This is a genomic window from Streptomyces sp. NPDC005866 (assembly GCF_040629895.1).
Taxonomy (GTDB): domain Bacteria; phylum Actinomycetota; class Actinomycetes; order Streptomycetales; family Streptomycetaceae; genus Streptomyces.
Genome location: NZ_JBEXWP010000028.1, coordinates 1 through 57671 on the forward strand (window position 1 = coordinate 1; position 57671 = coordinate 57671).

The window sequence follows — 57671 nt, forward strand, 5'->3', positions numbered from 1 at the left end:
GGGGTTGTTTGTTTTTTTTACTGAGTTTGTTACGACCTCGCGGGGGGGGACACCCCCAACCCCCCCCCCCCACCACCCCTGCCGTACAGCCCTTCGTGCTGCCTGTCGATCAGTCCAGCCAGTGCTGCCGCCCGAGGCTGATCAGCCGCATCCGGCGGGCGGCGACCTGGGTGACGCGCTGCCGCTCCGCCTCCGAGGGCTCCGGCGCCTCCAGGGTCTCCAGGAACAGGGACGCGGTGATGAGCATCTGGTCCACATAGAGGTGGGCGAGCATCAGCAGGTCGTGGTCGTCCCACCCGGCGGCCTCGGGGTCCTTGGCCAGTTCGGTCTTGACCTCCTCGGCGAACCGGGCCAGTTGGTCCCGGATGGCCTCGCGTACCGGCTGCACCCCGCCGTGCCGTTCCCGGGCGATGAACCGGACGTGCGCCGGGTGTGCGGCCACATGGTCGGCGATCAGCCGCACGGCACGGTCGATGCGCTCCGGGCCCGGTGTGGAGACGGTCGTGCGGACCATGGGGTGCAGGCTGCCGAGCGCCTCGTCGACGAGGGCGACGCCCAGATCGGCGGTGGAGCGGAAGTGCCGGTAGAAGGCGGTCGGGGCGACGCCTACGGCCCGGGTGACCTCGCGCAGGCCAAGGCTGCTCAGGCTCTGTTCCTCCAGCAGTCCCAGCGCAGCGTCCAGGAAGGCCTGGCGGGTCTTCTGCTTCTGGGCCTGTCGGATGCCGAGGGTGTGACTCATGTCATCCAGTTAACAACTGTTCTCCGGAATTGGAAAGCCGTGGGAGTTGCTAGACTCGAAGTCAGTGAACAACTGTTACTACAACCGTTCACCCAAACTTTAACGGAGGGGGATCGAATCCCATGCTCTTCCTCGTCGCCGCACTCATGCTGCTCGGCGTGGTGCTGGGCACCGTGGCCCACGCGCCGCTCGACGTCACCGCAGGACTCTCCGCCGTGATCGCCGTCTGGCTGGCCGTCTTCGCACTCCGCGAGCACATCGCCCGCCGACGCCGCACCTCGGCCAACTGACCGTCCACCACGACATCCAGGAGCTGAGCATGCTGCACCTCACCGCCCCGGCCACCACCCGTCCCGGACCCCGCACCCGCGACGCCGACGGCATGGCCGTCGCGTCCTTCATCCTCGGCCTCCTCGGCCTCCTCGTCCTGAACCTGTTCCTGGGCCCGATCGCGATCGTCCTGGCGGCGGTGTCGCTGTGGCGCGGCACGAGCCGCAAGGGCCGCGCCTACCTGGGCATGGCGCTGGGCGTGGCGGACCTCGCGATCCTCGGCATCGCGATGGAGGTCTCGAACACCGTGTCCTGGAGCCTGTGAGCGTCGACCTTGTCAGCCCCGTTCAGGGAGCGCCCGCAGGGCGCGGGGCTGTACTGGACATGTGACTGGGCCGCGCGAGCGCGACCAGCCACCCGCACCGGGAACCCGTGAACGGTGATCTACCCCTACGGCGCTGGGTGACCCTCGCCCCGCCCCCGTAGAATCGATTCACCATGGCCTACCTCGACCACGCAGCCACGACCCCGATGCTTCCGGAAGCGGTAGAAGCACTCACCGCCACTCTCGGCATCACCGGCAACGCGTCCTCCCTGCACGCCTCCGGCCGCAAGGCCCGCCGCACGGTCGAGGAATCCAGGGAAACCCTCGCGGCAGCGCTCGGCGCCCGCCCCAGCGAGGTCGTCTTCACCTCCGGCGGCACCGAGGCCGACAACCTCGCGGTCAAGGGCCTCTACTGGTCCCGCCGCGACGCCGACCCCACCCGCACCCGCGTCCTGTCCAGCCCCGTCGAACACCACGCGGTCCTCGACGCGGTCCACTGGCTCGGCGAACACGAGGGCGCGAAGGTGGAGTACCTCCCCGTCGACCGCTACGGCCGGGTCCACCCCGAGGCGCTGCGCGAGGCGATCGCCCGCAACCCCGACGACGTGGCCCTCGCCACGGTCATGTGGGCCAACAACGAGATCGGCACCATCCTGCCGATCCGCGAACTCGCCGACGTCACCGACGAGTTCGGCATCCCTCTGCACGCCGACGCGGTCCAGGCGGTCGGCCAGATCCCGGTGGACTTCGCCGCCTCAGGTCTTGCCGCGATGACCGTCTCCGGCCACAAGGTCGGCGGCCCGTACGGCATCGGCGCCCTGCTCCTCGGCCGTGACCACACTCCCGTACCGGTCCTGCACGGCGGCGGCCAGGAGCGGCACGTCCGCTCCGGCACCCTCGACGTCCCGGCGATCGCCTCCTTCGCGGTGGCGGCGAACCTCGCCGCCGAGCGCCGGGAGTGGTTCGCCCGGGAGATCGGCGCCCTGCGCGACCAGTTGATCGACGCCGTGCGTACCGCGGTACCGGACGCGATCCTCGGCGGCGACCCGGTGGACCGCCTCCCGGCCAACGCGCACTTCACCTTCCCCGGCTGCGAGGGCGACTCGTTGCTCCTGCTGCTCGACGCCCAGGGCATCGAGTGCTCGACGGGCTCCGCGTGTACGGCCGGAGTGGCCCAGCCGAGCCACGTCCTGCTGGCCACCGGGACCGACCCGGACCTGGCCCGCGGCACCCTCCGCTTCTCGCTCGGCCACACCTCCACCCAGGCCGACGTCGAGGCGGTCGCGAAGGTGATCGGCCCGGCGGTGGAGCGGGCCCGGGTCGCCGGACTGAGCTGAGCGAGGCCAAGAGGGACGCCATCATCCCCTCGTCCTCGTGTTGCAGGAGATGGCAGTGGAGCATGCAGATGGACGTGTCGTCGGTGAAGTCTGTGAACGATGCGGTCACGGGTGGAACCGGGGGTCAGTCTTGTCCGACCCGTCGTACAAGCCGCATGTAGCGATCCCAGTCCCAGTGCTTGCCCGGGTCGGTGTGATCCGTCCCCGGCACCTCCACATGACCGATCACATGCTCCCGGTCCGTGGGCATGCCGTACCGGCGGCATATCGCGGCCGTCAGCCGCGCCGACGCCGCGTACATCGCGTCGGTGAAGTCCTCCGGGCGGTCCACGAAGCCCTCGTGCTCTATGCCGACACTCCGTTCGTTGTACGACCGGTTGCCCGCGTGGAACGCCACGTCCAGCTCGCGGATCAGCTGCGTGATCCGCCCGTCCTTGCGCACGACGTAGTGCGCCGCCGCCCCGTGCGACGGGTCCTGGAAGACCTTCACCGCGCTCGCGTAGCCGCCCTGGGTGACATGGATGACCACCCGGTCGATCTCGTAGTCCTCCGGCCGGTCCGCCGTGCGGTAGTTCGCCGGGGACGCCGCCACCCAGTGCGCGCCCCTGAAGTCGACCGCACCCGCCACCCGGGCCCTGCGCACCCCCGGCAGCCGCCAGTACAGCCGCGCCAGCTCGTCCCTGGTCAGCACCGCGGTGCCCACGGCCGCCGCCGCTCCGCCGACCAGCAGCGCCCGCCGCCCGATCCGCCGGTCCTGATCACTGCTCCTCGCCCCCACGTGATCCCCAACGGATACTCGCGGGCCCCGGTTCCCGCGTCCCCTTACTCTGGAAGGGCTATGACTGACACCCCGCAGCGCACCCGCCCCCTCCGCGTCCTCGCCGCCATGTCGGGCGGCGTGGACTCCGCCGTCGCAGCCGCCCGCGCGGCCGAGGCCGGCCACGACGTCACCGGCGTCCATCTCGCGCTCTCCGCGAACCCGCAATCCTTCCGTACCGGCGCGCGGGGCTGTTGCACCATCGAGGACTCCCGCGACGCCCGCCGCGCCGCCGATGTCATCGGCATCCCGTTCTACGTCTGGGACCTCGCCGACCGCTTCCGCGAGGACGTGGTCGAGGACTTCATCGCCGAGTACGAGGCGGGGCGCACCCCCAACCCGTGCCTGCGCTGCAACGAGAAGATCAAGTTCGCGGCCCTGCTGGACAAGGCCCTCGCCCTGGGCTTCGACGCGGTCTGCACCGGCCACTACGCGAAGATCGTGACGCTCCCCGACGGCTCCCGTGAGCTGCACCGCGCCTCCGACATGGCGAAGGACCAGTCGTACGTCCTCGGTGTCCTGGACGAGCGGCAGCTCGCCCACGCGCTCTTCCCGCTCGGCGACACACTGACGACCAAGGGCGAGATCCGCGCCGAGGCCGAGCGCCGGGGCCTCGCGGTCGCGAAGAAGCCCGACTCGCACGACATCTGCTTCATCGCCGACGGCGACACCCAGGGCTTCCTGGCCCAGCGGCTCGGCAAGGCCGAGGGCGACATCGTCGACGAGTCCGGCGCCAGGCTCGGCACCCACGAGGGGGCGTACGGCTTCACCATCGGCCAGCGCAAGGGGCTGCGGATCGGCACCCCGGCGGCCGACGGCAAGCCGCGCTACGTCCTCGACATCTCGCCGGTCGACAACACGGTGACGGTCGGCCCGGCCGCCGCCCTGGACGTGACCGGACTGACGGCGATCAAGCCCCGCTGGTGCGGCACCGCCCCCACCGGCCCCGGCCGCTACACCGCCCAGCTCCGCGCCCACGGCGGCGAGACCGAGGTCGGCGCCGAACCGGTCGACGGCGAGCTGCGCGTCACCTTCACCGAGCCGGTCCGGGGCGTCGCCCCCGGCCAGGCGATCGTCCTGTACGACGGCACGCGTGTCGTCGGCTCCGCGACCATCGCTACCACGGCTCGCCGGGAAGCTGCCACAGCCTGATCATCGAGAACTCGCAGGAGCTGGCACGGCCCGACCGCCCGGCATAGGCTGGCCCCGCGGAAGGCCCGCACAGTGTGAGCCGGCGGCGGGACCTCCCCGCCCCTTCGGGAGGTGGACGGTGCTCCTGCGCTTTCGAGTGGCGAATCACCGCTCGATCCGGGACGAGGCCGAGCTGACACTTGTCGCTGCAGCAAGCAGCGCTGACAGTTCCGACAGCATCGCGCGGGACAGCGGGATCGCGCAGGACGATGGCGGGCACGTGCCGGTGCTGCCCGTGGCCGGAATCTTCGGTGCGAACGCTTCCGGCAAGAGCAACCTGCTCAGCGCGTTCCACGCCATGCGGGAGGCGGTACGCACCTCCTTCGCGGACTGGGCCAAGTATCCCGGGGTGCCTCACCGGCAGCCCTTCAAGCTGGACGCCGCCAGCGCCGAGGAGACCACCCTCTTCGAGGTCGACCTGGTCCTCGGCGCCCGCACCCCCGTCCGTTACACGTATGGCTTCGAGCTCTCTGACGACCGGGTGGAGGCCGAATGGCTGCACGCCTATCCGGGCGGCATCCGACAGGTCTGGTTCGACAGGGAGGCGGACCGCCCGGCGGAGGACGGCGACGAGTATCTCTTCGAGAGCCCGGCTTTCACCGGCCGCCGCGACGACCTGGTCGCGCTCACCCGGCCGAACGCCCTCTTCCTCTCCACCGCGGCCACCCTCAACGACCCTCAACTGTCCGCCCTGCACCGCTGGTTCCTGAACAACCTGTGGCTGATGACCCCGGGTGAGGACATCACACACCGTGCCGACTGGACCAAGCGCCGCCTCACCGAGCTCCACGCCGACACCGGCTACCGGGAACGACTCGTCCAGCTCCTGGCCTCCGCAGACCTGGGCGTCACCGGCTTCGATCTCGATCCGGACACCGGCGCGGTCTCACTTCGGCACCGGACCGAGGGGGCGGAAGCGGTGGCCCTCGACTTCCTCACCGAGGAAAGCTTCGGTACGCACGCGTGGTTCGCTTTTCTCGGCCCGATGCTCGCCGTCCTCGACAACGGGACGACGCTTCTGGTCGACGAACTCGACTCCAGTCTCCACCCCACGCTGGCCGCCGAGGTCGTGCGTCTCTTCCAGGACCGCAAGGCCAACACCAAGGGCGCCCAGCTGATCTTCACCACCCATGACGCCACGCTGCTCGGCAACGCCGTACTCGACCGTCCGCTCCGCCGCGATCAGGTATGGCTCACCGCCAAGACGAAGTCCGGCGCGAGTGAGCTGTATCCGCTGGTCGCCGCCCATCCGGAAGCGGGCGAGGACCTGGAGCGGGGCTATCTGCGTGGCCGGTACGGAGGGGTGCCCCGGGTGACGCCGGGCGAGATCGCCCGCGAGGTGTCCTGGCTGGAGGAGAAGGCGGCAGCGACGGCGTGAGCGAACGGGGTGGGCACGGGGCATGAGCAGTAGGCGCAGGTCGAAGAAGGACGCGGCGAGCACGGTGATGCCGCCGCAGGCGCCTCCGTCGCAGTACTCACGTCGCGAGCGGGTGCTGTACGTGGGATGCGAGGGCGAGGTGACCGAGTACGACTACCTGCGGTACCTCAACAAGGAGTTCGGGAGCGGGGACAACGAGACCGGCCGACCGCCCTTCACCATCAAGCCGGTCCGCAAGGCCGACGGCCTGATCCCCTCCCGTACCGTCAAGGCGGTGGTCGAAGCCGCTCAGGGGGAGGACGAGACCTGGGTGCTCTTCGACCGGGACAGCCACCATGACATCCCCGAGGCATTCGAGGCCGCCGCGGTCTCGGACACCGAGGTCTGCTTCTCCCACCCCTCCTTCGAACTGTGGTTGCTGCTGCACTTCCAGCCGTTCGGCGGCGCCCAGGGCGCGGCGAAGAACACGCACGTCCTGGAGAAGCTGCGCAAGGCCGACCCCGCGTACAAGCGGTTCGACAAGCCTGACAAGGGTCTGAATGGTGCCCGCACCAAGGCGCTGAAGGGCAAGGATGCGGCGGCGGTGCAACACGCGCGAGCCCTGGTCGGTCAGTGCGAGCACGGTTCGTGCAAGCCCGCCAACGCCACGTTCGAGGCGCCGAAGTACGGTCGCTCGGCGAAGGAGAGGGCCGCCCGCTCGGGGCACGCCAAGAACTGCGACGTCCTGAACCGGGACCCGTCCACCGACGTGTGGCGACTCCTGGTCAGCCTGGGCATCGTGAAGGTCTGAGCGGCGGGCCTGCATCCCTGGTCACACTGCTTCGAATGTCCGGTTCCGGGCGGTTGGCTCCTTCACCCGCGGGCCGTCTAATCTTCCGTAGCACCTCCATTCCCGTACGAAGGATCAGCGCGTGGCCAGAATCACCCTGCCCGAGCTCGAACGCCATCTCTTCTCGGCCGCCGACATCCTGCGCGGCCGGATGGATGCCTCTGAGTACCGCGACTTCATCTTCGGGATGCTCTTCCTGAAGCGGGCCTCGGACGAGTTCGAGCCGGAGTGGAAGCGGGTGTACGAGGAGCGGCTCGCGCAGACCGGCGGCGACGAGGCGAAGGCGTTGGCCAAGGCGAACAATCCGGCTGCCTATCCCCGCGTCTTCTATGTGCCGCCGCGAGCGCGCTGGTGGCGTGGACCGCACCACGACCCGGAGACGCCGCAGAGCCCGGCGCCCGGCATCATGGCCCTGACCGAGAAGGTCGGCCAGGGCCTCGACGAGGCTCTGGTGGCGCTGCAAGAGGGCAACGACCTGCTCGCGGGCATCGCCTCGCACATCAGCTTCAACGAGGTGGTCGGTACCAAGCCGCGCTTCACCGATCCCGAACTCCGTTCACTGATCCGGCACTTCAGCCTCTACCGGCTGCGCAACGAGGACTTCGAGTTCCCCGACATGCTGGGCGCGGCCTACGAGTACCTTCTCGGCCGGTTCGCGGACTCGGCCGGCCAGCGCGGCGGCGAGTTCTACACGCCGCGTTCGGTGGTACGGATGATGGTGCGCCTGGTCGACCCGCAGCCCGGGGAGTCGGTCTACGACCCGTGTGCGGGCTCCGGCGGCATGCTGATCGCGGCCCGCGAGCACGTTGAGGAGCACGGCGGCGACCCTGAGGAACTGTCGGTCAACGGGCAGGACAAGAATGGCCCGTCCTGGTCCATGGCCAGCATGAACATGGTCCTGCACGGCATCCACACCTTCGACCTCCAGCACGGCGACACGCTCGCCGAGCCGCTCCACCTCGACGAGAACGGGCGGCTGCGCAAGTTCTCGGCGATCTTGTCCAACCCTCCGTTCTCGCTCCCGTACGACGAGGACGCCGTTGCCAAGGCCGACGAGGATCACGGAAAGCGGATGCACTGGGGCTGGACGCCTGGGAGCGGCAAGAAGGCCGACCTGATGTTCGTCCAGCACATGGTGTCGGTTCTGGAGGAGGACGGCGGACGAGCGGCCGTCGTCATGCCGTACGGGGTGCTCTTCCGGGGCGGCAAGGAACGCGAGATCCGCATCGGGATGCTCCGCGCGGACTGCGTCGAAGCCGTCATCGGCCTCGGCCCGAACCTGTTCTACGGCGCGGGCGTCCCGGCCTGCATCCTGATCCTGCGGCCCCCGCACGGGAAGGCCGACCCGAAGCGCCTGGAGAAGGTCCTCTTCATCAACGCCGACCGGGACTTCACGCCCGGCCGCAACCAGAACGAACTCGGTCCCGAGCACATCGAGAAGATCGTGACGGTCTTCCGCGAATGGCGTCTCATCGACGGCTACTCGCGCGAGGTCCACCGCGACGAACTCCTCGCGCCCGACGCGAAGGGCGTTCCCGAGGCGAACTTCAACATCCGCCGATGGGTCGACAATTCACCGCCCGCGGAGCCGCAGGACGTACGGGCGCACCTGTACGGGGGCGTGCCGGTCGCGGAAGTCGCGGCCAAAGAGGGGCTGTTCAAGGCGTACGGGGTCGACGCCGGCTCGTTGTTCGCGCACCGGGACGGTGACGAGGGTAAGGGCTCAGGCGAGTACTACGACTTCCTGCCGGAGGGCGCGGAGGCGACGGCCGCCCGTATTCCGCGATTGGCGTACGCGCGAGAGGCGGAGCTGCGCGAGACGTACGACGAGTGGTGGTCGAAGAGCTGCGGTCTCTTCGCGCAGCTCGCGGCGGACCGGAAGCTGATGGACCTGCGCAGCGGGCTCCTCGACGGGTTCACGGCCGCGGTCGGCGGAGCCGGGGTCCTCGGCGAGTTCACTACCGCCGGCATCATCGCCGCCTGGTGGATGGAGAACCGCTACGACATGAAGGCCCTCGCGGCGGGCGGCTTCGAGCGGGTCCTGGAGGGCTGGGTCGACTCCGTCGAGGCGATCGTCGACCCGGCGGTCCCGGGTGGCGGCGCGGATGACGCGAAGCGCTCGTCGGTCTCCCCGGCGGAGCGCCGCCGGGCCCTCGACCAGCCGGTGGTACGGGAGTTGATCCCGGAGTTCCTGGAGGCGGTCAAGGCAGCCGACAAGGCTCTCGCGGAGGCGGAGGCCGCGGCGAGGTTGGCGGTGGTGGGTTCGGGTACGGACACGGACGACGAGGCCGAGTCGGGTGAACCGGCGGAGCCAGTGACCCCGGAGCAACTCGCCGCGCTGGACAAGGCGTTGACGGTGGCGAAGAGGGCCCTGACGGCGGCGCGTAAGGAGCGTAAGGCGCTGGATGACAGCTTCCTGCCGAAGCTCAAGAAGGCGGCCGATGGGAAGCTGTCCGAACCGGACGGCCCGGAGGGCGTCGTCCTGGCGGTCCTGCGCAGCGACCTGTCCGACCGCCTGAACGCGGCGTTGGCGACGGGCCGCCGCGAGATCGTCGCCTCGTTCCGGAGCTGGGCCGAGAAGTACGAGGTGTCACTGACGGACCTGGAGGACGCCAGCGGCGACGCGGCGAAAGGGCTTGCGGAGTGGCTGGGGGCGCTGGGTTATGGGCGTTGAGACGGTGGAGACCGGGAGCCGTTCCTGGCCTGAGCAGTGGCAGCGGGTCAGCTTGGCGGATGCCGGTCGGTGGATGTCCGGAGGAACGCCGAGCACCTCGAACGAGGCGTACTGGGACGGAGACATCCCGTGGATCAGCGGCGCGAGCATGAAGCAGTTCCGCATTACGGATTCTGAGCGCCGTGTTACCCGGCTTGGGGCAGAGAACGGCTCACGGCTGGTCGATAAGGGCGCCGTGCTCTTCATCGTGCGAGGGATGAGCCTCAAGTCGGAGTTCCGGATTGGGGTGACGCAGCGTGAAGTGGCCTTCGGCCAGGACTGCAAGGCGCTTGTCCCAGACGATGGCATCGATCCGTACTACCTGGCGTATGCCATGAGGGTACTGACGCCGACAATCTTGAGCATGGTCGAGGAGACAAGTCATGGCACGGGGCGCCTGGACACGAACCGACTCAACGCGCTGGAGATCGGAGTTCCGCCGCTCCCTGAACAACGCGACATCGTCGCCGCGAATAAGGCGTTCGAGCGGCGGATCGGGGACCTCGAACGCGTCGCGCAAAAGCGGAGCACCCTGCTCTCGGCCGCAGTGTCCGCACTGCTTCGAAGTCAGGAGTACTCAGGTACGACGCTGGAGACAATGATGATGTCCTGCGATCCGGGCATCACTCTGGGGGCGCATCGCGCACCGCAGAAGCGTGCCACTGGTTACCTGCGTGTGGCCAACGTGCGGATGGGGTGGATCGACACCTCGGACGTCGCTTCCCTGGAGTCAACGAGTAACGACCGTCCCAGGTACGAACTGGAGGCCGGTGACATCCTTGTCGTCGAAGGGCATGCAAATCCTGAGCAAATCGGTCGTGCTGCGCTGGTTGGTCCTGCCGAAGAGGGGCTGCTATACCAGAACCACCTCTTCCGACTCAGGTTCGACCGCGATGAGGTTGTGCCGGAGTTCGCGATGTTGTGGCTGAACTCGGAGGCTGTTCGTTCGTACTGGATCAGCCGGTGCGCTACGAGTTCCGGCCTCTACACGATCAACTCAAAACTGCTGGCGGATGCCCCGTTCCCGGTGGTGCCCATCGAGGAGCAGCGGAAGATCGTGGAGACCTGGCGTACAGGAATCCGCGCAGTCGATTCTCTGCATGGGCAGATCACCAAGCTCCGCACGATCCAGCAAGGCGTGGTCGAAGACCTGCTCAGCGGTCGGTCCCGAGTGAACCGGACCTGAGGCTTTCTATCAGCGCACCGAATGACGCCCGGCCCGTGACGAACACGGTCGCCGGGCGTTTGCTGTCCCGCACGGCGATCCCCTCCTGTGACGTGGCGACCTCGACGCATGCGTTGCCGGCCGCCTCGGAGTAGGAGGACTTGGCCCATCTCAGTTCGGGCAGCACGGCACCTTCTAGAGTTCTCCGACGATTTCGAGGATCCGGTCCCTCGACCCCTCCGGATTCAACGCCACCTGTTCGACCAAGTCCAGTCGTCGCCGGAAGTTGGCCAGTTGGGTGGGGCTGTCGAAGAACACTGCGCCGGTGGGGGAGTCCACCTCGACGGTATCGAGGTGGGAATCGGAGGCCGACAAGTACATCATGGTGTCCCCGGCCATCGGAAACCCTTCCGTGGCCATCGGGATGACGAGCAGCGTGACGTTGGGGCGTTCACTTTCGGTCAGAAGCCAGTTGAGCTGGCCTTTGGCTGTCTGGCGTCCGCCGACCTGGAACCAGAGCGCGGCTTCATGGATCAGCCCTGTGTACGGGACGGCCCCCTCCTCGACCACTCGATGGCGTGACAGGCGATGTGCTACGCGTAGCTCCACCTCTAGTCGAGGCAGTGCGGGAACGTACAAGTCGAACAGCGCACGCGCGTGTTCTTCGGTCTGGAACACACCGGGGATGTGCGCCATCTGCAGTGTGCGCAGGCTGGAGGCGTGGTGTTCCAGTTCGGACACGTCGAGAAAGTCTGGCGGGATCTTGCCGCGGTACTCGTCCCACCAGCCCCGTGTCCGCCCGCCGGTCATGGCGGCGAGTGCGTCGACGAGACTGGTGTTGTCGCATTCGTAGATGCTGGCCAGGCGGCGGAGCCGAGGCTCACTGATGCCGAATCGCCCCGACTCCACGTTGGAGATGGTGGTCCGGTCTGTGCCAAGCAGTTCGGCCGCTCGCGGGGCGGACATGCCAGCGGCCTCGCGTAGTCGCCGCAGTTCTCGACCGAACCGGCGCTGCCGGACGGACGGCGTCGGTCGTGGTGCCATCTAGCCTCCCTGAGTTCGCGGTCAGTGTGTCGACGGAGGCCGAGGCCGTCTACCAATTCCAGCAATTCAACTCGTTGGAGTGGTAACGGTCTCACCCGTTGTACTTTCGGCGCCACCCTTGGTGAACTGTTGTCAGTTGAACCGCCGCCCGGCGGAAGCGCACCGGCCCCTGCCCTCCGGAAGGCAGGACCCCGGCATTGCCACCGCCATCCGGCAGTTCGCGACAGGCGCCGCAAAGAAACCGTTCCGCACCACGGAGGTACACCCTCGTGAGCAGTAACGACCCGAACACCGCACCCGGCAACGACCCGACCCACCCCGTCAGTTACGACGTCAGCTACGGCGACCACCCCGCCCCGATCCCCTTCACCGCCCCCTGGGTGTACGAGATCCACTTCCCCTGCGATCCACGCGGCCCCCGGATCGTCCGGGGCGCCCTCCGTGCCGTACTCCACGCCCACGGGATCGGCGAACTCGCAGACAGGGCAGAGCTGTTGACCTGCGAGCTCGCCACCAACTCGGTACGGCACACGAAGGGTCCGGTCATCGTCCGGATGCACTGGCTGTGCCCGGCGCTGCGCGTGAGTGTGTGGGACGCGAGTCCGGATCTGCCTCCGTTCGCGCCGGCCTTGGTGATGCCCGATCCCGCCGCTCCCTGCGGTCGCGGGCTGCCGATCATCGAGAGTCTCGCCGACCGATGGGGCGGCTGCGGGTACGTCGACGGGCCGAACGGCGGACCGGGCGGCAAGACCATCTGGTTCGAGCTCGCCCTCGGAGGTGATTTCCGGCCACCTTTCCCGGTGCTCGCCGCCTGATCCGCGCGCACCCCGCGCCGCGCTCTCCGACCGCCGATAGAGTTTCGATCACCAGTCCTGCCTACCGGAGGGCGGGGATCGAGGCCGGTGGTCGGGGAGGACAGGCGTGGCGGAGCAGCCGGAGTACGTCAGGACCGAGCGGCCGCTGATCGAGCAGCTGACGGCGATGGGCTGGGCCCATCTCCGGGGCGGCCCCACCGCCGGGCCGGCCACCGCGCCGCAGGCCTCGGACCGTGCGAATTTCGAGACCGTCGTGTACGCGGACCGGTTCAAAGCCGCCGTGGCCAGGATCAACCCGAGGCCGTCGGACGGGGAACCCTGGCTGAGCGACGCGCAGCTCGACCACCTCCTCGCCTTGGTCCAGGGCACCGCTCCGGGGCAGGGCCCGAAGGAACGCGGCGTCGCCGGGAACCTGGACGTGACCGACCTCCTGCGCAAGGGCCGCAACGCCCGCACCCTGCCGGGCTGGACGAAGGGCGACCCTGAACACGTCCGACTCGTCGACTGGGACGGCGAGTTCGGGGAGCAGCCTGACACTCCCGGCGGCGGCAATGACATGCTCGTCGTCTCCCAGTTCAGGGTCGAGCGGAAGGACGCCGCTCCCGTCACGCCCGACCTCGCGCTGTTCGTGAACGGGCTGCCGTGGGTGGTGATCGAGTGCAAGGCGCCCGTGGTGTCCGGCCCTCAGGGAGACGTGCGGGCCGCCCTGGACGACGCCGTCGACCAGGTCCTCCGGTGCGCGGGCGTCAACTCCCCGGTCGCCGTACCCGAATTCGTACGCTTCGCACAGGTCCTGGTCGGCACCGACCGCGACCACGCCGAGACCGGCACGGTCACCGCCGAACCCCGGCACTTCGCCCCCTGGCGCACGGTCGCGCCCGTGAGCGAGGACCGCGTACGCGAGGAGGTGTGCAAGCCCGCGACGTCGGCCCTCACCGACCAGGAGATCCTCGTCGCCGGGATGCTGCGCCCTGCCCATCTTCTCGACTTGGTAAGGGACTTCACCACCCGGCTCGGCAGCGGTCACCGTACGGTCAAACTGGTCGGCCGCCACCAGCAGTTCAAGGCGGTGAAGGCGCTCACGCGGAAGCTGGAGGAGCGGGACCGGAAGGCGGCCACCGGCGTGGCCGTCAGCCACCGGGGCGGTGTCGTCTGGCACACCCAGGGCTCCGGCAAGAGCCTGACCATGGCGTTCCTCGTCCGGCACCTGCGCAGCCGTCCCGCTCTGAAGTCGCACAAGGTGGTCGTGGTCACCGACCGCATCGACCTGGAGAAGCAGATCCGGGCGAGCCTGGCCGCCACCGAGGAGAAGGTGCATCGCGCGCCGGACGTCCCGCGCGCCAGAAAGTACCTGGAGGTGGACGTCGGGGACGTCGTCCTCGTCACCCTGCAGAAGGCGCAGCGCGACGACACCGCGTACGACGGCCGGGAGGAGTCACTGCCCGACGCCGCCCCCGCCGACGATGACGAGGACGGTGCCGAGGACGAGGGATACGTACAGAACCGGGTGGCCAACCCGCACCACCACGTTGTCGTCCTGATCGACGAGGCCCATCGGGGCCAGGACAAGTGGCAGCACGCCCGCTGGCGGGCCATGCTCCCGCGCGCTGCGTTCGTCGGCTTCACCGGCACTCCGGTGATCGACCGCAACCGCAAACGCAGCGAGGAGATCTTCGGCCCGTACACCGACACGTACACCCTGCGCGACGCCGAACTCGACCGCTCCGTCGTGCCCGTTCGCTACGAGGCGTACGCCGTACCGCTCGAAGTCATCGAACAGGCCGCCCTCGACGCCCGGTTCGACGAGAAGGTGCCGTCCGATCCGAAGCTGCGGGCCGAGGTGCTGCGCAAGTTCGGCCGCCGCAAGGAGATTCTGGAAGCCCCTTCGGTGATCGAGGCCAAGGCCGAGCACATGCTCGGCCACTGGGCCCGCACCGCGTTGCCCGACCGCTTCGGGGCGCAGATCGCCACCGTCTCCCGGCTCGCCGCCGTCCGCTACCGCACCGCGCTGCTTGCCGCCCGCGAGCGGCTCGTCGCCCGCCTGGACGCGCTCGACCCGGCCCTGATCGCCGACCCCATGGCCGCGCTCGAAGCCGACGACGAGGAGCGGGCGCTCCTCACGCTCCTGCCGGATCGCGAGGTACTGAGAACGCTCGACGCGGCCGTCGTCATCTCCCCGGCCAGGCAGGGCGGCAGCGACCCGGAGGCATGGCGGCCGTGGATCACCAAGAGCCACCAGGACGCGCACATCGAACGCTTCAAGAAGGGGCTGCCTCCACGCGACATCACGGCCGACCCGGCATGGAACGTCAGGACGCACGGGCTGCAGCCGTCCGGCGTCGGCACCCCGGCGAGCGGCGGCCAGGTGTGGAACGTCGACTTCGACCTGCCCGCGGACAGCGGACCGCCCGCGCCGCCGGACACGGAAGGCAGCGCACCAGCGGAGACCATGGCCTTCCTGGTGGTCCAGTCGATGCTGCTCACCGGCTTCGACGCACCCGTCGAGCAGGTTCTCTACCTGGACTGCAAGCTGTCCGGCGCGGGGCTTTTGCAGGCCGTGGCCCGCACCAACCGGCCCTACCCGGCCAAGAAGTGGGGCCAGGTCGTCGACTACGTCGGCATCGGCCCGGAACTGGCCGGCTCGCTCGCCTCCTATGACCAGGAGCACCTGCGCCACGTCCTCGGCTACCGGAACGTATCCGTGGACCACCTCCAGCCGGACTACCAGGGACCGCAGCCCGACGGCAGCAGCCCGGACCGGGACGGACTGCTGCTGCGGTCCGACGCTGCCGCCAAGGCCCTCCTGGAAGACCTCGGGGCGAAGGTCACCCGCTTCCTGGCCGGGCAGAACGTCACCGATCCCGGCGACGAGTCGCAGTGGGAGGACTTCCTCGGCCAACGCCTCGACGACCCGCTGCGGCGCGGCGAGTTCGACGAACGCGTCCGGGACTTCCTGACCGCGCTCAACGCGGTCCTGCCAGATCCGGAAGCACTGAAGTACCGTGATCTGGCAGGCCAGTTGGGCACGCTGCAGTACATGGCCAGACGCCGCTACCTCGACGGCCGTGAACAGTTCAGCCCGCGCCGCTACGGGGCCAAGGTCCGCCGGCTCATCTCGCAGCACATCGAGACCACCGGGATCCGGCAGCGGATCCCACCCGTCGAACTCACCGACCCGGAGTTCATGGAACGGGTCGACGCGAACGCCGACCCCCGGACCCGCTGTTCGTACATGACGGGCTCGCTGAAGCTGCGCATCACCGCGAAGATCGGCGGGGACCGGGCGGGCTACCAGCGGTTCAGCGTCCGGCTCGAAGAGATCATCGCGCGGATGCGGGACGACTTCGAGCAGGCCGCCGCCGACCTGAAGCGTCTGGTCGGGGACGTGGCCGCGGCGGAGCGGGAACCGGAGGACGGCGACGCTCTCGACTCCCGGACCGAACGGCTGGTCCTCGGACTGCTCCAGCAGCACGCCGAAGAAGCCGGGCGGGAACCCTGGCCGCCGGGCACCGACCTGATCCGGGCGGCCCGCGGTCTCACCGGGGAGATCTCGGTGCTCGTCCGGCGCCCGCAGATACGCACACAGGCCCCTGCCCGTAACCGCATGCGCAGCGAACTCTGCCAGCAGCTGGAGATCTGGCTCGACATGGACTGGGACGACATCGGCGACCTCGCGAGCCATCTGACGGAGCTGGCCGTGGAGAGGTACGAGTACTTCCTCGGATACCGGCCGCGCGACGAGGCGGACGGCGGGGACATCTGACTCGGTGACCGCTGATGAGTGCAGGCAGGGTGATGTCGTTGCCGGATGCTAGGAAGAGTGGGTGAACACCGTCGTCGAACAGGCCATCGCTGATCTCCCCGTACCCAGGGGGTGGCGGTGGGACGTCGTCGTGCGGCCACGGCGCCGTACCCTCGGCATCGAGATCGCCGAGGACGGCCGGGTGCTCTTCGCGGTTCCCGCGGGCGCGGATCCGAAAGAGATCGCCGACGCGGTGCGTGGCCGGATGCCGCGTCTCGCCGCCGAGATCCGCCGCCGTCAGGACCTGCGCACGGCCGAACCGGTCAGGGACCTGATCGGCGGCGAGGGCTTCGCCTACCTGGGCCGCCGGTACCGGCTCAGGCTCACTCCCGACGACGGCAGCAGTCACGTACGACTGCGACAGGGATGGCTGGAGCTGCCCCGATCGCGGTCGGCCGCCGCTGATGCGGGGCCCCTTGTGGAGTGGTACAGCAGCCGCGGGGAGCGCTGGCTCGCTGCCAGGCTGCAGCCGCTGGCGTCACTGGCCGGAGTGCGTGATCCGGCAGGCATCGACGTGCGGGACCTCGGCCGTCGCTGGGGTGCCTGTTCTCCAGAGGGTGCGATCACCGTGCACTGGGCGGTGATACAGCTGCCGGTCGCCTTGGTAGACCTCGTCCTGATCCATGAGCTCTGCCACCTCAAGCACCCCGGCCACGGAGCGGCCTTCCGACGGGCCGTCCGGCTCGCGCTACCTGACGCGGACGGGCGTGAACGGCAGCTCGCTCTGGAGGAGCCGAGCCTGTGGCGCGGAGCTGTCTCCTCGACAAGGCACTAGGAAGGTACCCACCGCCCGAACCGGCTGCTGCCCAAGGCCGTCGCGTAGGGGACGGTCTTGATGAGGCGGTAGCCAGTCGAGTCTACGAGCGCGTCGCGGACGGTCGTGCTTTCACCCGTCGGGTTGTCCGGTTGAGCACGATCAACGTGAAAGTGGCGGTCGGCCACGGCCGCCTTGAAGCCCGCCGCGCCCCGCAGCGCGGCCCGCGCGAGGCCGGGCAGGGGCGCGCTAAGAGAAGAACTCCGCCAGCGCCGGCCCGAGCGCCTCCGGGGCCACCATGTGCGACTGGCTCTCCAGCGTCCGGTACGTCCCCCGGGGCGCCGCCTCGGCTACCGCCCGGGCCGCCTCGCGCATCCAGGCGGGACTCGCGCCGCCCCCGAGGGACAGCACGGGCACCGTGATCGAGGCCAGCCGGTCCTTGGGCACCAGGCCGTCGCCCATCACGGCGTTGTCGTACGCGAGGCTGGGCGCGAGCGCCTCCATGCCGGGCCACATGGGGGACTGGCGGGCACCCCGGATCATCTCCTCGGCCAGGCCCGTCAGCCGCAGGAACAGCTCGACCGCGTCCCCGCGCCGGCCGTGCTCCAGCGCCTCGGTGAGGTGGTCGGTGTACTCGGCCCGCTCCTTCGCGCCGCCCTCGTAGACGGCGTACGGCACCTCGTACACGGCCACCTGACGCAGCGGCAGCCCGCTCGCCGCCGCCTCAAGGACCAGCGCGCCGCCCGACGAGTGGCCGTACAGCGACGCCTCGCCGCCCACCGCCTCGATCAGCGCGGCCAGGTCCTCGACCTCGCGGGCGACCTCGTACGGCTTGGTGTCACCGCTTGCGCCCCGGCCCCTGCGGTCGTAGGAGACGACGGTGAAGCGGTCCGCGAGGGGCACGGCGAACGGCGCCACCGTGGCCCCCGTCGACATCGCCCCGCTCACCAGGATCACCGCGGGGCCGTCACCGGTGCGTTCGTACGCGACGGGGGTCCCGTCGCGCGAAATGGTCTTCTTGTCCATGCCTCAGCAGACTGCCCCAAGGCGCGGAACTAACGGCTCACGACACCTCGACCTCGTAGAAGCAGAGGTGGTCCTTGATCGCGGCGACGTCGGGCTTGGGCTCCGGGTAGGCCCACACCAGGTCCGGCGCGTCCGGCAGGGACCAGTAGGAGGCGGTGCCCTTGAAGGGGCAGACGCTGTGCGACTCGGACGGGGTGAGGAGGTCGAGGCGGACGTCCTCGGCGGGGATGTAGTACCGCACGGGACTCCCGGTCTCGTGCAGGATCAGGGGCCGATCGCTCTCGGCCAGTACGAGATCGCCGTGCGTGACACGCACGTGCTGCTGACTTTGCTCGATGGTGATCGTGTGTCCAGAGGCCATACAGGGATGACAGCTGCGGGGGCCCGGTTGTTCCCCCTGTCGGTGAATACTCCCCGACAGGGGGAACGCCGGCCGGCCGCGCCTACCCTGACGTCATGCGCATCTGTGTCTTCCTCTCCGCAGCCGATCTCGACGACCGCTACACCCGCCCGGCGCGTGACTTCGCACGGCTCCTCGGAAAGGCAGGCCACACCCTCGTCTGGGGCGGCTCCGACGTCGGCCTCATGAAGGTCGTCGCGGACGGAGTCCAGGAAGCCGGCGGCAAGCTCCTGGGCGTCTCGGTCGAGTTCCTCGCGAACAAGGCCCGCCCCGGCGCCGACGAGATGGTGATCGCGTCCGACCTCGCGGAGCGCAAGCGGCTCCTTCTGGAGAAGGCCGACGCCGTGGTGATCATGGTCGGCGGCACCGGCACCCTGGACGAGGCCACCGAGATCCTGGAACTGAAGAAGCACGGCCGCACGGACAAACCGGTCGTCCTGCTGAACACCGCCGGTTTCTACGACGGTCTCCAGCAGCAGTTCCGCCGCATGGAGAAGGAGGGCTTCCTGCCGCGCCCCCTGTCGGAGCTGATGGTCTTCGCCGAGGAGCCGGCCGCGGCACTCGCCCACCTGGAGGCGGGCCGGAGCGCCGAGTGATGCGAGCATGGCTCTCATGGCAACTCATGTGATCACCGGCGCCGGTTCCGGTATCGGCGCCGCCGTCACCCGCCGTCTGCACGCGCGCGGGGACGACCTCGTCCTGCATGCGCGCGACGCGGGCCGAGCGAAGGAACTGGCCGCCGAGTTCCCCGGCGCCCACACCCTGGTGGGCGACCTGGCGGACCCGGACAAGCTCGCCTGGGCCTTCTCGCACCAGACGCTCCCGGACCGGGTCGACTCGCTGCTGCACATCGCGGGAGTGGTCGACCTGGGCGAGATCGGCGAACTGACCCCGAAGTCCTGGCGCCACCAGCTGAACGTCAACCTGGTCGCACCGGCCGAGCTGACCCGCCACTTCCTGCCCCAACTGCGCACCGCCCGCGGCCATGTGCTGTTCGTGAACTCGGGCGCCGGCCTCAACGCCCACGCGGGCTGGTCGGCGTACGCGGCGTCCAAGCACGGCCTGAAGGCCCTCGCCGACTCCCTCCGCCACGAGGAACACGGCAACGGCGTCCGGGTCACCTCGGTCTACCCCGGCCGCACGGCGAGCCCGATGCAGGCGAAGGTCCACCAGCAGGAGGGCAAGGACTACGACGCGTCCCGATGGATCGACCCGGAGTCGGTCGCGATCACGATCCTGACGGCCCTCGACCTCCCCAGGGACGCGGAGATCAACGACGTGACGGTCCGCCCCGGGCCGTGATGCGGCGCCCTTCGGCCGAGCGCCCCGTCAGGGGCGCGCGGCGGTATCAGAGATGCGGCCACGCCGCGGGGGCGCGGCCGGCCCCCAGGTACCCGCACCCGACAACGAACCGCCGTCAGCCAACCTCACCTAGGCTCCTCACGTGAACGCGAACCCCGTCTTCGGCCCCGCCACAGGCATCGGCTCCCTTCCGGGCATCGACGCCCGCGAGGCCGCCAAAACAGCCACCGGATCCTTCGAGGACTTCCCCTTCCTCCCCGAACTGCCCGCCCGCGGCCCCGGCGCCGACATGATCGGCCGTACCGCGGGCCTGCTCGTCGAGCTGTACGCGCGCGTGGAGCCCAGCGGCTGGCGGCTCGGCGACCGGCCGGGCCGGGACACCCGCCGGGCCGTCTCCTGGCTGGGGGAGGACCTGGACGCGCTCGAGGAGTTCACCCAGGGCTACGAGGGTCCGCTCAAGGTCCAGGTGGTCGGCCCCTGGACCCTCGCCGCCGCCCTGGAGCTGAGGAACGGCGAGGCGGCCCTCTCCGACCCCGGCGCCTGCCGGGACCTGGCCGCCTCCCTCGGCGAGGGCCTGCGGCTGCATCTGGCGGAGGTCCGGCGCCGTATCCCCAGCGCCCGCATCGTGCTCCAGCTCGACGAGCCGTCGCTCACCGCCGTGCTGCGCGGTCAGGTGAGGTCGGCCAGTGGCTACCGCACCCACCGGGCCGTGGACCGCCAGGTCGTCGAGTCGACGCTGCGGGACGTCATGGGAGTCCACGCCGACGGCCCGGTGGCCGTCCACTCCTGCGCCCCCGACGTCCCCTTCGCGCTGCTGCGCCGTGCCGGGGCCGCCGCCGTCTCCTTCGACTTCTCGCTCCTCACCGAACGTGACGATGACGCGATCGGCGAGGCCGTGGAGGGCGGTACCCAGCTGTTCGCCGGTGTCGTGCCGGGCACGGACACGGCATTGTCAGACCCTGCCGGTAGCGTCATGGGTGTCAGGACGCTGTGGCGCAGGCTGGGGCTGCAACCAGGGCTTCTCGCGGAGGCCGTGACGGTCACCCCGTCGTGCGGGCTGGCCGGAGCTTCCCCCGCGTACGCCCGGCAGGCGCTCGCCCACTGCGTTCTGGCGGCGAGATCACTCGCGGACAACCCAGAGTAACGGGAGGAACACGGTGGCCGGCGACAAGCAGCAGGCGGAGACGACGGTGCCCGCCGAGGCACGGGAGCAGCACGCGCGGCTCGCCGAGCAGATCGAGGAGCACCGCTTCCGGTACTACGTGAAGGACGCTCCGGTCATCAGCGACGCGGAGTTCGACAAGCTCCTGAAGACGCTGGAGGCGCTGGAGGACGAACACCCCGAACTGCGCACGCCCGACTCCCCGACCCAGAAGGTCGCGGGGGCGTACGAGACGGAGTTCGGGGCGGTCGAGCACCGTGAGCGGATGCTGTCGCTGGACAACACGTTCAACGACGAGGACCTCGCCGCCTGGGCCGAGCGGATCCACAAGGAGCTGGGCGACCAGGAGTACCACTTCCTGTGCGAGCTGAAGGTCGACGGTCTCGCCGTCAACCTCACCTACGAGCACGGCCGTCTCACCCGCGCGGCGACCCGCGGCGACGGCCGCACCGGCGAGGACATCACGCCCAACGTCCGTACGATCGCCGAGATCCCGGACCGGCTGCACGGCGACAAGGTGCCCGACCTGGTCGAGATCCGCGGCGAGGTCTACTTCCCGATGGAGAAGTTCGCCGAGCTCAACGAGCGGCTGGTCACGGCCGGCGACAAGCCGTTCGCCAACCCGCGCAACGCGGCCGCCGGTTCGCTGCGCCAGAAGGACCCGCGGGTCACCGCGAGCCGCCCGCTGCACATGGTCGTCCACGGCATCGGCGCCCTGTCGGGCTTCGAGGGCATGACCCGGCTCTCCGAGGCGTACGACCTGCTGAAGACCTGGGGTCTGCCCACCTCGCCGCACAACCGGGTGGTCGACGACCTCGACGGGGTACGGGAGTTCATCGCCTACTACGGCGAGAACCGGCACTCCGTGGAGCACGAGATCGACGGGGTCGTCGTCAAGCTCGACGAGATTCGCCTCCAGGGCCGGCTCGGCTCCACCGCGCGGGCGCCGCGCTGGGCGATCGCCTACAAGTACGCGCCGGAAGAGGTCAACACCAAGCTCATCGACATCAAGGTCGGCGTCGGCCGCACCGGCCGGGTCACGCCGTACGCGCAGGTCGAGCCGGTCACGGTGGCGGGCAGCGAGGTGGAGTTCGCGACCCTGCACAACCAGGAGGTCGTGAAGGCCAAGGGCGTGCTGATCGGCGACACGGTGGTGCTGCGCAAGGCCGGTGACGTCATCCCGGAGATCCTCGGCCCGGTCGTCGACCTCCGGGACGGCAGCGAGCGGGAGTTCGTGATGCCGGCCGAATGCCCCGAGTGCGGGACGCCGCTGCGGGCCATGAAGGAGGGCGACATCGACCTCCGCTGCCCCAACGCCCGCACATGCCCCGCCCAGTTGAGAGAGCGGGTCTCCTATCTCGCGGGGCGTGAGTGCCTGGACATCGAGCACTTCGGCGCGGTGGCCGCGGCCGCGCTCACCCGGCCGCTGGAGCCGGCCGACCCGCCGCTGATCGACGAGGGCGACCTGTTCGACCTCACGGTGGAGAAGCTGCTGCCCATCAAGGCGTACGTACTGGACCCGGACAGCGGGCTGCCCAAGCGCGACCCCAAGACGGGCGAGGAGAAGGTCGTCACGGTCTTCGCCAACCAGAAGGGCGAGCCCAAGAAGAACACCCTCGCCCTGCTCCAGAACATCGAGGAGGCGAAGACCCGCCCGCTCGCCCGCTTCCTCAACGGCCTGTCCATCCGGCACGTCGGACCCGTGGCCGCACAGGCGCTGGCCCGCGAGTTCCGCTCCATCGACCGCATCGAGCAGGCCACCGAGGAGGAGCTGTCGCACATCGACGGCGTCGGCGGCATCATCGCGACGGCGCTCAAGGAGTGGTTCGCCGAGGAGTGGCACCGCGAGATCATCCGAAAGTGGAAGAGCGCTGGAGTCCCACTGGAGGACGAGTCCACCGGCGAGGACGAGGGGCCCCGTCCACTGGAGGGGCTCACCGTCGTCGTGACCGGAACCCTGGAGCACTACACCCGGGACGGCGCCAAGGACGCACTGCAGAGCCGCGGAGCCAAGGTGACCGGCTCGGTGTCCAAGAAGACCTCGTTCGTGGTCGTGGGTGACAACCCCGGATCGAAGTACGACAAGGCGATGCAGTTGAAGGTTCCGGTTCTGAACGAGGACGGATTTGTCGTCCTTTTGGAGCAGGGACCGGACGCGGCGGCCGAAGTCGCCCTTCCGACCGAGGAGTAGCGGTTGAAGGCCACCCGTTCGGCGCATACCAGATGCATACGGGTGGCCGGGGCGCAATCGGGCAACCGTCGACGACCGCTGCCCGTGGAAGCCTTCCGCGGCCTACTGTTGAGATGTGCACCTGCCGTGCCCAGCTGCGGTTGGGGCATTCCCGTGCTCCTGCAGGGCACGGACCGCATGGCGTGGGCACCGCCGGCTGTGAGAGGGACGGGAATGGAACCGACCGAGAGCGCCGCCCCGGACGCGCGGCTGCCGCTGCGCCGCCGGGCGGGCGCGTGGCGGGGGACTCGGTGGGCGGCAGGGGGTGACCGTCGCGTCGGTATGCCGGTGATGAGCGCCGCGTCCGAAGCGCGCGACCCGCTGCCGCTGGCCGCCATCGAGCCGCGGCCCGACCTGCCCGGCCACGAGCACGAACGGCACCTGACCTGGCCCGCGTTGCCCGCCGGAGTCGTCGCGGCCGCCGCGATCGGCCTCGGCGCCGGCTTCTACAGCGCCTTCACCGACCACCACGCCCTCTTCCCGTCCGGCACGGTCGGCTGGTCGCTGGCCGTGCTGACCGGCATCATCGTCGGCCACCTGGTGCTGCTCGGCCGCGCCCGCTGGTGGGGCGGCACCGGCTCCGGCGCCGCCCTCACCCTCGCCGTACTCCTGCTGTACGGCTGGGTGCCCGCCGGCATGGTCAGCCTCACCGTCGTCGTCCTGGTCGGCATAGCCAGGCGCCACCGCTGGCGGCAGGGCGTCCTGCACGGCGCGGTGGACATCCTCGGCATCGGCGCCGGCGCGCTGGTGCTCGGTGTGTTCGGGCGGGTACCGACCGTCGAGTCGCCCTGGAACCCCGGTAGTTGGAGCGTCGCCGCCGCCCCCGAGGTCGTCCTCGTCGCGGTGGCCTACCTCCTGGTCACCCGCGCCCTGCTCTGGTATCTGCACGCACCGCGCGGCGGCGGAGTGCCCACCGTAGCCCGCACCGCCCTGATGCGACAGGGCCTGGTCGCCGTCGCACTCCTCGGCATCGCCCCGCTGATCTGCGTGGTCGCCGTCGCCCAGCCGCTGCTGCTCCCGCTGTTCTCCATCCCCCTGGTCGCCCTCGACTCCACCCTGTGGATGGCACGGGCCCGGGCGGAGGAGCAGTTGCGCGACCCGCTGACCGGACTGCCCAACCGGCAGTGGCTGCTGGAGCGGATCTGGACCGCCCTCGACGACGCCGAACGCATCGGCGCCCGCTCCGCCCTCATGCTGATCGACCTCGACCGGTTCCGTTCGGTCAATGACACGCTCGGTCATCTCGCCGGTGACCGGCTGCTGCTGCAGATAGCCGACCGGCTGCGGGCCGCGCTGCCGCGCGGTGCGGAGGCGGCGCGGCTCGGCGGCGACGAGTTCGCGGTGTTACTGCCGGTCGCCGACTCCACGACGTCCGCGACCCGGATCGCCCGGGGCCTGGTCTCGGCGCTCTCCTCCCCGCTCGACCTCGACGGACTCACCCTCGTGCTGGAGGCCAGCGCGGGCGTCGCCGTCTTCCCCGACCACGCACTCGACGCGGAGGGGCTGCTGCGCCGGGCGGACGTGGCGATGTACCAGGCGAAGCGGGACCGTACGGGCGTCGAGGTGTACGAGTCCAAGCGGGACTCCAACACCCCGGACCGGCTGGGGCTGCTGGGCGATCTGCGCCGCGCCCTGGACGCGCACGAGGTGCAGTTGCACTACCAGCCGAAGGTGCGCTTCGACGGGCAGGTGGCCGGTCTTGAGGCGCTGGTGCGGTGGGTGCACCCCGAGCGCGGCAAGGTACCACCGGACGAGTTCATAGCGATCGCCGAGTCGTCGGGCCTGATGCCCCATCTGACGGAGTACGTCCTGGAGACGGCGCTCGGCCAGGTCGCCGAGTGGCGGGCGCAGGGGCTGCGGGTGCCGGTCGCGGTGAACGTCTCGCCGCGCGACGTCCATACGCCGGGCTTCGCGGGCTCGGTCGCGGCGCGGCTGGCCCGGCACGGGGTCCCGGCGGGGGCGCTCCAACTGGAGATAACCGAGCATGTGCTCCTTGAGGACCCGCAGCGGGCCGCCGACACCCTGGCGGGTCTGACCGGCCACGGCGTGAAGATGTCGCTGGACGACTTCGGTACGGGCTATTCGTCGTTGGTGCACCTACGGCGGCTGCCGGTGAGCGAGCTGAAGATCGACCGGTCCTTCGTGGCCCGGCTGGCCATCGACAACGAGGACGCGGAGATCGTGCGCTGCACGGTCGACCTCGCGCATTCGCTGGGGCTGCTGGTCGTCGCTGAGGGCGTGGAGGACGACGAGACGTGGGAGCGGCTGCGGGATCTCGGGTGTGACGCCGTCCAGGGGTGGCTGGTCGCCGCGGCGATGCCGCCGGAGGAGACGACGGCCTGGCTGCGGGCGCGGGGGTCGCGGGGGTGGCAGCGGCCGCGGGCCGCGCTGCCGGCCGCCGAGTAGTTCGCCCACCCCCCCGCCCGTTCACCGTCCGCCGACGAGTGGGCGTCTCCCCCGGGGGGCTTCGCGCCGTAGGGGCCGTTCGCCGTTGGCGGCTGCGGGGGGTCTCTGGTTGCTCGCGCCCACGCGGCGGAGCCGCATATCAGACACGGCCCCGCGCCCCTATGGGGCGCGCTGAAGCCTACGGAGTAGTGAAGTGGCCCACCAGCAGCGCCAGCCTCGTCTGGTGTGCGTGCTCCGGCAGGCGGCCGCTGCGCATCAGTGTCACCAGGCCGTGCAGGGCCGCCCAGAACGTCTCCGTCAGGAGGCCGGGGTCGTCGTCGCCCACGGCGATCGGCTCGACCGCGTGTAGCAGTTCGCCGAACGCGGCCTGCAGGGCCGCCGGGGCCTCCGGGGTCGCGAACGGGAGGTTCACCGTGTGCGTGAACATCACGTCGTACAGCGCGGGGCGCCGGCGGGCGAACGATGTGTACGTCTCCGCGACCGCCGCCAGTGACTCCCTCGTACCCCGCGCCGCCGTGCGCGCCGCGCGTAGCTCCGTCGCCATTTCCGCGCAGCCCTGGACGGCCACCGCCGTCATGATCGCGTCCTTGCCCTTGAAGTGGCTGTAGAGGACCGGCTGGCTGTACTCGATCTCGGCGGCCAGACGCCGGGTCGTCACCGCGTCCCAGCCCTCCGCCTCCGCGAGTTCCCGCGCGGCCGTGACGATCAGCTGCTCCCGCTCTGCCCGCTCGCGCTCCCGGCGCGTCTGAATCGACATGCCAGGGATTCTAGCGGCGCTAGCCAATCTGTCGACGCTCTGCTAGCTTCGCTCTCAGTCCTAGCGTTGCTAGAAAATCGCCCAGGGGGGCCGTCATGACCGTCACCGCCTACACGCTCGCCGTCGTACTCGACCTGTTCATCCTCTTCATCGGCGCCCGGTTCCTGCTCCAGCCCGAGCCCTCCGCCGCCGGCTACGGCGTCCCCGCCGACCCGAAGGGCGATGCCTCCGCCTACCTCGCGGTCAAGGGCCTCAGGGACGGCACGTTCGGCGTCGTCGGCCTCGCCCTGCTCGCCTTCGCCGGGGCCCGTGCGGAGGCCTGGTTCATGCTCTGTGTGGCACTCGTGCCGTTGTTCGACACGCTGATAGTGCTGCGCCACGGCGGGACGAAGGCCGTCGCGTACGGGATTCACTTCGCCACCGCGATCGTTGTACTGATCAGCGCGGCGCTGCTGTTCCTCGTGTGAACGACACGTCTATCAAAAGGGGGTCTGAAAATGTCGTTGTTCGTACCGAAGTTCGACGAGTCCGTGATCGTGCGGGAGACCGACGCCGAGGTGGTCGGCGGTGACCCGACACGGGTCCAGCTGCTCGCCGACAGCAGCGCGACCGGCGGCGCACTGTCCACCGTGCGGGTCATCCTTGGCGAGGGCGGCGACGGCGCCCGGCCGCATCTGCACCACAAGTCCGCCGAGATGTTCTATCTGCTCGACGGCGCCGCCGAGCTGCTCTCCGGCGACGACGTCGTCACCGCCGAGCGCGGCGACCTGGTCGTCGTCCCGGCCGGCCGGCCGCACGCCTTCGCCGCCGTCCCCGGCAGCACCGCGGACATCCTGATCGTCATCACACCGGGCGTGGAGCGCTTCGAGTACTTCCGCCATCTCCAGCGCATCCGCGTCGGCCAGATCAGCCCGGAGACCATCCTCGAGGTGCAGGAGCGGTACGACAACCACTTCCTGCGCAGCGCGGCGTGGGAGAAGCGCCGCTGAGGAGTGGAGACGCCGAGGATTCGGGCCCGGGGGAAACCGTTTAACGGTCACCCGGCCCGGCCCCATAGGATTGGCTCCAAACCACACACACTCACCCCAGAGGATCGCTGCATGCCTGGCATCACGCGCGAGGAGGTCGCCCACCTCGCCCGGCTGGCGCGTCTGGAGCTGAAGCCCGAAGAACTCGACCACTTCGCGGAACAGCTGGACGACATCATCGGCGCGGTCGCCCGCGTCAGTGAGGTCGCCGACCAAGACGTACCGCCGACCTCGCACCCGCTGCCGCTGACGAACGTCATGCGCGCGGACGAGGTCCGTCCCTCGCTCACCCCCGCCCAGGCGCTCTCCTGCGCCCCGGCCCAGGAGCAGCAGCGTTTCAAGGTGCCGCAGATCCTGGGGGAGGACTGACATGACGGACAGCACCATCATCAGGCTCACGGCCGCCGAGACCGCAGCGAAGATCGCCTCCGGCGAGTTCACGGCCGTCGAGGTCACCGAGGCCCACCTCGCCCGGATCGAGGCCGTCGACGAGAAGGTGCACGCCTTCCTGCACGTCGACCGCGAGGGGGCCCTCGCCCAGGCGCGTGCCGTCGACGAGAAGAAGGCCAGGGGCGAGAAGCTCGGGCCGCTCGCCGGCGTTCCGCTCGCGCTCAAGGACATCTTCACCACCGAGGGCGTTCCGACCACCGTCGGTTCGAAGATCCTGGAAGGGTGGATCCCGCCGTACGACGCCACCCTCACCAAGCGGCTGAAGGCCGCTGACGTGGTCATTCTCGGCAAGACCAACATGGACGAGTTCGCCATGGGGTCGAGCACGGAGAACAGCGCCTACGGGCCCACCGGCAACCCCTGGGACCTCACCAAGATCCCCGGCGGCTCCGGCGGTGGCTCCTCGGCCGCCCTCGCCTCCTTCCAGGCACCCCTCGCCATCGGCACCGACACCGGCGGCTCCATCCGCCAGCCGGCCGCCGTCACCGGCACGGTCGGTGTGAAGCCGACGTACGGCGCGGTCTCGCGGTACGGCATGGTCGCGTTCTCGTCCTCCCTCGACCAGGGTGGGCCCTGCGCCCGTACGGTCCTGGACGCGGCCCTCCTCCACGAGGTCATCGCCGGTCACGACCCGATGGACTCCACCTCCATCGACGCCCCGGTCCCGCCGGTCGTCGAGGCCGCCCGCAACGGCAGCGTCGAGGGCATGCGGGTCGGCGTGGTCAAGCAGTTCCGCGGCGAGGGCTACCAGGCCGGGGTCATCCAGCGCTTCGACGAGTCCGTCGCCCTCCTCAAGGAGCTGGGCGCCGAGATCGTCGAGCTGGACTGCCCGTCCTTCGACCTGGCGCTCTCCGCGTACTACCTGATCGCCCCCTCCGAGTGCTCCTCCAACCTCGCCCGCTTCGACGGCCTGCGCTACGGCCTGCGGACCGGCGACGACGGTACGCACTCCGCCGAGGAGGTCACCTCCCTCACCCGTGAGGCGGGCTTCGGCCCCGAGGTGAAGCGCCGCATCATGCTCGGTACCTACGCCCTGTCGAGCGGTTACTACGACGCCTACTACGGTTCCGCCCAGAAGGTCCGCACGCTCATCACGCGCGACTTCGAGAAGGCCTTCGAGCAGGTCGACGTCATCGTCTCGCCGACCACGCCCACCACCGCCTTCGCGATCGGCGAGCGCGCCGACGACCCGATGGCGATGTACCTGGCCGACCTGTGCACCATCCCGACCAACCTCGCGGGCAACGCGGCCATGTCGCTGCCCTGCGGTCTCGCCCCGGAGGACAACCTCCCGGTGGGCCTGCAGATCATCGCGCCGGCGCTCAAGGACGACCGTCTTTACAAGGTCGGAGCCGCTGTCGAGGCCGCCTTCGTGGAAAGGTGGGGGCACCCGCTGCTTGAGGAGGCACCGTCGCTGTGAGCAACGCACTGTCGAAGGCCAAGGGCTTCAAGAAGTCGAAGTCCGGTACGTACCTGTCCATGGCCACCACCGTGTTCGGCGCGGTCGGTGTCGCCAAGCAGATCAAGAGGGCCCGCGCCGAGCAGGACACGCTCCGGCTGATCGACGCCACCGTGTCCGCCGTCGCGATCGTCACCGGCCTTGCCCTCCTCTACCGCGAGCTGAAGCGGCTGGGCGACGACGACGTCCTGCTGGGCTGAGAGGGAAGTTTCACCGTGACCACCACGACCGACCTGGTGTCGTACGAGGACGCGCTGGCGTCGTACGACCCCGTCATGGGCCTTGAGGTCCATGTCGAACTCGGCACCAGGACCAAGATGTTCTGCGGCTGTTCGACCGAGCTGGGCGCCGAGCCCAACTCGCAGACCTGCCCGACCTGCCTCGGCATGCCCGGCTCGCTCCCGGTCGTCAACGCGACCGGCGTCGAGTCCGCGATCAAGATCGGTCTCGCGCTGAACTGCGAGATCGCCGAGTGGTGCCGATTCGCCCGGAAGAACTACTTCTATCCGGACATGCCGAAGAACTTCCAGACCTCCCAGTACGACGAGCCGATCGCTTTCAACGGCTACCTCGACGTACAGCTGGAGGACGGCGAGTCCTTCCGCGTGGAGATCGAACGCGCCCACATGGAGGAGGACACCGGCAAGTCCACCCACGTGGGTGGGGCGACCGGCCGTATCCACGGCGCCTCGCACTCGCTGCTGGACTACAACCGGGCCGGCATCCCCCTCATCGAGATCGTCACCAAGCCGATCGAGGGTGCCGGCGAGCGTGCTCCCGAGGTCGCGCGGGCGTACGTCCGTGAGCTGCGCGAGGTCATCCGGGCGCTCGGCGTCTCTGAAGCCCGCATGGAGATGGGGCAGATGCGCTGTGACGTGAACCTGTCGCTGCGCCCGCACGGCCGCGACAAGTTCGGCACCCGCTCCGAGACGAAGAACGTCAACTCGCTGCGGTCCGTGGAGCGTGCGGCCCGCTTCGAGATCATGCGGCACGCGGCTGTGCTGAGCGGTGGCGGCACGATCATCCAGGAGACCCGGCACTTCCACGAGGACACGGGGTCCACGACCTCCGGCCGGGTGAAGGAGGAGGCCGAGGACTACCGGTACTTCCCGGAGCCGGACCTGGTGCCGGTCGCCCCGTCCCGTGAGTGGGTCGAGGAGATCCGCGCCGCGCTGCCGGAGATGCCGCTGGCCCGCCGCAACCGGCTGCTCGCCGAGTGGGGCATCTCGGCGGTGGAGATGCAGGCGATCATCAACGCCGCCGCGCTGGACCCGATCGTCGCCACCATCGACGCCGGTGCCGACGCGGCCTCCGCCCGCAAGTGGTGGATGGGCGAGCTGGCCCGCAGCGCCAACGAGTCGGGCAAGGCGCTGGACGAGCTCGCGATCACCCCGGCGCAGGTCGCCCGGGTCACCGAGCTGGTCAACTCCGGTGACCTCAACGACAAGCTGGCCCGCCAGGTCATCGAGGGCGTCCTCGCGGGCGAGGGCACCCCGGACGAGGTCGTCGAAAAGCGCGGTCTGAAGGTCGTGTCGGACGACTCGGCGCTCGGTACGGCGGTCGACGAGGCCATCGCCGGCAACCCGGGCATCGCCGACAAGATCCGTGGCGGCAAGGTGGCCGCGGCCGGCGCCCTGGTCGGCGCGGTGATGAAGGCGACCCGCGGCCAGGCCGACGCGGCCCGCGTCAAGGAGCTGATCCTGGAGAAGCTGGGCGTCAGCGAGGGCTGAGCAGCAGTACGCGGTGACGGCCCCGGAGGCAGCGCCTCCGGGGCCGTACGCCTATCTGCGGCGGCCGGTCACCCGGACGAATCCCAGGGCGCGGCCCTCGTCGGCGCGCAGCATCTCGGCGACCTGGCGGGCCATGGTGCGATGGAACTCCTCCGGGCTCTCCTCGGCGACCACCTCGCACCACAGCAGCCAGTCCCGCCAGCCGTCCGGCTGCCAGTCGGCGGCCTCGACCTCGACCGACCCGCCGCGCGTCCAGTGCCGGCGCCACCAGCCGGCCGAGTGGAAGCACCAGTAGTCGGGCTCCCACCACGGCTTGAGGTGCTCCGGCGGCTCAACCCCCTCGGGCTCCTCCCGCAGCGCCGGTACGACCACGCCGTTCCGGCCGCCGGGCCGCAGCAGGCGGGTGAGCGTGGGGAGACAGAGGTCGTCGGTGCCGAAGTACTGGTACGCGTCGACGCTCACGATCGCGTCGAAGCCGCCCTCGGCGAAGGGCAGGTCGTGTGCCTCGACGTGCACGGGCTGCACCCGGTCGGCGAACCCGGCGTCGGCGATGCGCCGGGCGTTGTCGTCGGCCTTGATCCAGAGGTCGGCGGCGGTGACCTGGGCGTCGAACTCGCGGGCCAGGAAGACCGACGTCATCGCCCGGCCGCAGCCGAGGTCGAGCACGCGCGCGCAGGGGCGCAGGGCGTCCAGACCGAGGGCGGGGGCCAGCCATTCCAGCAGCCACAGGGCGTGCGGGCCCATCTGGTTCTCGACCACCCAGCGGGGGTCGTAGGCGTTGCTGAGCGGGTAACGGGGGTGGGTCAGGCGGTCAGTGAGGCGGTCGCCCCCGGTCCTGGTGTCGGACATGGGTGAACGGGCTCCCTGTGGTCTTCGTAGTGGAAGGCGATGCGTAGGAGCTCATTCGGACCGTCAAACAACGCACCCGCTTCGGTCGTCGGCGAGGGGCCGGTCAAGTCTGACCAGCGGAAGCCAGCAGTTGTGGACGTCGTTCGCAGCCGATTTCCGCAGGCGCGGGTACTACGCTCGCCCGCCATGACCGGACACGTGGAATCCGACACCGAACCCGAGATGACCGAGGTGGAGGCCGCCGACGACGGCGAGGATCCCTACGAGGGCGCCCGTCGGGCCCGCTGGACCGCCACCGTGACCGGGGCCCTGCTGAGCCTGATGGGGCTGACCGCCGCACTGATGAGACTGGGCGGCGGCGTGCCCGCGCCGGTGCCGGCCGCCTATGCCGTCGGCTCCGCCGTGTGTGTGGCCGCGGGGGCGCTCGGCGCCCGGGGCCGTACCCGCAGAGCCCTTGGACTGATGATCCTGGGGGTCATGGTCATGGCTCTCGGAGACCAGTTCGACTGATCGGCATCGACTCGCCCGAGCGCCGTGCCGTCCATGAGAGGCTCGACGCGCCGGCCGAGGACGTGGTGGAACTGGAGAAGCACGATGTACGCGATAACCCTGGGTGACGACGGCGCCGAACTGCGTCCGCTGGAACCTTGGCATGCCGAGGAGTTCCTGGCCCACCTGGAGCGTGGTCGGGACTTCATCGGACGGTTCATCTCCTTCGGCTCCAAGGAGACGGACGTGCCCTCCGCGCGGGCGCTGCTCCAGCGGTACGCCGACCTGCGCGCCGTCGGCACCGGCTCCCTGCACGGCCTGTGGCTGAAGGGCACGCTCGTCGGCGGTGTGCTCTTCCTGAACTTCGACGCCGAGCACGGCAACTGCGAGGTCGGCTGCTGGCTGGAGCCGGCCGGCACCGGGCGCGGACTCGTCACGCGCGCGATGCGGGTACTGATCGACTTCGCGGTCGAGCAGCGCGGCATCCACCGGGTCGAGTGGGTCGCCGCCTCGGGCAACGAGCCCAGCCTGAACGTGGCCCGGCGCCTGGGGATGACCCGCGATGGCGTACGCCGTGAGGCGCACCCCTATGGTGGCCTAAGGCACGACCTGGAGGTGTGGTCGATCCTCGCCCCGGATTGGCGTGAAGCACGCGCGCGTGCCGTACAGAACGATCATTAAGAGACCTCTCAGACAGGATCCGTACGGTGCCGGACATGGGAACCAAGACAGCTGACGAGACCGGTGCCGAGACGGGCACCGAGGCCACGACCGACGAGGAGAAGGTGAGCGTCAACAAGAGCGCCGACGACGCGGCGGAGCCCAAGCCCGAGCCGGAGGCCTCGGCCACCGGGGCCGAGGCCGCCGACGAGACGGACACCGACCTTGACGCGGAGGACGCGGAGGGCGACGCCGACCTTCCCGGAGACTCGGCCGAGGACGAGGCCGAGGGCCCGTCCGGGATCGGCCAGGGCGCTGCCGCCGTCGTCTCCGTCGCGCTCGGCCTGGTCTCCCTCACGGGTGGCTGGATCGGTACGGTGGCCGCCGCCCGCCAGACCCTCATCGGGCAGCTCCAGACCTCGTCGACCGCGAGCGTCGCCAAGCAGGTCAAGGCGGTGTACGGCGACGCATGGCAGACCACGGCGCTGTGGGCCGGCCTGTTCGCGCTGGCCGCGCTGATCACCGGCGTCGTGGTGCTCGTCCGCCCCGCCTTCGGCGCCCCCGGCAAGCCGCAGGCGCCGTGGATCAAGTCGGTGGCCTGGGCGGGGGTCTCGCTCGGTGTCATCGGCCTGCTGCTTGCCATCCTCAAGTACTCCAACGCGCTCCTCGGACTGCCGTCGACCGGCTGAGACAGCCCGGGCCGGAAGGGGCCTTAGGCCGTCCGTAAGCACCTTATGGACGACCTGAGGCCCCTTACGCGTATCCCAGTCCGGCGGCCGTCCGAAGATGCGGAACCCTCCCGATGTGGCGCACCCCCCTGGGAGACGAAGGTGGAGGCATCGCGAGAAGCGAAGCCCAACCACCGTCTCTCACAGAGGAACCGCCATGTTCGCGTTCGAACTCCACGAGATCCGTGCCGCCGAACTACGCCGTCGGGCCGAGGACGCCCGTCTCGCCCGCGAGGCCGTCCGCGCCCGCCGCGTCGCCCGCCGCGAGGAGGCGGCCCGCCATGCCGCCGTGCCGGAGGAGGTCCATACCGGCCGCCGCAGCCGGCGCCGGCTCCCGGGCACCGCGTGAACGGGGGGCCGGGCGGCGCTGACCGCCCGGCGGCCGGGGACACGGAGGCCGGTGGCCGTACGGGGGTCGGCCACCGGCCCGCACGGCCGCCGTCAGGTCACACACCGTCAGGTCACACACCGTCAGGTCGTCCACAGCCCAGTGGTACACCATCAGGTCGTACGACGAACGTACCGGTGCTGTGGAAAACCGCTGCCGTCCGCTCTGAGCCGCATGCGATGCTCTGGCCTGTGGAAACCAGGTCCGTGAGTCCCGTGTTCGTAGGCCGCAGCGATGAGCTGCGGACCCTGAACGAGGCGCTGGCCCGCGCCGAGGCCACCGAGCCGCAGGCGCTGCTGCTCGGCGGTGAGGCCGGCGTCGGCAAGACCCGGCTGGTCGAGGAGTTCGCCACGGCCGCCTGCCTCCGGGGCGCGGTCGTCGCGCTCGGCGGCTGTGTGGAGATCGGCGCCGACGGACTGCCGTTCGCCCCTTTCTCCACGGCGCTGCGCGCGCTGCGGGCCGCGCTGCCCGACGAGCTGGCCGCGGCCGCCGCCGGGCAGGAGGGGGAGCTGGCCCGGCTGCTGCCGGAGCTGGGCGAGGCCTCCTCCAGCCGCCATGACGAACAGGGCATGGCCCGCCTCTTCGAACTCACCGCGCGGCTGCTGGAACGGGTCGCCGCCGAGCGTACGGTGGTCGTCGCCCTGGAGGACCTGCACTGGGCCGACGCCTCCACCCGCCACCTCCTCGCCTACCTGCTGCGCACCCTGCGCACCGGCCGGCTCGTCGTCCTCGCCACCTACCGATCCGACGACATCCACCGCCGCCACCCGCTGCGCCCGCTGCTCGCCGAACTCGACCGGCTGCGCACCGTCCGCCGTATCGAACTCGCCCGCTTCAACCGGGAGGAGGTCGGCCGCCAGATCGCCGGCATCCTCGCCGCCGAACCCGACCCCGCCCAGGTCGACGAGATCTTCGCCCGCTCCGACGGCAACGCCTTCTTCGTCGAGGAACTCGCGGTCGCCAGCACTGAAGGCTGCCGCACCGGGCTGACCGACTCGCTGCGCGATCTGCTCCTCGTGCGGGTCGAGGCGCTGCCCGAGAGCGCCCAGCGGGTCGCCCGGATCGTCGCCGAGGGCGGCTCCACCGTCGAGTACCGGCTCCTCGCCGCCGTCGCCCAGCTCGCCGAGGACGACCTCATCGAGGCGCTGCGGGCCGCCGTCGGCGCCAACATCCTCGCCGCGACGCCCAGCGGCGACGGCTACCGTTTCCGGCACTCCCTGGTCCGCGAGGCCGTCGCCGACGACCTGCTCCCCGGCGAACGCTCCCGGCTCAACCGGCGCTACGCCGAGGCCCTGGAGTCCGACCCCGGGCTGGTGCCGGCCGACGCACGCGTGACCCGCCTGGCCAGCTACTGGTACCAGGCGCACGACCCGGCCAAGGCCCTGCCCGCCGTCCTCGACGCCTCCGTCGTGGCCCGCCGCCGGCACGCCTACAGCGAGCAACTGCGGCTCTTGGAGCGGGCGATGGAACTGTGGGACCCGGCCCCCGAGGAGATCCGCGCGGCCCTGCGCCCCGTCGACTACACCGACGTCTATCCTCCCTGCGGCTGCGATCCGGCGACCACGCCGCTGCGCTATCTCGACCTGATGGCGGAGGCGGCGGTCGCGGGCCGCTTCTGCGGGGAGCGCGAACGCGCCCTGAAGATCACCAGAAGGGCGCTGCGGATCGTCGAGGACGAAGGGGATCCACTGCGCGCGGCCTGGTTCTGGGTGCAGCGCTCCCGGCTGGTCCAGGACCTGGCCCGGGGCGACGGCTGGCAGGAGCTCGGCACCGCACAGGACCTGGTGCGCGGCCTGCCGCCCTCGGAGGTGCACGCCGACGTGCTGGCCAACGTCGCCAACTGGTGCATGCTCCACGAACCCGGCCCGGCGGCCTTCGCCGCCGCCGAACGGGCCGTGGAGTACGCGCGGATGGTGGGCGCCCGGGAGATCGAACTCAACGCGCGCATCACCCTGGGCTGTCTGATGGTCGACGCGGGCGATGTCGAGAACGGGATGGAGGAGCTGCACCGGGTCAAGGAGACCGCCCTCCAGGAGGGCGTGGCACATGTCGCGGGCCGCGCCTATGTGAACCTGCCCTCCGAGCTGGACTCGGTCGGCCGTTCCCGCGAGGCGGTGCCGCTCCTGCGGGAGGGCCTCACCTTCGCCCGCCGGCACGGCCTGCTGGACTCCGAGGTGTGGGTCTGGGGCAACCTCTCCGACTCGCTGTACGCGCTCGGCCAGTGGGACGAGGCCTCCGAAGCCGCGGCGGGCGGCCTCGGCTCCGCGGCCAGCGCCAAGCCCCGGGGCACCGGCGCCCTGCGCCTCGCCCATATCGCCCTCGGCCGGGGGGACGCCGCCGAGGCCGCCCGCCAACTGGCCATCGCCCGCGAGCACTACGGCACCCACGACCCGATGCCCCAGGCGCTGCTGCCCATCGCCCGCATCACCATCGGCGTCGCCGCCGCGGAGGGCCGGCTCCTCGACGCACGTGCCGAGCTGGAGCGCGCCCTGGAACGCGGCTTCCCGCCCGGCACTCAGCGTTACGGCTGGCCCCTGCTGCTGGCCGCCGCCGCTGCCGAGGCCGACGCCCGCGCCCTGCCCGCGGCGGCCGACGGCCGCGCCCAGGTTCTCGACCTGCTCGCCGAGGCCGTCCGCAAGCTCACCACCGGTGCGCCCCTCTGGCATGCGTACGAACGCTGGACCCGCGCCGAACTGCACCGCGCCCAGGGCACCGACACCGCCGCGATCTGGTCGGACGTGGTCACCGACTTCGAGCGCCTGGACCGCCCCTACGACCTCGCCCGGGTCCGCCGCCGCCTCGCCCAGGCCCTGCTCGAAGAGGCGTCCGGCGACGACGAACGCGACCGTGCGACCGAACTGCTCCGGCTGGCCGGGGCGGTCGCCGGCCACCTGGGCGCCCGCCCGCTCGCCGAGGCCGTCGCCCAGCTCGCCCAGCGGGCCCGGCTCCCCCTCACCAACGGCACCCCCCGCCAGGCCCTGGATCCCGTAGAGAGCCTCGGCCTCACCAGCCGCGAGCGGGACGTCCTGCGTCTGGTCTCGGCGGGCCGCACCAACCGCCAGATAGCCGAGGAGCTCTTCATCTCCCCAAAGACCGCGAGCGTCCACGTGTCCAACATCCTGGGCAAGCTCGGCGTCTCGGGGAGGGGAGAGGCGGCGGCTGTGGCCCACCGCCTGGAGATGTTTCCGCCCGACCGCACCGACCGCACCGACCGCAGCGCCACGGCCGGTCAGCGCACCTGAAGCTCCAGGATCCGGTCGTCGCCCGACTTCGGCTTGCCACGCCTGTCCGTGTTGCTGGTCACCAGCCACATCTTGTCGCCGCCCGCCGCCACGACCGTGCGCAGCCGGCCGTACTCACCCTTGAGGAAGGCCTGGGGCGCGGCGGCCGCGGTGGTGCCCTTCAACGGGATACGCCACAGGCGCTGGCCCTTGAGGCCGGCCATCCAGATCACCCCGTCGACATAGGCGATGCCGCTGGGGGAGGCTTCGTCGGTGTGCCACTGGGCGATCGGATTCACGTACTTGGGGTCGGAGGACCTGCCCTCCGCGTTCGGCCAGCCGTAGTCGCCGCCGGGCTTGATGGCGTTCAGCTCGTCCCAGGTGTTCTGGCCGAACTCCGAGGCGAACAGCCGCTGTTCGTCGTCCCAGGCCAGGCCCTGCACATTGCGGTGGCCGTAGGTGTAGACCGGGGAGCCGGGGAATGGGTTGCCGGGGGCCGGTTCGCCCTCCGGGGTGAGCCGCAGGATCTTGCCGCCGAGTGAGTCCTTGTCCTGGGCGAGGCCCCGCTGCCCGCTCTCGCCGGTGCCGGCGTAGAGCATGCCGTCCGGACCGAAGGCGATCCGGCCGCCGTTGTGGATGAACCCCTTGGGAATGCCCTTGAAGATCGTGTCGGGGGCGCCCAGTTGCTCCCCGGCCGGCTTCCTCTCGTCCCAGAGCATGCGCACGATGCGGTTGTCGGAGGCCGATGTGAAGTACGCGTAGATCATGTGGTCCGAGGCGAAATCGGGGGAGAGGGCTATGCCCAGCAGACCGCCCTCCCCGGCCGCGGACACCCCGGAGACGGCGCCCAGCTCGGTCTTCTTGCCGGTCTTCTCGTCGACCCTGCTGATCGTCCCGTCGTCACGGTCGGAGACGAGCAGCCCGGACCCGTCCGGCAGCGGCCCGAGCCCCCACGGCGACTTCAGGCCCTCGGCGACCGTGCGCAGCACCTTCACCGAGCCCTTCGCGGGCGCGGCCGACCCGGTCGCCCCGGCGGACGCGGAGGAACCGGCCGACGAGGAGGAACCGGCCGACGCCCCCCCGGCCCAGGACGGCGCGGGCAGATCCCCACCACCGCCGCCACCGGAGGAACACCCCGCCGCCAGCAGGAGTCCGGCCGCGGCCAACACGGCCGGAACAGCTCGACGTTGCACGATCATGGTCCCTTCGACAGGGTCAAGCGGCTCCCCCGACCGTAGCCCGGCGATCAGGTGCCTGTCTGGCGATCATGGTGCGGGACCTGTCCAAAGATACGTCCCGTGCGGCGCCCCTTCAGGGGCGCGGGGAACCGCGCGCCCAGCCACAGCGGCGCCGCACCGAACCGACGACCGATCGTCAGGGCCCTAGTCCCACGACCCCTGCGCAGCAGGCAGCCGGCCCAGCTCCGCCAGATCCTCCGCAGTCAGCCGTACGTCCACCGCGCCCGCGTTCTCCGCAGCCCACCGGCACCGCTTCGTCCCGGGCACCGGAATCACATGCCGCCCCTGCGCCAGCACCCACGCCAGCGTCACCTGAGCGGCGGTGACCTCCTCCCCGTGGCGCCGGGCAATACGCCGAAGCCCCGCCACGATCGGCTGGTTGGCCGCCATCATCTCCGCCGTGAAACGAGGGTGCCGCGCCCGCACATCGTCCGGTTCGAAGCCCTCGCCCGGTGTGAGCGTGCCGGTGAGGAAGCCGTTGCCCAGCGGCATCGCCGCCAGGAGACCCACCCCGCGCGCCTCGCACCACGGCAGCAGCGCCTCCAGCGCCTCCGGCGACCACAACGACAGCTCCGCCTGTACCGCGCTCACCGGGAACACCTGCTGAACCCGCCGGAGCTGGCGCAGGGTCGCGTCATGCAGTCGGGCGCCGGACCTGCGCCCCCCACGCGCCCCCACGGCGCACAGCCCCAGCGCGCGCACCTTCCCCGCCCGCACCAGCTCGGCCATCGCGCCCCAGGTCTCCTCGACCGGGACCTCGGGATCGGCGCGGTGCAGCTGGTAGAGGTCGATGACGTCGGTCTGGAGCCGTCGCAGGGACGCGTCGCAGGCACGCCTCACATAGCCGGGCCGGCCGTTAGCCACGATGTGCTGGTCGCCCACCAGCAGGCCCACCTTGGTCGACACGAACGCCTCGGGGCGCCGCTCCTTGAGCACTCGGCCCAGCAGCAGCTCATTGGTGAACGGGCCGTACATGTCCGCCGTGTCCAGCAGCGTCACGCCCAGGTCCAGCGCCCGGTGCACCGCCCTGACCGATTCGTCACCGCGCTGCCGCGACCCGCTGTAGGCCCAGCTCATCGGCATGCACCCGAGTCCGACGGCCCCCACCGCGAGCGCCCCCGCGCCGATCGTCCTGCGCTCCACCAGCCCGTGAACCTCCTTCTTGAGCCCCCAACCTAACCCGCTCGCCGACACACGTCTGACATAGCCTCCTGACCATGACCTCCGACGTGTGGCTCCCCATCCCGCCGACCGAGTTCACCGGGCTTCCCGACGGGCTCCATTACCTCTTCTGGGACGGCGACCAGGAGTTTCCGGGTGACCCCGCCGACTGTGCCGTGTATGTCGTCCCCTACATGAAGCGGCAGAACGTGAAGGTGCGGCCGCTGCAGCGGATGCGGAACGTCCGGCTCATCCAGACCCTCACCGCAGGTGTCGACGACATGATCGAGGCCCTCGACCTCATCGTCCCCGGCGTGCCGCTCTGCAACGCGCGGGGGGTGCACGACGCGAGCACCGCCGAACTCGCGCTCGCCCTGACCCTGGCGTCCCTGCGCGGTATCCCGGGGTTCGTGCGCGCCCAGCAGCGGGAGCACTGGGAGGGCGGCTTCCACCCCGCCCTCGCCGACAAGACCGTCCTCATCGTCGGCTACGGCGCCATCGGCTCGGCCATCGAGGACCGGCTCGCGCCGTTCGAGGTTGCGCGGGTGGCGCGCGTCGCGCGCTCCGGGCGCGCCTCGGCGCGCGGTCCCGTGCATCCGCTCACCGAACTGCCGCAGCTGCTTCCGGAAGCCGATGTCGTCATCCTTTCCACGCCCCTCACGGACACCACGCGTGGCCTGGTCAACGCGGAGTTCCTCGCGCGGATGAAGGACGGCGCACTGCTTGTGAACGTCGCGCGCGGGCCCGTCGTGGACACCAAGGCGCTCCTCGCAGCGCTGGAGAGCGGCCGCCTCACCGCCGCCCTGGACGTCACCGATCCCGAGCCGCTGCCGGCCGGACATCCCCTGTGGCAGGCGCCGGGAGTACTCATCAGCCCCCACGTCGGCGGCCCGACCTCGGCCTTCCTGCCGCGCGCCAAGCGCGTCGTCACCGAGCAGTTGAACCGCTTCGTGAACCGGGAACCGCTGCGGAACGTGATCCTTACGACGGGATCCACCGACAACTGACCATCTCAGCAACACTCGTGTAATCCGCTTCCGGTACGGTCCGCGACCTTCCGGGCGCGGTGCGTACGCGCATAGCCGCTGGTCGTCACGGAGCGTAGAGAAGCTATGTCCCTGAGTGACGATACTGGTGTATCGTCCCGACAGGGGCTGCGCCGTGCATCGTTCGGCGCCGGGGATGGAGATCTCAGATTTGTGAGGGGGGCGACGGGCGATGCACGGCCTATGGACGAACGATCCGACGCGGCGGAGCCGCCGGCGGCGACCCTGGCGCACAGCTGCGCGCAGACGCGACCACCACTCCAGCCATCACCACCACCGCAGGCACAGCGCACGCAGAAGGCACGCTCACCCAGCGCACCGGGACCCGAGGGACCCGGGAGCGGCGCGGACCGGGAGGGCCCGGTGACAGCGCCGACGCCTGTGACGACCGCCCTTCCCGGAGCGCTGCGGGCACAGCCTCCGGCGGGGATGCCGCACTCCGGGCCGCCGGCCACCGGCGGCGGGACCGGCGTGGTCCGCCAACTCGTCCTGGCCCTGATCTGCGCGGGATACGCCGTCGGTTCCGCGTTCGACTGGGGCTCGAACCAAGTCGCCCTGTTCATGGGTGACTTCGGCCTGACCGCGGCCGCCGGCACCGCCGCCGTCTCGTGCTTCTGCTACGCCCGCTCCCCACGGGTCCGCTTTCGCCCCGCTTGGCTGCTGTTCGCCCTCTCCTCGGCGATGGCGGCCCTGGGCAACGCGGTCTGGGGGTGGTACGAGGTCGTGCTCCAGCAGCCCGTGCCCAGCCCCAGTTACGCCGACCTGTTCTTCCTGTGCTTCGCGCCGCCCGCCATCGTCGGCCTGCTGGTGCTGGCCAAGCGGCCGATGACCAAGGCCGGCTGGATCTGTCTGGCGCTGGACGCCTGGCTGATCGGCGGCTCCCTGCTCACCCTGTCGTGGAGCCTCGCGCTCGCCCAGGCCGCCCGGCTCGACGGGCCCAGCGTCGCGCACACCGCGCTCTCGCTGGCGTACCCGCTGCTGGACATCGCCCTGGTCAGCATGGTGCTCGCACTGCACTTCCGGCGTTCGCCGGGCAACCGCACCGCGGTGAACACCGCGATCGGCGCGCTGGCCCTGACCGTGATGTGCGACGCCCTGTTCACCTCGCCGCTGCTGCACAGCAGCTACCGCTCCGGCCAACTGCTGGACGCGGGCTGGTTCGCCGGCTCGCTGCTGCTGGCGTACGCCCCCTGGGCCGCGCCCCGGCAGCCGGGCGCCCAGGAGCCCGAGGGGCACACGCGCGTGGTCCACGAGCACCTGCCCGGACAGCGGGCCATGGCGCCCAGGCAGACGCCCGCGCCCGTCCCGGGGGGTGATCACAGCCGGTATTCGGCCGGCCGCCCCCTGTCCGGCTCGCTGGCCGCGCTCACCCCGTACCTGGCCGCCGCCGTCTGCACGCTGGGCATCCTGTACAACATGCTCAACGGCCGCAACCCGGACCACGTGGTCCTGATCACCGCCGGCTGTGTGGTCCTCGCGCTCGTCGTGCGCCAGGGCATCATGCTGCTCGACAACATCACCCTCACCCAGGAACTGGCGCAGAAGGAGAACCACTTCCGCTCCCTGGTGCAGGGCTCCAGCGACGTCATCATGATCGCCGCGCCCAACGGCATCCTCCGGTACGTCTCCCCGGCCGCCGCCGGGGTCTACGGACGGCCCGCCGAGGACCTGGTGGGCTCGGAACTGGCCGCCCTCATCCACCCGGAGGACCTGGGCTGCGTGGTGCACGAGGTGCGCCGCTTCCTCGCCGCCAGCCCCCTGGAGGAACCCACCACCCGTATCGAGTGCCGTTTCCGGTCCGGTGAGGGCGGCTGGCTCAATGTCGAGTCCACCGTCAACCGGCACCACGGCGGCCTCATCTTCAACAGCCGGGACGTGACCGAAAGGGTGCGCCTCCAGGCGCAGCTCCAGCACAACGCCGAGCACGACCCGCTCACCGACCTGCCCAACCGCGCCCTGTTCACCCGGCGGGTGCAGCAGGCCCTGTCCGGCCGCCGCTCCTCCGACCGGGGCCCCGCCCTTCGGAACACGGCCGTGCTCTTCATCGACCTGGACGGGTTCAAGGCCGTCAACGACACGATCGGGCACCAGGCCGGCGACGAACTGCTCGTCCAGGCCGCGCGCAGACTGCAGGACGCGGTCCGCAAGGGCGACACCGCGTCCCGGCTGGGCGGTGACGAGTTCGCGGCGCTGATCGTCGGTGACGGCACCCATGACCGCTGTGCCAGAGAGCGGCACATCCTGGAGCTCGCCGACCGCCTCAGGGTGACCCTCTCGCAGCCGTACGCCATTGACGGCAACGATGTCCGTGTCAACGCGTCCATCGGTGTCGCCTTCGCCGAACCGGGCCTCGGCGCCGGTGAGTTGCTGCGCAACGCCGACCTGGCGATGTACCGCGCCAAGTCGGCCGGAAAGGGTCGCGTCGAGCTGTACAAGCCACAGATGCAGCAGGACGTCGTACGCAAGGCGGAACTGGCCACCCGGCTGCGGGCCGCCCTGCACGACGGCGAGTTCGCGCTGCTGCACCAGCCCGTGGTGTGCCTGCAGAGCGGCCGGATCGAATCGGTCTCCGCACAGGCGCGCTGGCGCTCCTCGCAGGGGGTGCTGTTCACGCCGGCCGAGTTCCTGCGGGTGGCCGAGGACAGCGACAAGACCTCCGAGCTGGACCGCTGGATCCTTCAGGAAGCGGTCGAACAGGCCGCCGAGCGGGCCGCCAACGGGCTCCTGGTGCCGGTCGCCGTCCGGACGTGTGCCCGGCGGCTGCTCGATCGGTCCTCGCCGCTCGGCTCCGTGGAGGCCCTGCTCACCCGGCACGGGCTGCCGTCGGGGGCGCTGGTCCTGGAGCTGTCCGACACCGACCCCAGGGTCCCGCTGGACGAGCTGGAGCGGCGCCTGACCGTGCTCAGCCGGCACGGTGTCCGGATCGCGCTGGACGGCTTCGGCAGCGGCTACGCGGCGATCACCGCCCTCAGGAAGCTCCCCGTCGACATGCTCAAGCTCGACCGCAGTCTGGTCGAGGGGGTGGTCGAGTCGGCCCGGCTGCACAAGATCACCAGCGGGCTGCTGCGGATCGCCGGCGATCTCGGGCTCCAGTCGGTGGCCGAGGGCGTGGATCTGCCCGAACAGGTCACGGCGCTGCGCGCGATGGGGTGCACGCACGGAATGGGCATGGCGTTCTCCGGCCCGGTGGACGAGTACCGGCTGCGCCGGGCCCTCGGTTCCGGCCACTATCCGGTTCCGCACGCACCGGCCGAGCCGGCGTTCGCGGGCGCCGCCGGCGGTGAACGAGCCATGGAAAGAGGCGCGGGGGTGTACACCGGTGGTGTGCCCGCGGTCGCCGGCGGGGTGGCCGCCGTGTTCGGCGGCGGCAGTGCCCTCCGCTCACATAATGAGACTCCCGTCCCACCCACTTGACACGTGGTGCGCGTCGGAGGGAGGGTCAGTTCCATGCGCACCCGAATTCTCGTACTTGGACAGCGCGTCGGCTGAGTTGGGACCCACCGGAGCAGGATCCGGAACCCCAGCGACCACACCGGCGCGCTCCCCTCGCTTGCCTTTTGGCACGAGGGGTTTTTTGTTGCACCAGCACCAGACGTACGGCAGCAGAAATCCGTACGAACCTCGCAAAAACCCTCAGCATCGAGAAGAGAATGCCGATGACCGAGCAGGCCACCGGGGCCCACCATCCGCAGCCGCGGCCCCGTTCCGGAGGACAGCAGTCCGCGCCCGTCGAGCACGTCACGGGTGCGAAGTCCCTCATCCGCTCCCTCGAGGAGGTCGGCGCTGACACGGTATTCGGCATTCCCGGCGGCGCGATCCTGCCGGCCTACGACCCGCTGATGGACTCCACCCGGGTGCGCCACGTCCTGTGCCGGCACGAGCAGGGCGCCGGTCACGCGGCCACCGGCTACGCGCAGGCCACCGGCAAGGTCGGAGTCTGCATGGCCACCTCCGGCCCGGGCGCCACCAACCTGGTGACGCCGATCGCGGACGCGCACATGGACTCGGTGCCGCTCGTGGCGATCACCGGACAGGTCGCCTCCTCCTCGATCGGCACGGACGCCTTCCAGGAGGCGGACATCGTCGGCATCACGATGCCGATCACCAAGCACAACTTCCTGGTCACCCAGGCCGAGGACATCCCGCGGACCATCGCCCAGGCGTTCCACATCGCCTCCACCGGCCGTCCCGGCCCGGTCCTGGTCGACATCGCCAAGGACGCCCTCCAGGCGCAGACCACCTTCTCCTGGCCGCCGGTCATGGACCTGCCCGGCTACCGCCCGGTGACCAAGCCGCACGCCAAGCAGATCCGCGAGGGTGCCAAGCTGATCACCCAGGCGAAGCGGCCCGTCCTCTACGTCGGCGGCGGTGTCATCAAGTCCGGTGCCACCGCCGAGCTGAAGGTCCTCGCCGAACTCACCGGAGCGCCCGTCACCACCACCCTGATGGCGCTCGGCGCATTCCCCGACAGCCACCCGCTGCACGTGGGAATGCCGGGCATGCACGGTGCGGTCACCGCCGTCACCGCGCTGCAGAAGGCCGACCTGATCGTCGCCCTCGGCACCCGCTTCGACGACCGCGTCACCGGCAAGCTGGACAGCTTCGCCCCGCACGCCAAGATCGTCCACGCCGACATCGACCCCGCGGAGATCGGCAAGAACCGTGCCGCCGACGTGCCGATCGTCGGTGACGCCCGCGAGGTCATCGCCGACCTGATCCAGGCGGTGCAGAAGGAGCACAGCGAGGGCCACCAGGGCGAGGCCGCCAGGTCCAGGTATGCAGCCTGGTGGAAGGACCTCAACCGCTGGCGCGAGACCTATCCGCTGGGCTACGACCAGCCGGAGAACGGTTCGCTCTCCCCGCAGCAGGTCATCGAGCGCATCGGGCAGCTCGCCCCGGAGGGCACCATCTTCGCGGCGGGCGTCGGCCAGCACCAGATGTGGGCCGCGCACTACGTGCAGTACGAGAAGCCCGCCACCTGGCTGAACTCCGGCGGCGCCGGAACCATGGGCTACGCGGTCCCGGCCGCCATGGGCGCCAAGGCCGGCGCGCCCGGCAGCACCGTCTGGGCGATCGACGGCGACGGCTGTTTCCAGATGACCAATCAGGAACTGACCACCTGCGCCCTGAACAACATCCCGATCAAGGTCGGCATCATCAACAACGGCGCCCTCGGGATGGTCCGCCAGTGGCAGACCCTCTTCTACAACCAGCGGTACTCCAACACCGTGCTGCACTCCGGGCCCGACGATGTCAACCCGGACGCCCGCGGTACCCGCGTCCCCGACTTCGTGAAGCTGTCGGAGGCCATGGGCTGCTACGCGATCCGCTGCGAGTCCCCGGACGACCTCGACAAGGTCATCGAAGAGGCGAACTCCGTCAACGACCGTCCGGTGGTCGTGGACTTCATCGTCCACGAGGACGCGATGGTGTGGCCGATGGTCGCCGCCGGCACCTCCAACGACGAGATCATGGCCGCCCGGGACGTCCGCCCCGACTTCGGCGACAACGAAGACGACTGAACGAGAGAGACGTAAAAGACCATGTCCAAGCACACGCTCTCCGTTCTGGTGGAGAACAAGCCGGGCATCCTGGCCCGGATCGCCGCGCTGTTCTCCCGCCGGGGCTTCAACATCGACTCGCTCGCCGTCGGTGTCACCGAGCACCCCGACATCTCCCGCATCACGATCGTGGTGAGCGTCGAAGCCCTGCCGCTGGAGCAGGTCACCAAGCAGCTCAACAAGCTCGTCGAGGTGCTGAAGATCGTCGAACTGGAGCCGGGTTCGGCCGTTCAGCGGGAACTCGTTCTGGTGAAGGTGCGCGCCGACAACGAGACGCGCTCCCAGATCGTCGAGATCGTCCAGCTGTTCCGCGCCAAGACCGTCGACGTCTCCCCGGAGGCCGTCACGATCGAGGCCACCGGCAGCAGCGAGAAGCTCACCGCCATGCTCAAGATGCTGGAGCCGTTCGGCGTCAAGGAGCTGGTCCAGTCCGGCACGATCGCGATCGGCCGTGGCGCCCGCTCCATCACCGACCGCTCACTGCGCGCACTCGACCGTTCTGCGTAAGGCTGGAAACGGGCGGCCGACGGCCGTCGGCCGCCCGGATACCGAGACCCCGAAACTTCCCTTCCGCCCGCCGTCATACGGTGGGACGCACCAACTGCACACAAGGAGAGAACCCAAAGTGGCCGAGCTGTTCTACGACGCTGATGCCGACCTGTCCATCATCCAGGGCCGCAAGGTCGCGGTCATCGGCTACGGCAGCCAGGGCCACGCCCACGCCCTGTCGCTGCGCGACTCCGGTGTCGACGTGCGTGTCGGTCTGCACGAGGGCTCCAAGTCCAAGGCGAAGGCCGAGGAGCAGGGCCTGCGCGTGGTGACCCCGGCCGAGGCCGCCGCCGAGGCCGACGTCATCATGATCCTCGTCCCGGACCCGATCCAGGCCCAGGTCTACGAGGAGTCCATCGCCCCGAACCTGAAGGACGGCGACGCGCTGTTCTTCGGTCACGGCCTGAACATCCGCTACGGCTTCATCAAGCCCCCGGCGGGCGTCGACGTCTGCATGGTCGCCCCGAAGGGCCCGGGCCACCTGGTGCGCCGCCAGTACGAGGAGGGCCGCGGCGTTCCCTGCATCGTCGCCGTCGAGCAGGACGCCACCGGAGGCGGCTTCGCACTGGCGCTGTCGTACGCGAAGGGCATCGGCGGCACCCGCGCCGGCGTCATCAAGACGACCTTCACCGAGGAGACCGAGACCGACCTGTTCGGTGAGCAGGCCGTTCTCTGCGGTGGTACCACGGCGCTGGTCAAGGCGGGCTTCGAGACCCTGACCGAGGCGGGCTACCAGCCCGAGATCGCCTACTTCGAGTGCCTCCACGAGCTGAAGCTGATCGTGGACCTCATGTACGAGGGCGGCCTGGAGAAGATGCGCTGGTCGATCTCCGAGACCGCCGAGTGGGGCGACTACGTCACCGGCCCGCGGATCATCACCGACGCCACCAAGGCCGAGATGAAGAAGATCCTCGCCGAGATCCAGGACGGCAGCTTCGCCAAGAACTGGATGGACGAGTACCACGGCGGCCTGAAGAAGTACAACGAGTACAAGAAGCAGGACTCCGAGCACCTGCTGGAGACCACCGGCAAGCAGCTGCGCAAGCTGATGTCCTGGGTGAACGAAGAGGCGTGAGCCCCAGGTGACGGGGCCGGAGCGGCACGCTCCGGCCCCGTTGTCCACGCCGTCGAATCACGGACGGGTGATCCTTCCGCGGAGGCGCAGGACGACCTTCACCACGCCACTAGACTGCCGTACTACATACGCGTCAGGCCCACAGCGTCGTGCGTCTCCACGCGACCAAGCGACACCGAGAAGATCCGGCGCCGCTCCCCCTCCACCGCCAGCGGCCGTCGGGACGGCCGTCCGCAATGGACATGTGAGGACTCACGTGAGCTCGAAACCTGTCGTACTCATCGCTGAAGAGCTGTCGCCCGCCACCGTCGACGCGCTGGGCCCGGACTTCGAGATCCGGCACGCCAACGGAGCAGACCGAGCCGAGCTGCTGCCGGCCATCGCCGACGTGGACGCGATCCTGATCCGCTCCGCCACCAAGGTCGACGCCGAGGCGATCACCGCCGCGAAGAAGCTGAAGGTCGTCGCACGAGCCGGCGTCGGCCTGGACAACGTCGACGTCTCCGCCGCCACCAAGGCCGGCGTGATGGTCGTCAACGCCCCGACCTCCAACATCGTGACCGCCGCCGAACTCGCCTGCGGCCTGCTGATCTCCACCGCCCGCAACATCCCGCAGGCCAACTCGGCGCTGAAGAACGCCGAGTGGAAGCGGAGCAAGTACACGGGTGTCGAACTCGCCGAGAAGACCCTCGGTGTCGTCGGCCTCGGCCGCATCGGTGCACTGGTCGCCCAGCGCATGTCCGCCTTCGGCATGAAGGTCGTGGCGTACGACCCCTACGTCCAGCCTGCCCGGGCCGCGCAGATGGGCGTCAAGGTGCTGTCGCTGGACGAGCTCCTCGAGGTCTCCGACTTCATCACCGTGCACCTCCCGAAGACCCCCGAGACGGTCGGTCTGATCGGCGAGGAGGCGCTGCGCAAGGTCAAGCCGTCGGTGCGGATCGTCAACGCCGCGCGCGGTGGCATCGTCGACGAGGAGGCGCTGTACGCGGCGCTCAAGGAGGGCCGGGTCGCCGGCGCCGGCCTCGACGTGTACACGAAGGAGCCGTGCACCGACTCCCCGCTCTTCGAGCTCGACCAGGTCGTCTGCACCCCGCACCTCGGCGCCTCCACCGACGAGGCCCAGGAGAAGGCGGGCATCGCGGTCGCCAGGTCCGTCCGTCTGGCCCTCGCCGGTGAGCTGGTCCCGGACGCGGTGAACGTCCAGGGCGGTGTCATCGCCGAGGACGTCAAGCCGGGCCTGCCCCTCGCCGAGCGTCTCGGCCGTATCTTCACCGCGCTCGCCGGCGAGGTCGCGGTCCGCCTGGACGTGGAGGTCTACGGCGAGATCACCCAGCACGATGTGAAGGTGCTGGAGCTGTCCGCGCTCAAGGGTGTCTTCGAGGACGTCGTCGCCGAGACCGTCTCCTACGTCAACGCCCCGCTGTTCGCGCAGGAGCGTGGCGTCGAGGTCCGTCTCACCACCAGCTCGGAGTCGGCCGACCACCGCAACGTCGTCACCGTGCGCGGCACCCTCGGCAGCGGTGAGGAGGTCTCGGTCTCCGGCACGCTGGCCGGCCCGAAGAACCTTCAGAAGATCGTCGCGGTCGGCGACTACGACGTCGACCTCGCGATCGCCGACCACCTGCTGGTGCTGCGCTACGAGGACCGGCCGGGCGTCGTCGGCACCGTCGGCCGCATCCTCGGCGAGGCTGGCATCAACATCGCCGGTATGCAGGTCTCCCGGTCGATCGCGGGCGGCGAGGCGCTGGCCGTCCTGACCGTCGACGACACGGTGGCCTCCGGTGTGCTGGCCGAAGTCGAGGCGGAGATCGGGGCGACGTCGGCCCGGTCGGTGAACCTGGTCTGACGACAACTGCCGCAAACGCCGGGTGGGCTGACGAAGGTCAGCCCACCCGGCGTTCGTGTGTCCGGCTACCTGCCGATCCTCCGCAGCGTCACCCCAGCCGCGACCGCCGCCAGCAACAGCAGCACCGCCCCGGCGATCGCCGCGCCCTGCATCCCGCTGGTGAACGCCTCCCGTGCGGTCCGCAGCAGGGCCTCTCCCGTGGGCCCCGGCAGTCGGCTCGCCGTGGCCAGCGCGCCGCCCAGCGTCTCGCGGGCCTCCGACGGAGCCGTGGCCGGCATGTCGTGGCGGTAGACCGCCGTACCGATCGACCCCAGGACGGCCATACCGAGCGCCCCGCCGAACTCCGCGCCGGTCTCCAGCAGTGAGGATGCCGTGCCCGCCCGTTCCACCGGCGCACTGGTCATCGCGAGGTCGGTCAGCTGGGACATGATCGCGACCATTCCGCAGGCCAGCACACCGGCCCCAGCCAGCGCCAGCCACAGCGAGTCGGTGCCGACGAGGGCGAGCAGCGCGAAGCCGGCCGCCATGGCCGTGAAGCCGCCGGCGACGACAAGGCCCCGATCGACGCCCCGCTGGACCAGTTGCGCCGTGACCGGACCGGCGATCCCGATGAAGACCGAGGGCAGCAGACTCCACAGCGCCGCCTCGAACGGGCTCTTGCCGAGCACCGCCTGCAGATACTGCGTGGTGAAGATCGCCGAGCCCATCATGGCGAGCGAGGCGACGAGGTTCAGGACCAGCGCCGGGGTGAAGCCGTGGCCCGTCAGCAGGGCCGGCGGGATCAGCGGGGAAGCGCTGGTGCGCTGGCGGTGGACGAACAGCGCCGCGAAGACCAGGCCGACGGTGATCGAGACGACGTAGAGCGGGTGCCAGCCCTCGGAGGGGATCTCCTTCACGCCGTAGATCACGGGGAGCACGGCGGCCATCGAGAGCGGGACGCTCAGCCAGTCGAAGCGGCCGGGGGAGGGGTTCCTGGACTCCGGGAGCAGGAACGGGCCGAGCACCAGCAGCATCGCCATCGCGGGCAGGTTGACCAGGAAGACCGAGCCCCACCAGAAGTGCTCCAGCAGGATCCCGCTCATCACCGAGCCGAGCGCGATCCCGCCCGTCATCACGCCGGACCACAGGCCGATCGCCTTCGCGCGCTGGCCGGGGTCGGTGAACATAGTGCGCAGCAGGGCCATCGTCGACGGCATCAGGGTCGCGCCGCCGATGCCGAGGACCGCGCGGGCGGCGATCAGGGTCCCGGCGCTGTCCGCGTACGCGGCGAGCAGCGAGGCGCCGCCGAAGGCCGCGGCGCCGATCAGCAGCAGGCGCCGGCGGCCGATGCGGTCGCCCAGCGCACCCATCGTCATCAGCAGACCGGCGAGGACGAAGCCGTAGATGTCCAGGATCCACAGCTGCTGGGTGCCGCTCGGCCGGAGGTCGGCGCCGATCGCCGGGAGGGCGAAGTAAAGGACCGAGACGTCCATCGAGACAAGGAGCAGCGGAAGCATCAGCACGCAGAGTGCGGTCCATTCGCGGCGCCCTGCAAGGGAGTTGGTCTCACATGTGGTCGTGGTCGTGCTCGTCGGGTTCGTCATGCCAAGGAATGTACGGGCGTCTTACACGCTTGTCTAGAACGATCGTATAAATCATGCGTCTGGGACGGTTGTATGGATCCCGGGGTAGGGTGGTCCGCATGGGACACCGTGAGGATCTGCTGGACGGCGCCAAGCGCTGCCTGCTGGAGAAGGGGTTCGCGCGGACGACGGCGCGTGACATCGTCAAGGAGTCGGGGACCAACCTCGCCTCGATCGGCTACCACTACGGCTCCAAGGACGCGCTGCTCGCCCAGGCCTACATCGCACTGGTGGAGGAGATGTCCTTCGAGGGCGGCGACGGCGGGCTCAGCGGTGCGCCCGGCTCCCTTGAGCGGTTCCGTGAGGTGTGGTCGAACATCGTCGACAGCATGCGCGAGCCAGGTTCGATGTGGCGGCTCAGCGTGGAGATCATGGCGATGGGCGACCAACTGCCCGAAGTGCGCGACCAGTTGGCGCGCGCTCAGCGCGAGGGGGGCCGGGGCCTGACCTCCCTGTTGATGGGCGTCCCCGAGGAGGAGGTCTCCGACGAGACCGCCGACACCCTCGGCCGCTTCTACATGACGCTGATGTCGGGCCTCATCTCGCAGTGGACCTTCGACCCGAAGACCGCCCCTGACGGCGACGCGCTCACCGAGGGCCTGCGCCAGATCGTCGAGGCCGCCACCCGGACGTGACCCCCGGTCAGCCGAGGGTGTAGGTGATCACCGCGCGGGCGGGGAACCGGAGATGGTCACCGAACAGCGGCGAGCGCTCCACGGTGACGCTGACGCCGTGCGTGGCGGGGTAGATCCAGACGGGGTTCTCCAGTGTGGGCCCGCACAGCCCGTCCGGGAGCCTGAACGTGTCGTTGGCGACGCCGCGGCTGCCGTACCGCTCGTCGAACAGGTCTCTGCCCTCCGGGACGATGCCCGCGCCGTGCAGGTAGTCCGAGAGCCGGCCGCTCCTGAAGGACAGCTCGGCACGGCCGTTGCGCGTGTAGTAGTGGAGGTCGGAGGCGTCGGAGGGGATCGGCGTACCACCGGCGGTGATCGCGTCCGGCAGCCGCTGGTCGCTCCCGGAGCACGCCCGGTCGTCGCCGAAGGGGTGGAACAACTCGTCCCGCAGCAGCCAGACGGTCCCTCCCGCCAGGACCACGAGGACAAGGAGTGCGGCTGCGAGGCAGCCCAGCCGGCGGCGCGGTCCGGGGCGACCGGTCACGTCCTCCGTGTCCGCCGCGTTCTCCGAGGACGCGAACTCCCCGGCCTCCGGACCGGTTCTCGCGGCATCGGCCATTGCTGTTGCCCCGTTGACGCCCTTGAAGTGGAGCGTGGCCCTCGGGCCCCGCCCGGTGTCTGATCGGGCAGGTGATGCTACCCCGCGGGGCGGCCACGACAAGGCCCCGGGGAAGGGCAAGGGCCGCAAGGAGGCGGCTACAGCCGCGCCCCCTTCAACGCCATGTGCAGCAACAGCCGGTCCTCCCCGTCGTCCAGGTCGAGGCCGGTGAGCTGTTCCACGCGGGACAGGCGGTAGTACAGGGTCTGCCGGTGGATGCCGAGGGCCGCGGCCGTGCGGCCCGCCTGGCCCGCGCAGTCCAGGTACGCCTCGGCGGTACGGGCCAGTTCCCGGTGGGCCGGGGTGAGCAGAACGGTCACGGCCGGGTCGTGGGAAGCCTCCGGCGGCAGCGCGGTCAGCAGGCGGTACGGGCCGATGTTCGCCCACTCGGCGACCGGTCCGAACCGGGGCTCGGCCAGCGCGGCGCGGGTGGCCGCGGCGGCCTCCTGCCAGACCGTGCCCAGCTCGGCCAGCCCGGTCCGGGCCTCGCCGACCCCCGCGGCACAGCCCAGTGCGGCCGCACCCGCGAACCCCGCGGCGACCGCTGCGGCCGTACGCGCCCCGGCCCCGCGCGCCGAGGCCGGCCGAGCCGACCGGGCCTCCTCCGCCTCCTTGAGCAGACGCGTGGCGGCCGTCAGGGCGGGGGTGGCGGCGTCCGTGCTGCGCAGCCGGACCAGGACGGCGAGGCTGTGGCCCGTCGGCCCCCACGGCAGCGTGCACAGCGCGGTGGCGTGCGGGACCGTGCGCGGGGACGGGGCGTCGTCCGGGTCGGCGGACGCCCAGGGGGCGACGCAGACCATCGTGTGCGGACCCTCGGCGCGGGCGCCGAGGGCGGTACGGAGTTCGGCCACCGCCATGTCCCGCTGCCAGCCGCGCTCCGCGACCAGCACCGCGCGCAGCTCCCGGCTCAGCCCCGCCCCGGCCTGCGCCTCGTCCGCGAGCAGCGCGCCGATCCGCCCCGCCACCCCCATGGCGGCGGCCAGCTGGGCGTCCGTCGGGCCCGGATCGTCGTCGAGGAGCCAGACATAGCCGAGGACGACACCCCGATGGCGTACCGGCAGGCAGATCCTGCCCCGGTACACCCCCGCCTCCGGCGTCGGCGGGATCCGAACCGGCCCGGTCGCCCGGGTGATGCCGAAGCCCTCGAACCAGGTGCGGACCGCCGCCGTGGAGCGCCGGGTCAGGATCGAGCGGGTGCGGACCGGGTCCAGCGCCGACGGATCGAGGTCGCCCTCACTGTCGTACGCCCCGAAGACGATCAGCTCGAAGTCACGGTTCTCCAGGGTCGCCGGGACGCCCAGCAGCTCCGAGATCTCGTCGACCAGCTCCTGGTAGTCACCCTTGAATTCCGACGTCACCCGGGCATTCTCCCGCAATTCACGAACGCCTTCATACATCTGTCTGAGATCTGCGGCACGGATGCGTGACAGCTGTCGATGGCCGACGATCGGAGAGTTCCTTAACTTTCACGGTGGTTCTCCGTGCCGTATCCACATCGTCGGATCGCGGCCGTTCTGGCATGTGTTGTGGAGGTGCCCCGTGCTGGGTCCCGTGATTCTCGCCGCGTCGCGCAGCGACCGGATGCGTCGCCTTGTCTCGGCGGCCCCGGTGACGAAGCAGGTCGTCGACCGCTTCATCCCCGGTGAGACGGTCGACGACATCGTCCCGGTCATCAAGGAGCTCACCGGCCGCGGCCTGGAGCTGACCATGGACGTCGTCGGCGAGGACATCACCACCCCGGAGCAGGCGGCCGCCGCCCGGGATGCCTATCTGGCACTCGTCGAGCGGCTCGAGGACCTCGGCCTCGGCGAGCGCGTCGAGATGTCGGTGAAGCTGTCCATGTTCGGGCAGGCCCTCCCCGGTGGTCACGAGCTGGCGCTCGCGAACGTCCGCCCGGTCGTCGAGGCCGCCGCCGCCATCGGTACGACCGTCACCCTCGACGCCGAGGACCACACCACCCTCGACTCGATGTTCACCATCCACGAGGAGCTGCGGAGGGACTTCCCGCAGACCGGCTGCGTCATCCAGGCCTACCTCTTCCGCACCGAGGCCGACGCCCGCCGCCTCGCCGAGTCAGGCAGCCGGGTCCGCCTGGTCAAGGGCGCCTACAAGGAGCCCGCCGAGGTCGCCTACCAGCAGAAGCACGAGATCGACAAGGCGTACGTGCGGGTCCTCAGGACTCTCATGGGGGGTGAGGGGTACCCGATGGTCGGCTCCCACGACCCGCGCCTCATCTCCATAGCCCAGGAACTCGCCCGGCGCGCCGGGCGCAAGCTCGACGAGTACGAGTTCCAGATGCTGTACGGCATCCGCAGTGAGGAGCACCTGCGCCTGGCCGCCGAGGGACACCGGATGCGCGTCTACACCGCCTACGGCACCGACTGGTACGGCTACTTCATGCGGAGGCTCGCGGAGAAGCCGGCGAACCTGCGCTTCTTCCTCCGCTCGATGGTCAGCACGGGCTGAACCCGAACACCCGCTCACGTACAAGGAGTTACGGATCTCATGGACGCTGTGACCCAGGTCCCCACCCCCGTCAACGAGCCGGTGCACGGCTACGCCCCCGGCTCGCCCGAGCGCGCCCGTCTGGAGGCCAGGCTCAAGGAGCTGGCCGAGAACCCGATCGAGCTGCCGATGACCATCGGCGGCGCGAAGCGGCTCGGTGGCGGCGAGCCCTTCCAGGTCGTCCAGCCGCACAACCACAAGGCCGTCATCGGCACCGGCCGGCACGCCACCCAGCAGGACGCCCAGGACGCCATCGACGCGGCCCTCGCCGCCGCGCCCGCCTGGCGCGCGATGTCCTTCGACGACCGCGCGGCCATCATCCTGCGCGCCGCCGAACTGCTTTCCGGCCCCTGGCGCGAGACCATCGCCGCCTCCACCATGCTCGGCCAGTCCAAGACCGCCCAGCAGGCCGAGATCGACTCGCCCTGCGAGCTGATCGACTTCTGGCGGTTCAACGTCCACTACGCCCGCCAGATCCTCGCCGAGCAGCCCCCGGCCAACTCCCCGGGCGTCTGGAACCGCATGGACCACCGCCCGCTCGAGGGCTTCGTCTACGCGATCACGCCGTTCAACTTCAGCGCGATCGCGGGCAACCTGCCGACGGCCCCCGCCCTCATGGGCAACGTGGTGGTCTGGAAGCCGTCCCCGACCCAGACCCACGCGGCCGTCCTGCTGATGCAGCTCCTGGAGGAGGCGGGTCTGCCCAAGGGCGTCATCAACCTCGTCACCGGTGACGGCATCGAGGTCTCCAAGGTCGCCCTTGAGCACCGTGACCTGGCCGGCATCCACTTCACCGGCTCCACCAAGACCTTCCAGCACCTGTGGAAGACGGTCGGCAACAACATCGAGAAGTACCGCACCTACCCGCGTCTGGTCGGCGAGACCGGCGGCAAGGACTTCCTGGTCGCCCACCCGTCGGCCGACCGCGCGGTGCTCAAGACCGCCCTGACCCGTGGCGCCTTCGAGTACCAGGGCCAGAAGTGCTCGGCGACCTCCCGCGCCTACATCCCGGCGTCCATCTGGAACTCCGGCTTCAAGGAGGAGTTCGCCGCCGAGGTCGAGTACCTCACCATGGGTGACGTCACGGACCTGTCGAACTTCATCGGCGCCGTGATCGACGAGCGCGCGTTCGCCAAGAACAAGGCCGCGATCGACCGCGCCAAGGAGGACCCGACCTGCACGATCGTCGCGGGCGGCTCCTACGACGACTCGGTCGGCTACTTCGTCCGCCCGACCGTCGTCGAGTGCGACGACCCGGAGAACGAGGTCTTCCGCACCGAGTACTTCGGCCCGTTCCTCGCCGTGCACGTCTACGAGGACGACCAGTACGACGAGATGCTGACCCAGATGGAGTCGGTGTCCGACTACGCGCTCACCGGTTCGGTCGTCGCCAACGACCGCGCGGCGGCGGCGTACACGATGGAGAAGCTGCGCTACGCGGCCGGCAACTTCTACATCAACGACAAGTCGACCGGCGCCGTCGTCGGCCAGCAGCCCTTCGGCGGCGGCCGCGGCTCCGGCACCAACGACAAGGCCGGCGCCCCGCAGAACCTGCTGCGCTGGACGCTGACCCGGGCGATCAAGGAGACCCTGGTCGCGCCGACCGACTACTCCTACCCGCACATGGGCTGACCCACGGCCCACCCGAGGGAACGGGCCGGGAAGCCTGACCCACGAGCAGGCTTCCCGGCCCGTTCCCATACGGGGCCAGGGATCAAGCATGCGGGTCCGGTAGGTCCGGCGGGTCGGGTACGTCCGGCGGGTCAGGCACGTCGGGAGGGTCGGGTACGTCCGGCGTATCCGGTGCGTCCGGCCGGTCGGGCAGGCGGGGTACGTCCGGGGGGTCTGGCGGGTCGGGGGGATCCGGTACGTCGGGTGGTTCCGGCAGATCGGGCATGGCGCCAATGGAACCGCTCACCGGTCCGGCGCGCAGCGGCTTCTCCGGTTCTCCACCGTCGGCCCGTGCCGGCCGGCCGCCGTCAGTCCGCCACGGTCATGGCGTCCCTGAACCTGGCCTCGGCCTCGGTGCCGGGCGCCGCCGACAGGATCACGATCTTCAGCTCCGACTCGCCGTCCGTCAGGACGTCGCAGTCCACCGTCACCGGCCCCACCCTCGGATGCTCAACCGTCTTGCGGTCCTCGCGGTGGGCCGCCACCGTGCCGCTCGCCCACATCCGGGCGAACCGCTCGTTGCCCGCGGACAGTTCGCGGATCAGCTCCGCCAGACGGGCGTCCCGCGGAAAGCGGCCGGTCGCACGGCGCAGGTCGGAGACGATGGCGAGGTCCGAGCCGTCGGCGTCGGCGACGCGCACCGGCCACCACGTGATGCGGG

The 57671-nt window shown here is 70.4% G+C and carries 50 protein-coding genes and 1 pseudogene (1 of these 51 running past the window's edge); 36 read left to right on the top strand and 15 right to left on the bottom strand.

All coding sequences use genetic code 11. The features are described from left to right. Positions 1-109 precede the first annotated feature (109 nt). Entirely contained in the window at positions 110-739 is a 630-nt protein-coding gene (locus ABZ396_RS32660) for a TetR family transcriptional regulator (RefSeq protein ID WP_358924672.1), read from the bottom strand. Positions 740-861: 122 nt separating this feature from the next. Here ABZ396_RS32660 and ABZ396_RS32665 point away from each other — a divergent pair, with 122 nt between their 5' ends. From ABZ396_RS32665 to ABZ396_RS32675, 3 genes are all read left to right on the top strand, one after another. Next, positions 862-1029: a hypothetical protein gene (locus tag ABZ396_RS32665; RefSeq protein ID WP_358924671.1), complete on the top strand. Its 168-nt coding sequence runs from the start codon at positions 862-864 to the stop codon at positions 1027-1029. A gap of 32 nt (positions 1030-1061) precedes the next feature. Beyond that, the gene (locus tag ABZ396_RS32670; RefSeq protein WP_358924673.1) at positions 1062-1334 is read left to right on the top strand and encodes a DUF4190 domain-containing protein; all 273 of its coding nucleotides are present in this window, start codon (positions 1062-1064) and stop codon (positions 1332-1334) included. Positions 1335-1507: 173 nt separating this feature from the next. Continuing rightward, positions 1508-2671, top strand: coding sequence for a cysteine desulfurase family protein (locus ABZ396_RS32675; protein ID WP_358924670.1), 1164 nt, complete (start codon positions 1508-1510; stop codon positions 2669-2671). Here the strand turns inward: ABZ396_RS32675 and ABZ396_RS32680 are convergent. After that, positions 2667-2768 (bottom strand): annotated as a pseudogene (locus tag ABZ396_RS32680) (multicopper oxidase domain-containing protein); the annotation flags it as partial. The gene ABZ396_RS32675 and the pseudogene ABZ396_RS32680 overlap by 5 nt on opposite strands. 27 nt (positions 2769-2795) lie before the next feature. Next, entirely contained in the window at positions 2796-3449 is a 654-nt protein-coding gene (locus ABZ396_RS32685) for an N-acetylmuramoyl-L-alanine amidase (protein ID WP_358924669.1), read from the bottom strand. Between the two features lie 60 nt (positions 3450-3509). Here ABZ396_RS32685 and mnmA point away from each other — a divergent pair, with 60 nt between their 5' ends. From mnmA to ABZ396_RS32710, 5 genes are all read left to right on the top strand, one after another. Beyond that, the gene (gene mnmA, locus ABZ396_RS32690; RefSeq protein WP_358924668.1) at positions 3510-4640 is read left to right on the top strand and encodes a tRNA 2-thiouridine(34) synthase MnmA; all 1131 of its coding nucleotides are present in this window, start codon (positions 3510-3512) and stop codon (positions 4638-4640) included. A 259-nt stretch (positions 4641-4899) separates the two neighbouring features. Further along, a complete protein-coding gene (locus ABZ396_RS32695; protein WP_358924667.1) occupies positions 4900-6057 on the top strand; it encodes an ATP-binding protein in 1158 nt (385 codons plus the stop codon). Between the two features lie 22 nt (positions 6058-6079). Then, the gene (locus ABZ396_RS32700) at positions 6080-6847 is read left to right on the top strand and encodes an RloB family protein (RefSeq protein WP_358924665.1); all 768 of its coding nucleotides are present in this window, start codon (positions 6080-6082) and stop codon (positions 6845-6847) included. A gap of 121 nt (positions 6848-6968) precedes the next feature. After that, positions 6969-9560, top strand: a complete 2592-nt coding sequence (locus ABZ396_RS32705; protein WP_358924663.1) for a class I SAM-dependent DNA methyltransferase — start codon at positions 6969-6971, stop codon at positions 9558-9560. After that, complete coding sequence (locus ABZ396_RS32710; RefSeq protein WP_358924662.1) at positions 9550-10785, top strand: restriction endonuclease subunit S; 1236 nt, start codon at positions 9550-9552, stop codon at positions 10783-10785. The genes ABZ396_RS32705 and ABZ396_RS32710 overlap by 11 nt, the downstream gene beginning before the upstream one ends. On the opposite strand, the gene ABZ396_RS32715 is transcribed toward ABZ396_RS32710, so the two are convergent. Together ABZ396_RS32715 and ABZ396_RS32720 are read right to left on the bottom strand one after the other, a co-directional pair. Continuing rightward, on the bottom strand, positions 10754-10951 hold the full coding sequence (locus ABZ396_RS32715; RefSeq protein WP_358924660.1) for a DUF397 domain-containing protein: 198 nt from the start codon (positions 10949-10951) through the stop codon (positions 10754-10756). The two genes, ABZ396_RS32710 and ABZ396_RS32715, sit on opposite strands and share 32 nt — an antisense overlap. A gap of 8 nt (positions 10952-10959) precedes the next feature. Continuing rightward, positions 10960-11808, bottom strand: a complete 849-nt coding sequence (locus ABZ396_RS32720; RefSeq protein ID WP_358924658.1) for a helix-turn-helix transcriptional regulator — start codon at positions 11806-11808, stop codon at positions 10960-10962. 269 nt (positions 11809-12077) lie between these two features. Here ABZ396_RS32720 and ABZ396_RS32725 point away from each other — a divergent pair, with 269 nt between their 5' ends. The 3 genes from ABZ396_RS32725 to ABZ396_RS32735 all read left to right on the top strand — a co-directional run bounded on the left by ABZ396_RS32725 (position 12078) and on the right by ABZ396_RS32735 (position 17200). Continuing rightward, positions 12078-12623 (top strand): ATP-binding protein, encoded by a 546-nt coding sequence (locus ABZ396_RS32725; protein WP_358924656.1) that lies wholly within the window; start codon positions 12078-12080, stop codon positions 12621-12623. Positions 12624-12729: 106 nt separating this feature from the next. Further along, positions 12730-16386: a type I restriction endonuclease gene (locus ABZ396_RS32730; protein WP_358924654.1), complete on the top strand. Its 3657-nt coding sequence runs from the start codon at positions 12730-12732 to the stop codon at positions 16384-16386. Positions 16387-16447: 61 nt separating this feature from the next. Next, entirely contained in the window at positions 16448-17200 is a 753-nt protein-coding gene (locus ABZ396_RS32735; RefSeq protein WP_358924653.1) for a YgjP-like metallopeptidase domain-containing protein, read from the top strand. A gap of 228 nt (positions 17201-17428) precedes the next feature. Here the strand turns inward: ABZ396_RS32735 and ABZ396_RS32740 are convergent, their stop codons facing one another. Further along, positions 17429-18205 carry an alpha/beta hydrolase gene (locus ABZ396_RS32740; protein WP_358924651.1) on the bottom strand — a complete coding sequence of 259 codons (777 nt, stop codon included), beginning with the start codon at positions 18203-18205 and terminating at the stop codon, positions 17429-17431. Between the two features lie 37 nt (positions 18206-18242). Further along, positions 18243-18566, bottom strand: a complete 324-nt coding sequence (locus tag ABZ396_RS32745; RefSeq protein WP_358924650.1) for a DUF427 domain-containing protein — start codon at positions 18564-18566, stop codon at positions 18243-18245. A 95-nt stretch (positions 18567-18661) separates the two neighbouring features. Between ABZ396_RS32745 and ABZ396_RS32750 the strand changes: the two genes are divergently transcribed. The 5 genes from ABZ396_RS32750 (at position 18662) to ABZ396_RS32770 (ending at position 25705) form a co-directional block, all read left to right on the top strand. Continuing rightward, positions 18662-19201 carry a TIGR00730 family Rossman fold protein gene (locus ABZ396_RS32750; protein ID WP_358924648.1) on the top strand — a complete coding sequence of 180 codons (540 nt, stop codon included), beginning with the start codon at positions 18662-18664 and terminating at the stop codon, positions 19199-19201. A gap of 7 nt (positions 19202-19208) precedes the next feature. Next, positions 19209-19907 (top strand): SDR family oxidoreductase, encoded by a 699-nt coding sequence (locus ABZ396_RS32755; RefSeq protein WP_358924647.1) that lies wholly within the window; start codon positions 19209-19211, stop codon positions 19905-19907. A gap of 142 nt (positions 19908-20049) precedes the next feature. After that, the gene (locus ABZ396_RS32760; protein WP_358924646.1) at positions 20050-21051 is read left to right on the top strand and encodes a methionine synthase; all 1002 of its coding nucleotides are present in this window, start codon (positions 20050-20052) and stop codon (positions 21049-21051) included. Positions 21052-21064: 13 nt separating this feature from the next. Further along, positions 21065-23260, top strand: coding sequence for an NAD-dependent DNA ligase LigA (gene ligA / locus ABZ396_RS32765; protein ID WP_358924644.1), 2196 nt, complete (start codon positions 21065-21067; stop codon positions 23258-23260). Positions 23261-23473: 213 nt separating this feature from the next. Continuing rightward, entirely contained in the window at positions 23474-25705 is a 2232-nt protein-coding gene (locus ABZ396_RS32770) for a bifunctional diguanylate cyclase/phosphodiesterase (RefSeq protein ID WP_358924642.1), read from the top strand. Between the two features lie 178 nt (positions 25706-25883). Here ABZ396_RS32770 and ABZ396_RS32775 read toward each other — a convergent pair whose 3' ends face one another. Beyond that, a complete protein-coding gene (locus ABZ396_RS32775; protein WP_358924640.1) occupies positions 25884-26462 on the bottom strand; it encodes a TetR/AcrR family transcriptional regulator in 579 nt (192 codons plus the stop codon). A gap of 95 nt (positions 26463-26557) precedes the next feature. Between ABZ396_RS32775 and ABZ396_RS32780 the strand changes: the two genes are divergently transcribed. The 6 genes from ABZ396_RS32780 (at position 26558) to gatB (ending at position 31129) form a co-directional block, all read left to right on the top strand. Beyond that, a complete protein-coding gene (locus ABZ396_RS32780; RefSeq protein WP_358924638.1) occupies positions 26558-26929 on the top strand; it encodes a DUF4267 domain-containing protein in 372 nt (123 codons plus the stop codon). A 30-nt stretch (positions 26930-26959) separates the two neighbouring features. Then, positions 26960-27451, top strand: coding sequence for a cupin domain-containing protein (locus ABZ396_RS32785; protein WP_358924636.1), 492 nt, complete (start codon positions 26960-26962; stop codon positions 27449-27451). A 111-nt stretch (positions 27452-27562) separates the two neighbouring features. Continuing rightward, positions 27563-27859, top strand: coding sequence for an Asp-tRNA(Asn)/Glu-tRNA(Gln) amidotransferase subunit GatC (gene gatC, locus ABZ396_RS32790; protein ID WP_358924634.1), 297 nt, complete (start codon positions 27563-27565; stop codon positions 27857-27859). Position 27860: 1 nt separating this feature from the next. Beyond that, positions 27861-29360, top strand: a complete 1500-nt coding sequence (gatA, locus tag ABZ396_RS32795) for an Asp-tRNA(Asn)/Glu-tRNA(Gln) amidotransferase subunit GatA (protein WP_358924632.1) — start codon at positions 27861-27863, stop codon at positions 29358-29360. Further along, positions 29357-29599 carry a hypothetical protein gene (locus ABZ396_RS32800; protein ID WP_358924630.1) on the top strand — a complete coding sequence of 81 codons (243 nt, stop codon included), beginning with the start codon at positions 29357-29359 and terminating at the stop codon, positions 29597-29599. The genes gatA and ABZ396_RS32800 overlap by 4 nt, the downstream gene beginning before the upstream one ends. Positions 29600-29614: 15 nt before the next feature. After that, the gene (gatB, locus tag ABZ396_RS32805) at positions 29615-31129 is read left to right on the top strand and encodes an Asp-tRNA(Asn)/Glu-tRNA(Gln) amidotransferase subunit GatB (protein WP_358924628.1); all 1515 of its coding nucleotides are present in this window, start codon (positions 29615-29617) and stop codon (positions 31127-31129) included. A gap of 51 nt (positions 31130-31180) precedes the next feature. On the opposite strand, the gene ABZ396_RS32810 is transcribed toward gatB, so the two are convergent. Beyond that, positions 31181-31978, bottom strand: coding sequence for a methyltransferase domain-containing protein (locus ABZ396_RS32810; protein WP_358924626.1), 798 nt, complete (start codon positions 31976-31978; stop codon positions 31181-31183). A 186-nt stretch (positions 31979-32164) separates the two neighbouring features. On the opposite strand from ABZ396_RS32810, the gene ABZ396_RS32815 reads away from it, so the two are divergent. The 5 genes from ABZ396_RS32815 (at position 32165) to ABZ396_RS32835 (ending at position 37485) form a co-directional block, all read left to right on the top strand. After that, on the top strand, positions 32165-32488 hold the full coding sequence (locus ABZ396_RS32815) for a hypothetical protein (RefSeq protein WP_358924625.1): 324 nt from the start codon (positions 32165-32167) through the stop codon (positions 32486-32488). An 84-nt stretch (positions 32489-32572) separates the two neighbouring features. Continuing rightward, a complete protein-coding gene (locus ABZ396_RS32820) occupies positions 32573-33148 on the top strand; it encodes a GNAT family protein (protein ID WP_358924623.1) in 576 nt (191 codons plus the stop codon). A 35-nt stretch (positions 33149-33183) separates the two neighbouring features. Continuing rightward, positions 33184-33816 carry a hypothetical protein gene (locus ABZ396_RS32825; RefSeq protein ID WP_358924621.1) on the top strand — a complete coding sequence of 211 codons (633 nt, stop codon included), beginning with the start codon at positions 33184-33186 and terminating at the stop codon, positions 33814-33816. Between the two features lie 196 nt (positions 33817-34012). Continuing rightward, positions 34013-34204, top strand: coding sequence for a hypothetical protein (locus ABZ396_RS32830; protein WP_358924619.1), 192 nt, complete (start codon positions 34013-34015; stop codon positions 34202-34204). A gap of 218 nt (positions 34205-34422) precedes the next feature. Next, positions 34423-37485: an AAA family ATPase gene (locus ABZ396_RS32835; protein WP_358924617.1), complete on the top strand. Its 3063-nt coding sequence runs from the start codon at positions 34423-34425 to the stop codon at positions 37483-37485. Here ABZ396_RS32835 and ABZ396_RS32840 read toward each other — a convergent pair. After that, positions 37473-38663: a PQQ-dependent sugar dehydrogenase gene (locus ABZ396_RS32840; RefSeq protein ID WP_358924615.1), complete on the bottom strand. Its 1191-nt coding sequence runs from the start codon at positions 38661-38663 to the stop codon at positions 37473-37475. The two genes, ABZ396_RS32835 and ABZ396_RS32840, sit on opposite strands and share 13 nt — an antisense overlap. A gap of 183 nt (positions 38664-38846) precedes the next feature. Then, positions 38847-39845, bottom strand: a complete 999-nt coding sequence (locus tag ABZ396_RS32845) for an aldo/keto reductase (RefSeq protein ID WP_358924613.1) — start codon at positions 39843-39845, stop codon at positions 38847-38849. 74 nt (positions 39846-39919) lie between these two features. Between ABZ396_RS32845 and ABZ396_RS32850 the strand changes: the two genes are divergently transcribed. The 6 genes from ABZ396_RS32850 to serA all read left to right on the top strand — a co-directional run bounded on the left by ABZ396_RS32850 (position 39920) and on the right by serA (position 49940). Further along, complete coding sequence (locus tag ABZ396_RS32850) at positions 39920-40870, top strand: 2-hydroxyacid dehydrogenase (protein ID WP_358924612.1); 951 nt, start codon at positions 39920-39922, stop codon at positions 40868-40870. Between the two features lie 402 nt (positions 40871-41272). Continuing rightward, positions 41273-44323 (top strand): EAL domain-containing protein, encoded by a 3051-nt coding sequence (locus ABZ396_RS32855; RefSeq protein ID WP_358924610.1) that lies wholly within the window; start codon positions 41273-41275, stop codon positions 44321-44323. A gap of 242 nt (positions 44324-44565) precedes the next feature. Continuing rightward, a complete protein-coding gene (locus ABZ396_RS32860; protein ID WP_358924609.1) occupies positions 44566-46431 on the top strand; it encodes an acetolactate synthase large subunit in 1866 nt (621 codons plus the stop codon). A 21-nt stretch (positions 46432-46452) separates the two neighbouring features. Then, positions 46453-46977 (top strand): acetolactate synthase small subunit, encoded by a 525-nt coding sequence (gene ilvN / locus ABZ396_RS32865; RefSeq protein ID WP_358924607.1) that lies wholly within the window; start codon positions 46453-46455, stop codon positions 46975-46977. A 118-nt stretch (positions 46978-47095) separates the two neighbouring features. Next, complete coding sequence (gene ilvC, locus ABZ396_RS32870; RefSeq protein WP_358924605.1) at positions 47096-48094, top strand: ketol-acid reductoisomerase; 999 nt, start codon at positions 47096-47098, stop codon at positions 48092-48094. Between the two features lie 256 nt (positions 48095-48350). After that, positions 48351-49940 (top strand): phosphoglycerate dehydrogenase, encoded by a 1590-nt coding sequence (serA, locus tag ABZ396_RS32875; RefSeq protein ID WP_358924604.1) that lies wholly within the window; start codon positions 48351-48353, stop codon positions 49938-49940. 65 nt (positions 49941-50005) lie between these two features. On the opposite strand, the gene ABZ396_RS32880 is transcribed toward serA, so the two are convergent. Continuing rightward, positions 50006-51523 (bottom strand): MFS transporter, encoded by a 1518-nt coding sequence (locus ABZ396_RS32880; protein WP_358924602.1) that lies wholly within the window; start codon positions 51521-51523, stop codon positions 50006-50008. Between the two features lie 98 nt (positions 51524-51621). Here ABZ396_RS32880 and ABZ396_RS32885 point away from each other — a divergent pair, with 98 nt between their 5' ends. Then, on the top strand, positions 51622-52197 hold the full coding sequence (locus ABZ396_RS32885) for a TetR/AcrR family transcriptional regulator (protein ID WP_358924601.1): 576 nt from the start codon (positions 51622-51624) through the stop codon (positions 52195-52197). A 7-nt stretch (positions 52198-52204) separates the two neighbouring features. On the opposite strand, the gene ABZ396_RS32890 is transcribed toward ABZ396_RS32885, so the two are convergent. Together ABZ396_RS32890 and ABZ396_RS32895 are read right to left on the bottom strand one after the other, a co-directional pair. Then, entirely contained in the window at positions 52205-52795 is a 591-nt protein-coding gene (locus ABZ396_RS32890) for a hypothetical protein (protein ID WP_358924599.1), read from the bottom strand. A 137-nt stretch (positions 52796-52932) separates the two neighbouring features. Beyond that, complete coding sequence (locus tag ABZ396_RS32895; protein WP_359186552.1) at positions 52933-54192, bottom strand: helix-turn-helix domain-containing protein; 1260 nt, start codon at positions 54190-54192, stop codon at positions 52933-52935. Between the two features lie 181 nt (positions 54193-54373). Between ABZ396_RS32895 and ABZ396_RS32900 the strand changes: the two genes are divergently transcribed. Then, a complete protein-coding gene (locus ABZ396_RS32900) occupies positions 54374-55300 on the top strand; it encodes a proline dehydrogenase family protein (protein ID WP_358922497.1) in 927 nt (308 codons plus the stop codon). A 39-nt stretch (positions 55301-55339) separates the two neighbouring features. Continuing rightward, a complete protein-coding gene (pruA, locus tag ABZ396_RS32905; RefSeq protein ID WP_358922499.1) occupies positions 55340-56971 on the top strand; it encodes an L-glutamate gamma-semialdehyde dehydrogenase in 1632 nt (543 codons plus the stop codon). Positions 56972-57318: 347 nt separating this feature from the next. Here the strand turns inward: pruA and ABZ396_RS32910 are convergent, their stop codons facing one another. Next, positions 57319-57671: the 3' end of a helix-turn-helix transcriptional regulator gene (locus ABZ396_RS32910; RefSeq protein ID WP_358922501.1), read on the bottom strand. 508 nt of this gene lie beyond the right edge of the window; only the last 353 of its 861 coding nucleotides appear in the window; its start codon lies beyond the right edge, outside the window; it ends in the stop codon at positions 57319-57321.

Excerpts from the sequence above, each read along its gene's own strand:
- ABZ396_RS32660 (WP_358924672.1), bottom strand. The coding sequence starts at position 739 with ATGAGTCACACCCTCGGCATCCGACAGGCCCAGAAGCAGAAGACCCGC.
- ABZ396_RS32815 (WP_358924625.1), top strand. The coding sequence starts at position 32,165 with ATGACCGGACACGTGGAATCCGACACCGAACCCGAGATGACCGAGGTG.
- ABZ396_RS32770 (WP_358924642.1), top strand. The coding sequence starts at position 23,474 with ATGGAACCGACCGAGAGCGCCGCCCCGGACGCGCGGCTGCCGCTGCGC.
- ABZ396_RS32665 (WP_358924671.1), top strand. The coding sequence starts at position 862 with ATGCTCTTCCTCGTCGCCGCACTCATGCTGCTCGGCGTGGTGCTGGGC.
- ABZ396_RS32775 (WP_358924640.1), bottom strand. The coding sequence starts at position 26,462 with ATGTCGATTCAGACGCGCCGGGAGCGCGAGCGGGCAGAGCGGGAGCAG.
- gatC (WP_358924634.1), top strand. The coding sequence starts at position 27,563 with ATGCCTGGCATCACGCGCGAGGAGGTCGCCCACCTCGCCCGGCTGGCG.
- ABZ396_RS32835 (WP_358924617.1), top strand. The coding sequence starts at position 34,423 with ATGCTCTGGCCTGTGGAAACCAGGTCCGTGAGTCCCGTGTTCGTAGGC.
- ABZ396_RS32675 (WP_358924670.1), top strand. The coding sequence starts at position 1,508 with ATGGCCTACCTCGACCACGCAGCCACGACCCCGATGCTTCCGGAAGCG.
- ABZ396_RS32820 (WP_358924623.1), top strand. The coding sequence starts at position 32,573 with ATGTACGCGATAACCCTGGGTGACGACGGCGCCGAACTGCGTCCGCTG.
- ABZ396_RS32850 (WP_358924612.1), top strand. The coding sequence starts at position 39,920 with ATGACCTCCGACGTGTGGCTCCCCATCCCGCCGACCGAGTTCACCGGG.
- ABZ396_RS32825 (WP_358924621.1), top strand. The coding sequence starts at position 33,184 with ATGGGAACCAAGACAGCTGACGAGACCGGTGCCGAGACGGGCACCGAG.
- ABZ396_RS32830 (WP_358924619.1), top strand. The coding sequence starts at position 34,013 with ATGTTCGCGTTCGAACTCCACGAGATCCGTGCCGCCGAACTACGCCGT.
- pruA (WP_358922499.1), top strand. The coding sequence starts at position 55,340 with ATGGACGCTGTGACCCAGGTCCCCACCCCCGTCAACGAGCCGGTGCAC.
- ABZ396_RS32755 (WP_358924647.1), top strand. The coding sequence starts at position 19,209 with ATGGCTCTCATGGCAACTCATGTGATCACCGGCGCCGGTTCCGGTATC.
- gatA (WP_358924632.1), top strand. The coding sequence starts at position 27,861 with ATGACGGACAGCACCATCATCAGGCTCACGGCCGCCGAGACCGCAGCG.
- ABZ396_RS32750 (WP_358924648.1), top strand. The coding sequence starts at position 18,662 with ATGCGCATCTGTGTCTTCCTCTCCGCAGCCGATCTCGACGACCGCTAC.
- ABZ396_RS32810 (WP_358924626.1), bottom strand. The coding sequence starts at position 31,978 with ATGTCCGACACCAGGACCGGGGGCGACCGCCTCACTGACCGCCTGACC.
- ABZ396_RS32710 (WP_358924662.1), top strand. The coding sequence starts at position 9,550 with ATGGGCGTTGAGACGGTGGAGACCGGGAGCCGTTCCTGGCCTGAGCAG.
- ABZ396_RS32740 (WP_358924651.1), bottom strand. The coding sequence starts at position 18,205 with ATGGACAAGAAGACCATTTCGCGCGACGGGACCCCCGTCGCGTACGAA.
- ABZ396_RS32720 (WP_358924658.1), bottom strand. The coding sequence starts at position 11,808 with ATGGCACCACGACCGACGCCGTCCGTCCGGCAGCGCCGGTTCGGTCGA.
- ABZ396_RS32885 (WP_358924601.1), top strand. The coding sequence starts at position 51,622 with ATGGGACACCGTGAGGATCTGCTGGACGGCGCCAAGCGCTGCCTGCTG.
- mnmA (WP_358924668.1), top strand. The coding sequence starts at position 3,510 with ATGACTGACACCCCGCAGCGCACCCGCCCCCTCCGCGTCCTCGCCGCC.
- ABZ396_RS32780 (WP_358924638.1), top strand. The coding sequence starts at position 26,558 with ATGACCGTCACCGCCTACACGCTCGCCGTCGTACTCGACCTGTTCATC.
- ilvN (WP_358924607.1), top strand. The coding sequence starts at position 46,453 with ATGTCCAAGCACACGCTCTCCGTTCTGGTGGAGAACAAGCCGGGCATC.
- ABZ396_RS32860 (WP_358924609.1), top strand. The coding sequence starts at position 44,566 with ATGACCGAGCAGGCCACCGGGGCCCACCATCCGCAGCCGCGGCCCCGT.
- ABZ396_RS32745 (WP_358924650.1), bottom strand. The coding sequence starts at position 18,566 with ATGGCCTCTGGACACACGATCACCATCGAGCAAAGTCAGCAGCACGTG.
- ABZ396_RS32700 (WP_358924665.1), top strand. The coding sequence starts at position 6,080 with ATGAGCAGTAGGCGCAGGTCGAAGAAGGACGCGGCGAGCACGGTGATG.
- ABZ396_RS32785 (WP_358924636.1), top strand. The coding sequence starts at position 26,960 with ATGTCGTTGTTCGTACCGAAGTTCGACGAGTCCGTGATCGTGCGGGAG.
- ABZ396_RS32880 (WP_358924602.1), bottom strand. The coding sequence starts at position 51,523 with ATGACGAACCCGACGAGCACGACCACGACCACATGTGAGACCAACTCC.
- ABZ396_RS32840 (WP_358924615.1), bottom strand. The coding sequence starts at position 38,663 with ATGATCGTGCAACGTCGAGCTGTTCCGGCCGTGTTGGCCGCGGCCGGA.
- ABZ396_RS32890 (WP_358924599.1), bottom strand. The coding sequence starts at position 52,795 with ATGGCCGATGCCGCGAGAACCGGTCCGGAGGCCGGGGAGTTCGCGTCC.